This window comes from Actinomycetota bacterium, from assembly GCA_004297305.1.
Taxonomy (GTDB): domain Bacteria; phylum Actinomycetota; class Actinomycetes; order S36-B12; family FW305-bin1; genus FW305-bin1.
Genome location: SCTR01000009.1, coordinates 1 through 57671, shown reverse-complemented (window position 1 = coordinate 57671; position 57671 = coordinate 1). Strand labels below are relative to the sequence as shown.

General features: G+C 70.3%; 48 protein-coding genes and 2 tRNA genes. 20 read left to right on the top strand and 30 right to left on the bottom strand.

Translation table 11 applies throughout. From position 1 onward, the window contains the following. The first annotated feature begins 144 nt into the window (after window positions 1–144). On the top strand, window positions 145–753 hold the full coding sequence (locus tag EPO13_08740) for a flavodoxin family protein (GenBank protein TAK69040.1): 609 nt from the start codon (window positions 145–147) through the stop codon (window positions 751–753). A 133-nt stretch (window positions 754–886) separates the two neighbouring features. On the opposite strand, the gene EPO13_08735 is transcribed toward EPO13_08740, so the two are convergent. From EPO13_08735 to EPO13_08715, 5 genes are all read right to left on the bottom strand, one after another. Continuing rightward, window positions 887–2257 carry an FAD-binding protein gene (locus EPO13_08735; GenBank protein ID TAK68861.1) on the bottom strand — a complete coding sequence of 457 codons (1371 nt, stop codon included), beginning with the start codon at window positions 2255–2257 and terminating at the stop codon, window positions 887–889. Between the two features lie 82 nt (window positions 2258–2339). After that, window positions 2340–4115 (bottom strand): malto-oligosyltrehalose trehalohydrolase, encoded by a 1776-nt coding sequence (treZ, locus tag EPO13_08730; GenBank protein TAK69039.1) that lies wholly within the window; start codon window positions 4113–4115, stop codon window positions 2340–2342. 79 nt (window positions 4116–4194) lie between these two features. After that, a complete protein-coding gene (gene treY, locus EPO13_08725) occupies window positions 4195–6651 on the bottom strand; it encodes a malto-oligosyltrehalose synthase (protein ID TAK68860.1) in 2457 nt (818 codons plus the stop codon). After that, window positions 6641–8752: a glycogen debranching enzyme GlgX gene (gene glgX / locus EPO13_08720; protein TAK68859.1), complete on the bottom strand. Its 2112-nt coding sequence runs from the start codon at window positions 8750–8752 to the stop codon at window positions 6641–6643. The genes treY and glgX overlap by 11 nt, the downstream gene beginning before the upstream one ends. A 184-nt stretch (window positions 8753–8936) precedes the next feature. After that, on the bottom strand, window positions 8937–9950 hold the full coding sequence (locus EPO13_08715) for a PHP domain-containing protein (protein TAK68858.1): 1014 nt from the start codon (window positions 9948–9950) through the stop codon (window positions 8937–8939). Window positions 9951–10048: 98 nt separating this feature from the next. Here EPO13_08715 and EPO13_08710 point away from each other — a divergent pair, with 98 nt between their 5' ends. Next, on the top strand, window positions 10049–11056 hold the full coding sequence (locus EPO13_08710; GenBank protein ID TAK68857.1) for an aldo/keto reductase: 1008 nt from the start codon (window positions 10049–10051) through the stop codon (window positions 11054–11056). A 15-nt stretch (window positions 11057–11071) separates the two neighbouring features. On the opposite strand, the gene EPO13_08705 is transcribed toward EPO13_08710, so the two are convergent. Then, on the bottom strand, window positions 11072–11464 hold the full coding sequence (locus EPO13_08705; GenBank protein TAK68856.1) for a DUF2237 family protein: 393 nt from the start codon (window positions 11462–11464) through the stop codon (window positions 11072–11074). Window positions 11465–11541: 77 nt separating this feature from the next. Between EPO13_08705 and EPO13_08700 the strand changes: the two genes are divergently transcribed. Next, window positions 11542–12519 (top strand): hypothetical protein, encoded by a 978-nt coding sequence (locus EPO13_08700; GenBank protein TAK69038.1) that lies wholly within the window; start codon window positions 11542–11544, stop codon window positions 12517–12519. Between the two features lie 80 nt (window positions 12520–12599). Here EPO13_08700 and EPO13_08695 read toward each other — a convergent pair whose 3' ends face one another. Further along, window positions 12600–13049, bottom strand: a complete 450-nt coding sequence (locus EPO13_08695; GenBank protein ID TAK68855.1) for a ribose-5-phosphate isomerase — start codon at window positions 13047–13049, stop codon at window positions 12600–12602. 109 nt (window positions 13050–13158) lie between these two features. On the opposite strand from EPO13_08695, the gene pepN reads away from it, so the two are divergent. Further along, window positions 13159–15711: an aminopeptidase N gene (gene pepN, locus EPO13_08690; GenBank protein ID TAK68854.1), complete on the top strand. Its 2553-nt coding sequence runs from the start codon at window positions 13159–13161 to the stop codon at window positions 15709–15711. A gap of 278 nt (window positions 15712–15989) precedes the next feature. Here the strand turns inward: pepN and EPO13_08685 are convergent, their stop codons facing one another. From EPO13_08685 to EPO13_08660, 6 genes are all read right to left on the bottom strand, one after another. Beyond that, window positions 15990–16478 carry a hypothetical protein gene (locus tag EPO13_08685; protein TAK68853.1) on the bottom strand — a complete coding sequence of 163 codons (489 nt, stop codon included), beginning with the start codon at window positions 16476–16478 and terminating at the stop codon, window positions 15990–15992. Between the two features lie 148 nt (window positions 16479–16626). Next, a complete protein-coding gene (locus EPO13_08680) occupies window positions 16627–17013 on the bottom strand; it encodes a DUF5130 family protein (protein TAK68852.1) in 387 nt (128 codons plus the stop codon). Next, window positions 17000–17380, bottom strand: a complete 381-nt coding sequence (locus EPO13_08675; protein ID TAK68851.1) for a hypothetical protein — start codon at window positions 17378–17380, stop codon at window positions 17000–17002. The genes EPO13_08680 and EPO13_08675 overlap by 14 nt, the downstream gene beginning before the upstream one ends. Before the next feature lie 49 nt (window positions 17381–17429). Beyond that, window positions 17430–19544: a 4-alpha-glucanotransferase gene (malQ, locus tag EPO13_08670; protein TAK69037.1), complete on the bottom strand. Its 2115-nt coding sequence runs from the start codon at window positions 19542–19544 to the stop codon at window positions 17430–17432. A gap of 26 nt (window positions 19545–19570) precedes the next feature. Then, window positions 19571–20947, bottom strand: coding sequence for an amidase (locus EPO13_08665; protein TAK68850.1), 1377 nt, complete (start codon window positions 20945–20947; stop codon window positions 19571–19573). A gap of 1 nt (window position 20948) precedes the next feature. After that, window positions 20949–21266: a LapA family protein gene (locus tag EPO13_08660; protein ID TAK68849.1), complete on the bottom strand. Its 318-nt coding sequence runs from the start codon at window positions 21264–21266 to the stop codon at window positions 20949–20951. Between the two features lie 100 nt (window positions 21267–21366). On the opposite strand from EPO13_08660, the gene EPO13_08655 reads away from it, so the two are divergent. The 4 genes from EPO13_08655 (at window position 21367) to EPO13_08640 (ending at window position 27010) form a co-directional block, all read left to right on the top strand. Next, window positions 21367–23490, top strand: a complete 2124-nt coding sequence (locus EPO13_08655; GenBank protein ID TAK68848.1) for a S9 family peptidase — start codon at window positions 21367–21369, stop codon at window positions 23488–23490. A 52-nt stretch (window positions 23491–23542) separates the two neighbouring features. Next, on the top strand, window positions 23543–24448 hold the full coding sequence (locus tag EPO13_08650) for a mechanosensitive ion channel family protein (protein TAK69036.1): 906 nt from the start codon (window positions 23543–23545) through the stop codon (window positions 24446–24448). A 295-nt stretch (window positions 24449–24743) separates the two neighbouring features. Further along, window positions 24744–26360 carry an SDR family oxidoreductase gene (locus EPO13_08645; GenBank protein TAK68847.1) on the top strand — a complete coding sequence of 539 codons (1617 nt, stop codon included), beginning with the start codon at window positions 24744–24746 and terminating at the stop codon, window positions 26358–26360. Window positions 26361–26509: 149 nt separating this feature from the next. Continuing rightward, on the top strand, window positions 26510–27010 hold the full coding sequence (locus EPO13_08640; protein ID TAK69035.1) for a globin: 501 nt from the start codon (window positions 26510–26512) through the stop codon (window positions 27008–27010). Here EPO13_08640 and EPO13_08635 read toward each other — a convergent pair. Genes EPO13_08635 through ssb form a run of 4 tightly spaced genes read right to left on the bottom strand, consistent with a single transcriptional unit; the run spans window position 27007 to window position 31168 of the window. Then, window positions 27007–27975 (bottom strand): endonuclease/exonuclease/phosphatase family protein, encoded by a 969-nt coding sequence (locus EPO13_08635; protein ID TAK68846.1) that lies wholly within the window; start codon window positions 27973–27975, stop codon window positions 27007–27009. The two genes, EPO13_08640 and EPO13_08635, sit on opposite strands and share 4 nt — an antisense overlap. A 3-nt stretch (window positions 27976–27978) precedes the next feature. Next, entirely contained in the window at window positions 27979–28686 is a 708-nt protein-coding gene (locus tag EPO13_08630; GenBank protein ID TAK68845.1) for a hypothetical protein, read from the bottom strand. A gap of 1 nt (window position 28687) precedes the next feature. Beyond that, window positions 28688–30385 carry an energy-dependent translational throttle protein EttA gene (ettA, locus tag EPO13_08625; GenBank protein TAK68844.1) on the bottom strand — a complete coding sequence of 566 codons (1698 nt, stop codon included), beginning with the start codon at window positions 30383–30385 and terminating at the stop codon, window positions 28688–28690. Window positions 30386–30442: 57 nt separating this feature from the next. Continuing rightward, on the bottom strand, window positions 30443–31168 hold the full coding sequence (gene ssb / locus EPO13_08620; GenBank protein TAK68843.1) for a single-stranded DNA-binding protein: 726 nt from the start codon (window positions 31166–31168) through the stop codon (window positions 30443–30445). Between the two features lie 2 nt (window positions 31169–31170). On the opposite strand from ssb, the gene EPO13_08615 reads away from it, so the two are divergent. Beyond that, window positions 31171–31243 (top strand) — tRNA-Arg (locus EPO13_08615). A 296-nt stretch (window positions 31244–31539) separates the two neighbouring features. On the opposite strand, the gene EPO13_08610 is transcribed toward EPO13_08615, so the two are convergent. Beyond that, a complete protein-coding gene (locus EPO13_08610) occupies window positions 31540–31980 on the bottom strand; it encodes a flavin reductase (GenBank protein TAK69034.1) in 441 nt (146 codons plus the stop codon). A 63-nt stretch (window positions 31981–32043) separates the two neighbouring features. Here EPO13_08610 and EPO13_08605 point away from each other — a divergent pair, with 63 nt between their 5' ends. The 3 genes from EPO13_08605 to EPO13_08595 all read left to right on the top strand — a co-directional run bounded on the left by EPO13_08605 (window position 32044) and on the right by EPO13_08595 (window position 35629). Continuing rightward, window positions 32044–32910 carry a pyrimidine reductase family protein gene (locus EPO13_08605; GenBank protein TAK68842.1) on the top strand — a complete coding sequence of 289 codons (867 nt, stop codon included), beginning with the start codon at window positions 32044–32046 and terminating at the stop codon, window positions 32908–32910. Window positions 32911–33111: 201 nt separating this feature from the next. Continuing rightward, window positions 33112–34584 (top strand): MFS transporter, encoded by a 1473-nt coding sequence (locus tag EPO13_08600; protein ID TAK68841.1) that lies wholly within the window; start codon window positions 33112–33114, stop codon window positions 34582–34584. Window positions 34585–34696: 112 nt separating this feature from the next. After that, the gene (locus tag EPO13_08595) at window positions 34697–35629 is read left to right on the top strand and encodes an ABC transporter substrate-binding protein (GenBank protein TAK68840.1); all 933 of its coding nucleotides are present in this window, start codon (window positions 34697–34699) and stop codon (window positions 35627–35629) included. Window positions 35630–35634: 5 nt separating this feature from the next. Here EPO13_08595 and EPO13_08590 read toward each other — a convergent pair whose 3' ends face one another. Next, window positions 35635–37641 (bottom strand): hypothetical protein, encoded by a 2007-nt coding sequence (locus EPO13_08590; GenBank protein ID TAK68839.1) that lies wholly within the window; start codon window positions 37639–37641, stop codon window positions 35635–35637. A 377-nt stretch (window positions 37642–38018) separates the two neighbouring features. Here EPO13_08590 and EPO13_08585 point away from each other — a divergent pair, with 377 nt between their 5' ends. From EPO13_08585 to EPO13_08570, 4 genes are all read left to right on the top strand, one after another. Then, window positions 38019–38912 (top strand): universal stress protein, encoded by an 894-nt coding sequence (locus tag EPO13_08585; GenBank protein ID TAK68838.1) that lies wholly within the window; start codon window positions 38019–38021, stop codon window positions 38910–38912. 55 nt (window positions 38913–38967) lie between these two features. Next, on the top strand, window positions 38968–39609 hold the full coding sequence (locus EPO13_08580) for an oligoribonuclease (GenBank protein ID TAK68837.1): 642 nt from the start codon (window positions 38968–38970) through the stop codon (window positions 39607–39609). Continuing rightward, complete coding sequence (locus EPO13_08575; protein ID TAK68836.1) at window positions 39609–40064, top strand: hypothetical protein; 456 nt, start codon at window positions 39609–39611, stop codon at window positions 40062–40064. Before EPO13_08580 ends, EPO13_08575 begins: the two co-directional genes overlap by 1 nt. Window positions 40065–40109: 45 nt before the next feature. After that, window positions 40110–40185 (top strand) — tRNA-His (locus tag EPO13_08570). 94 nt (window positions 40186–40279) lie between these two features. Here EPO13_08570 and EPO13_08565 read toward each other — a convergent pair. After that, a complete protein-coding gene (locus EPO13_08565) occupies window positions 40280–40774 on the bottom strand; it encodes a hypothetical protein (GenBank protein TAK68835.1) in 495 nt (164 codons plus the stop codon). Window positions 40775–41078: 304 nt separating this feature from the next. On the opposite strand from EPO13_08565, the gene EPO13_08560 reads away from it, so the two are divergent. Next, window positions 41079–41981 carry a glycosyl hydrolase family protein gene (locus EPO13_08560; GenBank protein ID TAK68834.1) on the top strand — a complete coding sequence of 301 codons (903 nt, stop codon included), beginning with the start codon at window positions 41079–41081 and terminating at the stop codon, window positions 41979–41981. A 93-nt stretch (window positions 41982–42074) separates the two neighbouring features. On the opposite strand, the gene EPO13_08555 is transcribed toward EPO13_08560, so the two are convergent. Both EPO13_08555 and EPO13_08550 read right to left on the bottom strand, forming a co-directional pair. Beyond that, window positions 42075–42413 (bottom strand): hypothetical protein, encoded by a 339-nt coding sequence (locus EPO13_08555; GenBank protein TAK68833.1) that lies wholly within the window; start codon window positions 42411–42413, stop codon window positions 42075–42077. Window positions 42414–42501: 88 nt separating this feature from the next. After that, entirely contained in the window at window positions 42502–43962 is a 1461-nt protein-coding gene (locus tag EPO13_08550) for an NAD(P)/FAD-dependent oxidoreductase (protein TAK68832.1), read from the bottom strand. A 216-nt stretch (window positions 43963–44178) separates the two neighbouring features. Between EPO13_08550 and EPO13_08545 the strand changes: the two genes are divergently transcribed. Together EPO13_08545 and EPO13_08540 are read left to right on the top strand one after the other, a co-directional pair. Continuing rightward, a complete protein-coding gene (locus EPO13_08545; protein ID TAK68831.1) occupies window positions 44179–45195 on the top strand; it encodes an LLM class F420-dependent oxidoreductase in 1017 nt (338 codons plus the stop codon). 75 nt (window positions 45196–45270) lie between these two features. Beyond that, entirely contained in the window at window positions 45271–45564 is a 294-nt protein-coding gene (locus tag EPO13_08540) for a Dabb family protein (protein TAK68830.1), read from the top strand. 34 nt (window positions 45565–45598) lie between these two features. On the opposite strand, the gene EPO13_08535 is transcribed toward EPO13_08540, so the two are convergent. From EPO13_08535 to EPO13_08510, 6 genes are all read right to left on the bottom strand, one after another. Continuing rightward, window positions 45599–47767: a 3-hydroxyacyl-CoA dehydrogenase gene (locus EPO13_08535; GenBank protein ID TAK68829.1), complete on the bottom strand. Its 2169-nt coding sequence runs from the start codon at window positions 47765–47767 to the stop codon at window positions 45599–45601. A gap of 127 nt (window positions 47768–47894) precedes the next feature. After that, window positions 47895–49109 (bottom strand): acetyl-CoA C-acetyltransferase, encoded by a 1215-nt coding sequence (locus tag EPO13_08530; GenBank protein ID TAK68828.1) that lies wholly within the window; start codon window positions 49107–49109, stop codon window positions 47895–47897. Between the two features lie 231 nt (window positions 49110–49340). After that, window positions 49341–50108 (bottom strand): SDR family oxidoreductase, encoded by a 768-nt coding sequence (locus tag EPO13_08525; protein ID TAK68827.1) that lies wholly within the window; start codon window positions 50106–50108, stop codon window positions 49341–49343. An 89-nt stretch (window positions 50109–50197) separates the two neighbouring features. Then, window positions 50198–51280, bottom strand: coding sequence for an NAD(P)-dependent oxidoreductase (locus tag EPO13_08520; GenBank protein TAK68826.1), 1083 nt, complete (start codon window positions 51278–51280; stop codon window positions 50198–50200). Window positions 51281–51400: 120 nt separating this feature from the next. Beyond that, window positions 51401–52681, bottom strand: a complete 1281-nt coding sequence (locus EPO13_08515) for a cytochrome P450 (GenBank protein TAK68825.1) — start codon at window positions 52679–52681, stop codon at window positions 51401–51403. 28 nt (window positions 52682–52709) lie between these two features. Further along, on the bottom strand, window positions 52710–54302 hold the full coding sequence (locus EPO13_08510) for a hypothetical protein (GenBank protein ID TAK68824.1): 1593 nt from the start codon (window positions 54300–54302) through the stop codon (window positions 52710–52712). On the opposite strand from EPO13_08510, the gene EPO13_08505 reads away from it, so the two are divergent. Then, the gene (locus EPO13_08505; protein ID TAK68823.1) at window positions 54152–54985 is read left to right on the top strand and encodes a TetR/AcrR family transcriptional regulator; all 834 of its coding nucleotides are present in this window, start codon (window positions 54152–54154) and stop codon (window positions 54983–54985) included. The two genes, EPO13_08510 and EPO13_08505, sit on opposite strands and share 151 nt — an antisense overlap. A 12-nt stretch (window positions 54986–54997) precedes the next feature. Here the strand turns inward: EPO13_08505 and EPO13_08500 are convergent, their stop codons facing one another. Further along, complete coding sequence (locus EPO13_08500; GenBank protein TAK68822.1) at window positions 54998–56377, bottom strand: FAD-dependent oxidoreductase; 1380 nt, start codon at window positions 56375–56377, stop codon at window positions 54998–55000. Between the two features lie 99 nt (window positions 56378–56476). Beyond that, window positions 56477–57640, bottom strand: coding sequence for an enoyl-CoA hydratase/isomerase family protein (locus EPO13_08495; GenBank protein TAK68821.1), 1164 nt, complete (start codon window positions 57638–57640; stop codon window positions 56477–56479). Window positions 57641–57671 lie beyond the last annotated feature (31 nt).

Genomic DNA, 57671 nt, shown 5'->3' with positions numbered 1-57671 from the left:
CGCGCGGTCGGTTGCGGATGCGGCGGTACGCCGACCGGGTCAGACTCGACCATGCCGCGGGTTGCCGACCCACCAGGAGGACACCGTGCACGCACCTGATCGTGGGTTCCGCCCGTGACCCCTTCCGACGGCGGCGACACCCCCCTGCGTGCGCTGGCGCTCGTCTGCACGCTGAAGCAATCGCCGGCCGCGTCGAGCACCGAACTGCTGGCCACTCAGGTCCTTGCGGAATTCGACAAACTGGACGTGCAGACCGAGGTGGTCCGGGTGGTGGATCACGACGTCAAGCCCGCCGTCGCGATCGACATGGGCGGCGGCGACGCGTGGCCCGAGCTTCGGGCCCAGCTGTTGCGGGCCGACATTCTCGTCCTGGCGACGCCGACATGGCTCGGACAGCAATCCAGCGTGTGCCAGCGAGTCCTCGAACGCCTTGACGCCGAACTGTCCGAGACCGACGACGAGGGCAGGCTCCTCACGTACGGCAAGGTCGCCGTGGCGGTGGTCGTGGGCAATGAAGACGGCGCCCACCACGTGAGCGCGGTCCTCTTCCAAGCGCTGAACGACGTCGGCTTCTCGCTAGCGGCGCAGGCCGTGACCTACTGGCACGACGACGTCAAGGGCGAGTACCGGGACTATCAGGACCTTCCCGCCAGTCCAGCGGGGGTCCTGCAGACCAACCGGACGACCGCGACCAACGCCGCCCACCTCGCCCGGCTGCTGCGAGCCGAGTCGTACCCGCCCCAGTCCCGCTGATACGTCCGGTCGACGCGTCGTGGCGGCCGCGACGACCGGTGGACGAGGGGGACCAATCCCCGGTTCGGCGACGGCCGTGACGACGTGGCGCATCTGATGGGCGGCGTTCGACTGCGGCTGAACGCGCTGGGAGTCATTCTTGCCGAAGACCGTCCAACGCCAGCTTCGCGGCCCGCAGGCCACTCGTACAAGCCAGATTGAGTCCGCTGCAGTACTTCTCGTGGAAGGCGCCGCCGAGATCGGCGCCGGTCGCCAACAGGCCCGGCACGGGCTCGCCGTCGCTTCGCACGACCTGCATCCGCTCGTTCACCTGCAGCCCACCCCAGGTGTTGGTGATCGCCGGCTGGATCTCGATGGCGAAGAACGGCCCGCGGTCGATGGCATCCCGATTGCGGCTGCGGGGCGGGTCCAGCTCGGTCCCGGACTGCAGCTGGGAGTTGAAGGCGGCCACCGCGGCGGCCACGCCGTGGTACCCCCAGGGGCGAACCAACTCGTCCAGCTCCTCGACGGTCGGCGCCTCGATCGCGTGCCCGCCCGCCTTCGCTGCCTCGGTGATCCGGTCCAGCCGCTCGTAGCCCAGGGTGCGCTCCGGCGCACCGCCCGCCATGTCGGCCTCTCGCACCCGCTGGTCGCCAACGAGCAGGGCGCGGCCGTCGTCGTTGGCCAGCACCGCCTGCGAGTTGCGGTAGTAACCCAACGACTCGTCCACGATGCGGTGCCCGGACTTGTCGAGGATCACGCTGTGAGTCGACAGGTAGTGCTGCGCCAACCGGACGTAGTCGGCTTTGACGAACTCGTGGTCCAGCGGCCACGGCACGGTGTGTCCGTAGAAGCGATTCATCAGTGGCGTCGTCGTCCCGCCGACCGACAGCGCCAGCCGCAGCCCCGCACCGTCGCTGACCTGATTTCCCCGCACCAACATGGTCTTGGCGTTGCCGCCCAGGTACCGCGCACGAAGTTCGGGGTTGTTGTGGAAGCCGCCGGTGGCCAGCAGCGTCCACCGCGCGCGGACGTCGCTGACGCCGTCCCGGTCGCGCAACCGGGCCCCGACCACCCGGCCGTCGGCCACCAGGAGTTCCTCGACGTCGGTCAGCGGGACGACGTGGCCGCCGGCACTTTCCACGATGGCGCGGCAGCGGGGGATGTAGGCGCCGATGTCGAAACCCCGCAGCGCCGACGGGTACCCCATGACCGCGGGAATGGAGGTGTCCACGTCGGTGACGGCCACACCCGTCGACGCGATCCACTCGATGGCGCCGTCGTAGTCCTCCGACAACATCGTGGCGAACTTCGGATCGCCGCTGGGGTTGATCGCCATCAGGTCGGCGGCGCTCTGCGGCCGCAGCAGGCCGCCGCCGCTGAGCAGCGCCGAACCGCCGATCTCGGCAGCCTTCTCGACGACCAGCACGGACGCCCCGTGCCCGGCGGCGTACGCCGCAGCGGTCATCCCGGCCATCCCGGCGCCGACGACGAGCAGGTCGACGTCGAACCCATCCGCAGTCATCGGCACTCCCCGCCACACACCCGGTAGGACGATTTCGGACGATCGGACAGTATCGGGTCCGGTCACCCGAGGGAATGGCCGATCAACGCCCGGCGGCGGTCGACGGCTCGCATCGCACGACTGCCGATGATCCCGGCGGCAACCGCAGCGTGCTCCCGGTCGCCGCGGCGTCCCCCCACGCCAGAACCACCTCGAGAATCGGCCGGCCCAGGTCGACGATCGTCTCGGCCTCGCCGAGCACGACCACCGTCGACCACTCCGCCCGATGCACCGCGAACCACGAGGGCGCCAGGGCAGCTGCTGCCCAACGACAGGTCAGACCCGCCGCCGTGGCCGCCCCATCAGCGACGCCGGCGCCGAAACCCGGCTGCTGTGAACGCAGCGCGATCAGGTCGGCGTACCACCGCAGCAGATCGTCGTCGCGGTCCGTTGCGTCGGCAGCCCACGACAGCTGCGAGCGTTCGAAGGTACGCCGGTCCTGCGGGTCGGGGACGTCGTCGCCGTGCCAGCCATGCGCGGCGAACTCCGCTCGGCGCCCTTCGGTGACTGCCCGCCCCAGGTCGGCGTCGCCGAACGAACTGAAGAACTGCCAGGGTGTCCGCGCACCCCACTCCTCACCCATGAACAGCATCGGGGTGTAGGGCAACGACAACAGCAGTGCCGCTCCGGCAGCGAGCCGGTCGCGCCCGCACAGCGCACCCAACCGTTCCCCCTGCGCCCGGTTGCCCACCTGGTCGTGGGTCTGCAGTGACACGACGAAGCGCCACGGGTCGGTCATCGCCCAGTCGACGCGGCGGCCGTGACTTCTCCCCCGGAACGACGACCATCCGCCGTCGTGACGGAAGCCGTGCTCGAACGCGTACGCCACCGCCTCCGCCGAACCGAAGTCGGCGTAGTACCCGCTGGTCTCGCCGGTCAACAGCCAGTGCAGCGCGTGGTGGATGTCGTCGTCCCACTGCGCGGTCATGCCCAATCCGCCGTGACGGGTCGGAGTGACGGTTCGCGGGTCGTTGCGGTCGCTCTCGGCGACCAGGGTCAGCGGCCGGCCGACCTCGCGCGCGAGATCCTCGACCGCCTCGGACAGCTCCGCGAGGAAATGCACCGCACGGTCGTCCCTCAGTTCGTGGACCGCGTCCAGCCGCAGGCCGTCCAAGTGGAACTCCCGCAACCACTGCAACGCGCTGTCGATCAGGATCCGCCGTACGTCGTCGGATCCCGGACCGTCGAGGTTGACCGCACCGCCCCACGGCGTGTGGTGCCGGTCGGTCACGAACGGCCCGAACTGCTCCCACGTGTTGCCGCTGGGACCGAGGTGGTTGTGCACCACGTCCAGCAGCACGGCCAGGCCGGCCTGGTGAGCCTGATCGACGAAGCGGCACAACGCATCCGGGCCACCGTAGGAGGCCTGGACCGCATCGAGACACACCCCGTCGTATCCCCAACCCCGGTCGCCGTCGAAGGCAGCCAGCGGCATGAGTTCCACGTGGCTGATGCCCAGGTCCACCAGCTGCGGCAACCGCGTCGCGGCGCCGTCGAGGGTGCCTGCCGGGGTGAAGGTGCCGACGTGCAGTTCGTACACGACGCCGCCCTGCAGCGGCCGACCGCGCCAGCCGGCGTCGTTCCACCGGTACGACGCGGCATCCCACCAGCAGCCGGCGGCCAGTCCGTCGGGGAACCAGCGTCCCAGCGGATCGGGGCGCACCAGGTCGCCGTCGACCAGCAGGTCGTAGCGCTCACCGTGATCCGGTGCGGCACAACTGAACCAGCCCGGCGCTGCCGGATCGGGCAGCAGATCGATCTCGCGCCGGTCGCTGACCAGCCGCAGCGAGGTGGCCCTCGGCGCCCAACGGCGCAGCAACGGCGTCACCGTCCTCCCTCCGGCACCGTGCCTCCTTCGGGCACTGTGTTTCCTTCGGGCACTGTGCGTCTTTCCGGCCTCATGCGCCGTCCTGCCGGACCAGCAGGGCGACCGGCCACGCGTGGAGAAGGTCCGCGACCTCGACCGGTTCGCCGCCCACCACGTACTCGGTTTCGGTGAGTCCGTCGTACCAGCGGCCCCGCGGCAGCGCGATCCGTGTGTCGCGCCACCCACCGCCGGCCGCGAGGCCCAGCGCCCAGCGGGTCACCAGGCCGACCACCCGGTCGCCCCGCGCCACCGCCACCAGATGATCAGCAGCCGCGCCGGTGGCGAACAGGCCCTGGTACGCCGCGTCCGGTCCGAGCAGCTCCGGCTCGTCACGGCGCAGCCGCAGGCCCAACGTCGTCAGCCGCGCCTTGGCCGCATCCAGATCTGCGGCGGGATCCGGCACGGCCGCCAAGCCGCGTTCGACCGCGGCGGCCAGGTCCCGCGGATCCGGCCGGTGCCGGTTGTCCGGATCGACCAGCCGGAGCGACACGATCTCGCAGCCCTGGTAGATGTCCACGACGCCCGGCAGGACCAACGCCAGCAGCCGCTGTCCGAGCACATTGGGGACGAAACCGGGATGCAGCCGTGCCACGACCTGTCCGATGCTGCCGACGAGCTGCTGGTCGGCGAACAACGCCGTGACGAAGTCCGCGATCGCCTGCTCGGCTTCGCTCACCGGCGCCACCCACGACGTCACCAGTTTCGCCTCGCGGGCAGCCTTGAGCAGGTACTCCCGCAACCGGGTCTCGTCGATCGGCCAGGCACCGACCACCGTCTGCCAGGCCAGCCAATCCAACCGCTCGTCGCCGATCAGGCCCTCCGGAGCGCGCGCCGCAATCGTGCCGACGATGTCCCGCCAGGCCCGTACCGTCGTCGTCCACTCCCCCGGAATCTCCGACAGCACAGCGATTCTGGCGCGCACGTCCTCGCTGCGCTTGGCGTCGTGTGTCGAAGTCGCGGTGAGTGCCAAGGGCCAGTCCCGGTGGCGGCGCGCTGCCCACCGGTGCAACTGCGGCGCTGTCAGCCCGAAGACGTCCGGCTCGCTGCCCACGTCATTGAGGCAGCACAACGGAAACCATCGGTACGTCGCGGTGTCCTCCACGCCCTTGGCCACGGCCGGGCCGGTCGTCTGCTGGAACCGGCGGCAGAACTCGTCCTTGCGCCGGTCGCTGCCGCGGCGCGCCAACGCCAGGTCGACCAGCAAGGCGATCTCGGAGGCGCGGTCGGGCCGGGCGGCCACGGCGACGGTCGCGGCGTGCTCAAGCACCGCCGCGGCGGCGGCCGGTGCGGGAGTACCGGGCGTGACGTACACGCGGTAGACCGGGACCGCGGTCAGCAGTTCGACCACCGCCTCGGTCAGCCCGCGGCGGGTGTGGTCCCGAAGCCGTAGTTCGTGCTGGCAGATCTCGAAGGCCAGACCGGCCAACCGGTCGACCTCGGCGACCAGCGGGCCGCCGAGCACGTCGCGACGGGACTGCTCGGCCACTGCGGGCCAGTCGTCGGTCACCCCGGCGACTTCGCGGAACCCGGCTCGCAGCACCGCCTCGCCGGCCGGGTCGACGAACACATTGGTAATGCGGTACATCGCGTCATAGCCGGTCGTACCGTCGCAGGCCCAGTCCTGCGGCAGCAGCTCGTCGCCGACCAGGATCTTCTCCACCACGACGTAGCAACCGGCCGTCGCCTCGTGCAGGTGGCGCAGGTAGCCGCCGGGATCGGCCAGGCCGTCGGGGTGATCGATCCGCAGACCGTGCACCACGTTCTGCTCGACCAGCGCCAGCACCAGCCGGTGTGTGGCCGCGAACACCTCCGGGTCCTCCATCCGGACCGCCATCAAGGTGTCCACGTCGAAGAACCGGCGGTAGTTCAGTTCTTCGTCGGCGATACGCCAATAGGCCAGCCGGTAATGCTGCGCGGCGAGCAGTTCTTCCAACGGCAGCTGCTCGGTGCCCGCGGCGACCGGCAACACATGGTCGTAGTAGCGGACCACGAGTTCGCCGGCGGGGCCCGCCGGTTCGACGGTGATCTCCCCGGCGTCCAGGCATTCGTCGATCCGACGCCCGAGAACCGGCATCAGCAGCGGGCGCTCCTGGTCCCAGTCGACGTCCAACCAGCGGGCGTACGGCGACCCGGCGCCGTCACGCAGCGCACCCCACAACACCTTGTTGTGGCTTTCCGGGGTGGTCAGCGCCATGTGGTTGGGAACCACGTCCAGCAGGATGCCGAGGCCCGCTTTGGCCAGCGCGCGAGCCGCCGAACGCAGCCCAGGCTCGCCACCGAGTTCGTCGTTGATGCGGTCGTGGTCGATGACGTCGTAGCCGTGCTGCGAACCGGGCGCCGCCTGTAGCACCGGCGACAGGTAGGCGTGGCTGACGCCGAGCCGGTGCAGGTGGTCGACGTCCGCGGCCAGTTCGGCGAAGTCCCGGTCCGGACCCAGCTGGATCCGGTACGTGGCGGTCGGCGCTTCGCGCCGCCTCTCACGCCTCACGGCGCAGGACCACCAGAGCTCGGCCGACGACCTGCAGGACGCGCCCGCCCCGCAGCGGCCGCCCCGGCCGCTGCGTCCCGGGCTCCAGCGTCGTGTCCAGCACGATCGACCAGCGAGAGCCCACGCCGTACGGCAGCCGGAAACCCACCGCCTCGTGGTGGGCGTTGAACAGCAACAGGAACGAATCGTCCACGATGGGCTCGCCACGCGAGTCGACATCCGGGAGCGCGGCACCGTTGAGGTACATCGCGATCGACCGGGCGAACCCGCTGCCCCAGTCATCGTCACTGACCGGCTTGCCGTCGGGCCGCAGCCACGCGATGTCGGCGTCGACGTCGCCGCGCACGTCCTCTCCCTGGAAGAAGCGGCGCCGCCGGAAGACCGGATGCTGCGCACGCAGCGCGACCACCTGATGCACGAAGGAAAGCAGCCCCCCGTCGACCGACGCCGGACTCCAGTCGACCCAGCTGATCTCGTCGTCCTGGCAGTACGCGTTGTTGTTGCCGCGCTGCGTGCGGCCCATCTCGTCGCCGTGCAGCAGCATCGGCACGCCCTGGCTCAGCAGCAAGGTGGCCACGAGGTTGCGCTGCCGGCGCCGCCGCAGCGTCAGGACCTCCTCGTCGTCGGTGTCCCCTTCGACACCGCTGTTCCACGAACGGTTGTGGTTCTCGCCGTCCCGATTCTGCTCGCCGTTGGCGTCGTTGTGCTTCTCGTTGTAGCTCACCAGGTCTCGTAGCGTGAACCCGTCGTGGGCGGTGACGAAGTTCACCGACGCACTCGGCCGCCGACCGCTGCTCTCGTACAGATCGGACGACCCGGTGATCCGGGAGGCGAAGTCCGGCAACGAACCCGGCTCGCCGCGCCAGAAGTCACGCACGGTGTCGCGGTAGAGGCCGTTCCACTCGGTCCACAGCGGCGGAAAGCCACCGACCTGGTATCCACCGTCGCCGAGGTCCCACGGCTCGGCGATCAACTTCACCTGCGACACGATCGGATCCTGCTGCACCAAGTCGAAGAAGGCACTGAGCCGGTCGACCTCGTGGAACTGCCGGGCCAGGGTCGCGGCCAGGTCGAACCGGAAGCCGTCGACGTGCATCTCCAGGACCCAGTAGCGCAGCGAATCCATAATCAGCTGCAGCACATGGGGATGGCGCATGAGCAGGCTGTTGCCGGTCCCGGTGGTGTCGTAGTAGTGCTGGCGATCGGTCTCCACCAGCCGGTAGTAGGAAGCGTTGTCGATACCGCGCATGGACAGCGTCGGGCCCAACTCGTTGCCCTCCGCCGTGTGGTTGTAGACCACGTCGAGGATGACTTCCAGGCCGGCCTTGTGCAGTTCGCGCACCATCGCCTTGAACTCGCCGACCTGCTCGCCGTCAGACCCCCAGGCCGAGTACGCGCCGTGCGGGGCGAAGAAGCCGATCGTGTTGTATCCCCAGTAGTTGCGCAGGCCACGCTGCAGCAGGTGCGTGTCCTGCATGAACTGGTGCACCGGCATCAATTCGATCGCGGTGACCCCGATGCGTCGGTAGTGCTCGATCATCGCCGGATGGGCGAGCGCGGCGTAGCTGCCCCGGAGTTCGGCGGGGATCCGCGGATGCCGCGCCGTCAGGCCCTTGACGTGTGCCTCGTAGATCACGGTGTCGTGGTACGGAGTGCGAGGGGGCCGGTCGTCGGCCCAGTCGAAGAAGGGGTTGATGACCACGGACTTCGGGACGTACGGCGCCGAGTCCAGGTCGTTGCGCTCGTCCGGGTCGGCCCATTGGTAGCCGTAACAGGCCTCGTCGGTCGCGGTGTCGCCGTCGATGGCCTTGGCGTACGGGTCCAGCAGCAGTTTCGTCGGATTGCAGCGGTGGCCCGCTGACGGGTCGTACGGACCGTGGACGCGAAATCCGTAGCGCTGTCCGGGCTGCACGCCGGGCAGATAGGCGTGCCACACCTCGGCGTCCTTCTCCGTCAGCTCTGCCCTGGTCTCCTTGCCGGCGGGATCGAACAGGCACAACTCCACCCGGTCGGCGACGGACGAGAAGATCGCAAAGTTCGTCCCGGCGCCGTCGTACGTGGCGCCCAGGGGGTAGGGCGTGCCTGGCCACAGCTGCACCATGTCCTCCGTCGTCGCGTGCTCCGCCCTCGCGGCGAGTCCGCCGCCCGAACGTCACCTCATCACGTCGACCGGCCTCCGCTCGGGCCGATCGGACCCCGCCGATGTGACATCAATGACGGCGACCGCCGCGCCAGGCGCAGCGGTCGCCGGGACGTCGTCCCCCGGCAGCAGGTCGCTGAAACGGTCACGACGCCCGCCCGGTCCACGCCAGCACCTGGTGAACCGGCCACGTCGTCACGATCCGATCGGCCGGTACCGCACATTCCACCGCCCGTTGGCACCCGTAGCCGAGCCAGTCCAGCTGACCCGGCGCGTGCGCATCGGTGTCGATACTCACCAGACAACCGGCCTCGACGGCCTGGCGCAGCAGCCGACGCGGCGGGTCCAACCGCTCCGGCCGGGAGTTGATCTCCACGGCGACGTCGAACCGCCGGCAGGCCTCGAACACGATCGCCGCATCGAAGGTGCTCTCCGGCCGGCCCCTGCCCCGGATCAACCGGCCGGTGCAGTGGCCCAGGACGTCGGTGTGCGGGTTCGCGACGGCTCGGACCATCCGCTCGGTCATGGCGTCAGCAGCCATCCGCAGTTTCGAGTGGACCGAGGCGACGACCACGTCCACCCGGGCCAGCAACTCCGGCGTCTGATCCAGGCTGCCGTCCTCGCGGATGTCGACTTCGATGCCGGTCAGGATCCGGAACGGCGCCAGCGATTCGTTGAGCGCGGCCACCACGTCCAGCTGGCGACGCAGCCGCTCGGGATCCAGACCCCGGGCGACGGTCAGCCGCGGCGAGTGGTCGGTGAGGGCGACGTACTGCCGGCCCAGCGCCTGCGCGGTGCGAGCCATCTGCTCGATCGACGACCCGCCGTCCGACCAGTCCGAGTGGGTGTGCAGGTCGCCAAGCACCTGCCGCAGCAGCGGGCCACCGCCCGGGGCCAGCTCCGCGGGCGCGCGTTGCTGCAGCTCACGGAGGTACGAAGGGAGCTCGCCGCCGGCGGCCTCCATGGCCACCGCGGCGGTCGCCGGACCGATACCGGCGAGGCCGGTCAGCGTCCCGGAGTCGATCCGCCGCCGCAGTTCGTCGGGGTCCAGATCACCGAGCACCCGGGCCGCCTGGCGGAACGCGCGCACCTTGTACGTCGAGGCCAGTTCCCGTTCCAGCAGGAAGGCGACCTGCTCCAGGGCCTGCACGGGATCCACGCCTGGGGAATCTACGCGCGCCGCCGTGCGGCCGCCCGCAGTTGACGACGACGTAGGGTCACCGCGAGGCGCAATGGCGCCAACTCGGGAGGCGCGTCGTGGAGTACACCCGGCTGGGCGGCACCGGACTGGAGGTGTCGCGGTTGTGCCTGGGCTGCATGAGCTATGGCGAGCCGGACCGCGGCATCCAGAAGTGGACGCTGGACGAAGCCGCCAGCGCGGCGTACTTCTTCGAGGCGCTCGACGCCGGGATCAACTTCTTCGACACCGCGAACGTCTACTCCGACGGGTCGAGCGAGGAGATCACCGGCCGGATCCTGCTGGGCGCGACCCGGCGCGACGACGTCGTCATCGCGACCAAGGTGAACAGCCGGATGCGGCCGGGCCCGAACGGCGCCGGCCTGTCGCGCAAGGCGATCCTGGCCGAGATCGATCACAGTCTGCGCCGGCTCGGCACCGACTACGTCGACCTCTACCAGATCCACCGCTTCGACGCCGCAACCCCGATCGAAGAAACCCTCGAGGCGCTGCACGACGTGGTGAAGGCGGGCAAGGCCCGTTACCTGGGCGCCTCGTCGATGCACACCTGGCAGTTCGTACAGGCGCAGTATCTCGCGGAGCTGCACGGCTGGACCCGTTTCGTCAGCATGCAGAACCACTACAACCTGCTGTACCGGGAAGAAGAACGGGAAATGATTCCGTTCTGCGTCGATCAGCAGATCGGGCTGATCCCGTGGAGCCCGATGGCGCGCGGCCGGCTCAGCCGCGACCCGGCCGCACCCGTCACCGGCCGGGCCCAGGCGGATCCACTGGGCACCAGCCTGTACGTCGGTGACACTGCCGGTGCGCAGGCCGAAGCCGAGATCGTCGACGCCGTCGGTGCGGTAGCCGCCGCCCGCGGCGTCAGCCGGGCCCAGGTCGCGCTGGCGTGGGTGCTGCAGAACCCGGCCATCACCGCGCCGATCATCGGTGCGACCAAGCCGGGGCACCTCGCCGACGCGACGGCAGCGCTGCAGCTTCGACTGGACGACGACGAGCGAGCTGCACTCGAGGCGTCCTACCGGCCGCGCCCGGTCTCGGGTATCGATCCGCCGCAGCGCCCCTGACGGCAGGCAGGGCACTCAACGCAACAGCGCGCCCGGATCGTCCGGGACATCGACGGCATGGGCCCGCAGTTCGGCCAGCGGGACGACCTGCAGCGCACGCTCATGCGTGGCCGCGAGCACCACCGGCGTCGGCGCGCCCGCAGCCGCGGCCAGCCGCCACCGCAGCGCCACCACGCACCAGCGATCACCCGGCCGCAGCCCGGGAAAGCCGAACTCCGGCCGCGGCGTGCTCAGGTCGTTGCCGACCGACCGGGAGTGTTCGAGGAACTCTGCGGTCACCACCGCGCAGACGGTGTGGCTGCCGAGGTCGTCGGTGCCGGTCCGGCACGTCCCGTCCCGGTAGAAGCCCGTGACGGGGTCGTTGCCACACGGTTGCAGCGTTCCGCCCAGGACGTTGCGCTCGACCACGTCGCGATCGTAGGGGCCGCCGGGCGCATAGTGATCCGGTGACGACAGCCCGGCTCCCGGTCGACCTGCCGCGGCCCATGCTCGCGGTCACCGGCACCCTGCCGACCGACCCGAGCCGGTGGTCGTACGAGTTGAAATGGGACGGCCTGCGCATCGTTGCCGGTATCGACGTCGCCGGTATCGACGTCGCCGGTATCGACGTCGCCGGTATCGACGTCGCCGGGGCGCAGTCGGCCGCAGCCGTCCGGCTCGTCAGCCGGAACGGTCGGGACGTGTCGGTGTCGTTCCCGGAGGTGGTCCAGGCGCTGACGGACTGGGGCCGGCGCACCGCCACCAGCGCCGTCCTCGACGGCGAGATCGTCGCGACCGGCCCCGCCGGGACGCCGGATTTCGGCCTGCTGCAGGAACGGATGCACGTGGCCGATCCGGCGCGGGCAGCCACGCTGGCCCGCCGGATCCCGTTGACCTACCTCGTCTTCGACGTCCTGCAGCTGGGCGGCGTGGACCTGTGCCGCACGCCGTACGACGACCGCCGGGACGTGCTGGACGGGCTGGGCCTCGCCGGCGGCGTTCAGGTGCCGCCCCGGTTCGCCGGTTCGGCACAGGCAGCATTGGACTTCACCCGGGAGCACGGCCTGGAAGGCGTGATCGCCAAGCGACGGGATGCGTCGTACCGGCCGGGCGTCCGCAGCGATGCGTGGGTCAAGACGCGCCATCTGCAGACCCAGGACGTCGTCGTCGGTGGGTGGACCGCCGGGACGGGCGGACGCAGCACGGACTTCGGTGCGCTGCTGGTCGGAGTGCCCGACGGCGACCTGCTGCGGTACGTCGGCGCCGTCGGCACCGGCTGGACCGACGCGGCGCTGCGAGCGACCACCGCCACGCTGGCCGGGCTGGCCACACCGAGCGCGCCGTTCCGCGAACTGCCGGCGGCCGTCGCTCGCAGCGGCCACTGGGTCCGGCCGGTGCTGCGCGGTGAGGTCAGCTTCAGCGGGTGGACCCGCGACGGCCGGCTGCGTCACCCCGTCTGGCGCGGCTTCCGACCGGACCTGTAGCGCGGGACGGCGGGGCCACGTCGGCGGCGTCCTGCGGTCAGGGACGCGATATCAAGGCACCCGACGTCACGGCACCGAGATCAGTGAGTGGCCTCGTAGGCGTCGAGCTGCGCGATCCGGCGGCGATGCCGCTCGCCCTTGCTGAACGGCGTGTCCACGAAGGCGTCCACGAACGTCAGCGCCGTGGGGACGTCGTGCATGCGGGCCCCGATCGCGGCGATCTGCGCGTCGTTGTGCTCGCGCGCCAACTGGGCGGTCTCGACACTCCACACGAGGGCGGCCCGGATGCCCCGGACGCGGTTGGCCGCGATCTGCTCCCCGTTGCCCGATCCGCCGATCACGAACCCGAGGCTGTCGGTGTCGGCGAGCACCGCCGCAGCCGTGGCGATGCAGTACGACGGGTAGTCGTCGTCCGGGTCGAACGTGTAGGGCCCATGGTCGACAACCTCGTGTCCCAGCCCCGCCAGATGCGCCGCAATGGCTTCCCGCAGCGCGAATCCGGCGTGGTCGCTGCCGATATGGATCCACATGCGGCGCAGTCTGGCACAGCCGCCGGACCGCCCCGGCCGGCCGTGGCAGGATGCCGACGCAGGATCTTCGACGCCGGCCGGCGTGGCGGGCTTTGACCGAGGAGCGCCGGTGAGCAGCCAGAACATCAGCCGGGCCGAGGCCCAACAGCGTTCGGCGACGGTCCAGGCGGTCTCGTACGCCGTCGGGCTCGACCTGACGACCGGCCCCGACACCTTCCGCAGCACGACCACCGTCCACTTCACCGCGCCAGCCGGCGGCTCGACCTGGATCGACCTGCTCGCCCCCGTCGTGCACTCGGTGACGCTCAACGGTCGGACCCTGGACCCGGCCGCGGCGTACGACGGGGCCCGCCTCGCACTGTCGGACCTGACCGAGCACAACGAGCTGGTCGTCGAAGCCGACTGCGCCTACATGCGGACCGGCGAGGGCCTGCACCGGTTCGTCGATCCGGTCGACGACGAGGTGTACCTCTACACCCAGTTCGAGTCGGCGGACGCCCGGCGGGTTTACGCCTGCTTCGAACAGCCGGACCAGAAGGCGACGTTCGCGCTGACCGTGATCGCGCCGGACCACTGGCAGGTCGTGTCGAACTCGCCGACGCCGCAGCCGGTCGACGTGGGCGCCGGCCGCGCGCAGTGGGCTTTCGCTGCGACGCCGCGGATCTCGACGTACATCACGGCGCTGGTCGCCGGGCCGTACCACGTGGTGCGCGACTCCTACGACGGCCTGGCCGGCACCTACCCGCTCGGGGTCTTCTGCCGCGCGTCCCTGGCGCCACATCTGGACGCCGACGAGATCCTGCTGCTGACCAAGCAGGGTTTCGCGTTCTTCGAGCAGGCGTTCGCCACCCCCTACCCGTTCGGCAAGTACGACCAGCTGTTCGTCCCGGAGTTCAACGCCGGCGCCATGGAGAACGCCGGCTGCGTGACGTTCCTGGAGGACTACGTCTTCCGCTCCCGGGTGACCGACGCGGCGTACGAGCAGCGCGCCAACACGATCCTGCACGAGATGGCCCACATGTGGTTCGGCGACCTGGTCACCATGCGGTGGTGGGACGACCTGTGGCTCAACGAGTCCTTCGCCGAGTGGGCCGCCCACCACGCCAGCGTGGCGGCGACCCGTTTCACCGACGCGTGGACCACGTTCGCCAATCAGCGCAAGGCGTGGGCGTACCGCCAGGACCAGTTGCCCTCGACCCACCCGATCGCCGCGGACATGGTCGACCTCGACGCCGTGCGGGTGAACTTCGACGGCATCACCTACGCGAAGGGTGCCGCGGCCCTGCGGCAACTGGTCGCCTGGGTCGGGGAGAAGGAGTTCTTCGACGGCCTGCGGGCCTACTTCGCCCGGCACGCCTGGGGCAACACGAGTCTGGCCGATCTGCTCACCGAACTCGAGGCCGCGTCCGGCCGCGAGCTGGGCGACTGGACCCGGCAGTGGCTGCAGACCTCCGGGGTGAACCTGCTGCGGCCGGCGGTCACCGTCGCCGACGACGGGACGTACGCCGCGGTCTCCATCGAGCAGGAGCCGCCGGCGGTGCCGGAAGGCGTTGCCCCCACCCTGCGTTCGCACCGGATCGCCTTGGGGCTGTACGACAAGCAGGGCGCGTCCCTGGTCCGTACCCGCCGGATCGAGCTGGACGTGACCGGAGCACACACCAGCGTCGACGAGCTCGTAGGCGCCGCCGTACCGGACCTGCTGCTGGTCAACGACGACGACCTGAGCTTCGCCAAGGTGCGGCTCGACGACCGGTCGCTGGCAACGGCGACCGCCGGACTGGGGTCGATCGAATCGTCGTTGGCCCGAGCCATCATCTGGGGGGCCGCCTGGGACATGGTGCGCGACGCGGAGATCTCCACCGGCGCCTACCTCACCCTGGCGCTGTCCGGTCTGCCGGTCGAGACCGACATCGGCGTGGTGCAGCAGACCGTGCGGCAGGTCAAGACCGCCATCGACCTATACGCCGCCGCAGCGCATCGCGAGGCCTACCGCGACCGGCTGGCCGCGGCCCTGCTGCAGCTAGCTCGCGACGCGGCGGCGGGGTCCGACCACCAGCTGGCGTTCGTGCGGGGATTCGTGTCCGCTGCCAGCACCGCCGACCACCTCGACGTCGTCAGCGGCCTGCTCACCGGAGCCGTCACGCTCGACGGACTCGCCGTCGACACCGACCTGCGATGGACTGTGCTGCAACGACTCTGTGCGACCGGCCGAGCCGACGCCAGCGACATCGACAGCGAACTGGCACGCGACGACACGGCCACCGGACGGCGCCAGGCCGCTCAGGCGCGCGCCGGCCGGCCGACGAGCAGCGCGAAGGCCGACGCCTGGGCGGCCGTCGTCGACTCCGACGATCTGCCCAATGCCCTGCTGACCGCCACGGTGGTCGGGTTCAACCAGCCGGACCAGCGCGACCTGTTGGAGCCGTACGCCTCGGCGTACTTCCAGGCGCTGCCCGAGGTCTGGCGTACCAGGACGGCCGAGACCGCCCAGGTCATCACGATCGGGCTGTACCCGACGCTCATCGCGACCCCGCAGACCGTGGCGCTCACCGACGAGGCGCTTGCTGCGGGCGACCTCGGTCCCGCCGCTGCCCGGCTGGTCGCCGAGGGTCGCGACGGGGTGGTCCGGGCGTTGCGCTGCCAGGCCGCGGACGCGTCCTGACTCACCTGTCGGCGGCCTGAGATGCAACGTCGTTGCGGGCAGGATCGCCTCAGGCAGAATGGGCAGGACGCCGACCCGGGCCCATCGACGTCGACAATCCCTGCAGATGTAGGTTCGGATCTGATCCGGGTCAACCGCGACTGGGATGCCCCGATGGGCCTCGGTCGCGTGTGGATGGACGCACCCGGCTTCTCGGACAGCTCACGCTCCACGCGACAGCGGCACGCTGGTCGCCCCCGCCAAGATGATCAAACATTCCCGGTGACTGGTACGGCCTGTCAGCCCACTAGCGCCAAGATCTGAAGCTCTGGCGGCAATTCACGCGGGTTGCCGACCCACATGTCGACGTCAACGGAGAAGCGATAGCGGCCAGTCTGCAAGACCTTGGTCCAGTGCCGCACGATGTCGGCCAGCCGTAGGTCGGTCTCCCAGGCTGCCGATTCCCCATTGTCCCATTGGACACGTAGTATCGGTGGCTCCGCACGACGCCCATCGAGGACCACAACTAGGGGGCCGCCGCTAGCGGTAGTACTGGCGATGGGCAGCCACTCACGTCGATAGAACATGTCCGTGCCCCTGTCGCCGGTCAGTCCATCTGCTGCGAGGTCTGTCGCGACATCCCAGATCTCATTCCGAAGCCCCAAGCTCTCTGCAAGAGACGTGGCAACAAGGCAACTGCCGGGAAGTGCCCATCGTGGCGACTCGGAGCCGTCGTGCCAGGCGAACCACTCGATGATGTCATCGTTCGGGACCAGGTCGGCATTCACCAGGCTCCTCGTCGTTTCTTCAGGCGATAGGCCCGGACGCATGAGCCTGTCGTGTGGCGGGGAACCCAAGGCCGGCCACAGTTGCGTCCACTCGTCGAGCGCCTCGCGCAAACTGGTCAACTGCGCACCCCCTAGTCCTGCGCGCTGATCAGGGCTGGTCGAGATGCCAGACGGTGGGCCGGCGAGCGTGGTCGGCGAGTTGGGCGATGCCGGTCCGCAGGCCGCCGACGACATCGCCGGCGCTGAAGGACGAGGTCATCGACAAGACGGCGAGCCCGCAGGCCTGGTCGTCCAGTGCCCGTACAGCGTGGGTCCCCACGACGATCTCCACTATGCGGCCGGCCGTGTCGACGGCGACGAGCACCGCGTCCGGCGCATCCGGTAGCGCTGCGTGCCGGGCGATTGCGGTCGCCCGGCCGGCCGGCAGCGGACCGACGTAGAGGGCGAACCGCACGCCGGCCAGGGCGGTGGCGTTGTCGAGTGCGCGAACCAGCTCGGCGTGCTGGTCGGCGGTGAAGACCTCACCAGCGGCCACTGACGCCACCCTCGCTCGCCGAGCCGTCCACGCCCGACGCCAGCTCGCGGGCACGGTCCGGGCTGATCGCTCGGGCATCGGTCGCGCCGCCGACGATCAGCGTGCCGTCGTCGTCCGCGCCCGGCTTGGCGCTGCGCGTCCAGCCCGGTGCGAGGACCAGCAGCGCGACCACGACGATCACCGCCAGCGGGATCAGGACGTAGATCGCCACCGCGGTCGCGAAGGACATGTGGGCGCCGAGGTCCTGCCCGTCGTAGTCCTTGGCCGCACCCGCGGGCACGGCCGTGGTCGCCAGCATCACGGCGGCGGTGGCGGCGACAGTCAGCAGACGCCGGGGCAACGCCCGAGGAAGATCGCGATTCAGCACGGCAGGAGCGTATCCGGCCCGGCCCACCGCTGCGGCGCCGAGCGGCCCGTCACGGCCGCCCCCGCTCACCACGCAATACCCCGGCCACGCGTCGCACCAGGTCGACGTCCGGCAGATCGTCCAGCAGGACCGGCCGACCGGCGCCGTCATGCAGAGGAAGTTGCCAGTTCGGATACTCGCGGTACGTCCCGGGCTGGTTCTGCGCACGTCGATCGCCGACGAGGTCAGGCAGGGCGACGCCCAAGAGCAGGCTCGGGCTGCTGGCCAGTCCCCGATGCAGCGCGAGCACGACCTCGTCGGTGTCGTGGACGCGGTCGGCTGCCAGCCAGCCGTGCCGGACCAGCAGCTCGGTCCAGCGCCCGAGGTCCGCGGCGTGCGCGGCCTGCTCGGCGGCCTCCGGCCGGGTCAGCAGACCGAGGTCCGACCGGATGCGGACGTGTTCTCCGGCAAGGAAACCCGCAGTCGGCGGCAAATCGTGCACCGTGATGCTGGCCAGGCAGCGCTGCCGCCAGGTCGCCGGCGGCCGAACCACCTCGCCGTCGGCCTCGAACCACAGGATCGACGTCCCGAGCACCCCGCGATCGCCCAGGTAGTCCTGCACCCACGGCTCGAGGGTGCCCAGGTCCTCGCCGACGACGAACGCACCGGCGCGTGCTGCTTCCAGGACGAGGATCCCGACCAGCGCGTCGTGGTCGTACCGCACGTACGTACCCGCCGAAGCCGGCTGCCCCGCCGGCACCCACCACAACCGGAACAGCCCGAGGACGTGGTCGACGCGGATCCCGCCGGCATGGCGCAGGATCGTGCGCAGCATGTCCCGGTACGGCGCGTACCCGGCCTCGGCCAACGCGTCCGGCCGCCACGGCGGCTGGGACCAGTTCTGCCCCAACTGGTTGTACATGTCCGGCGGCGCGCCGACCGACATGCCCTGGGCGAGCAGCTCGCCCAACGCCCACGCGTCCGCGCCACCGGGGTGCACGCCGACCGCCAGGTCGTGGACCACACCGGTCCGCATCCCGGCCGTGATCGCGGCGCGTTGGGCAGTGGCGAGTTGCTCGTCCAGCACCCATTGGATCCAGCAGTGGAACGCGATGCGGTCGGCCAGCCGGGTCCGCTCGGCGGCCACCGCCCAGTCGTGCGGGCTGCTGAGCCCCGGGGGCCAGTCGGCGGCGTCCGCGCCGTACGTCTCGACCAGTGCGCACCAGGTCGCGAAGTCCACCAGCCCGTCGGCCTCGCGATCCAGGTACGCCTCGAACACGGCCTGCCGCCCCGGCGTCCGCGGGACGGCCCGAACCAGCTCGAGTGCCTGCGCCTTGGCCGCCCACGACCGGTCCCGGTCGATCAGGTCGGCCGCCACGGTGTCGGCCTGCACGGCTCGGGCCAGCTGCGAGACCCGTTGCCGCGCAGCAGGAGACAGGTATCCGAACTCCTCGATGTCCTCGACGCGAAGGTACAGCGGATTGGCGAAGCGGCGCGTGACGGGCAGGTACGGCGAGGGCTCCATCGGGGGGACAGGGCTGGCCGCGTGCAGCGGATTGACCAGCACGAAGTCCGCGCCCCAGTGGTGCGCACTCCATGCGGCGAGGTCGGCCAGATCCGCCAGGTCGCCGACCCCCCAGGAGCGGCGCGACCGTGCCTGGTAAAGCTGCGCCATGATGCCCCACTGCCGCGGACCGACCGGTTCCCGCAGCCGGCGGGGAGTCAGCACCAGCGGGCACGTCGCCCGCTGGTCGTCCGTCGTCGCGACCAGGGTGTGCCAGCCGGGCGGAAGTTCCCGCGAGATCGCGAACGTGGCTTCACCGACCAGGTGCCCGTCGACCTCGACCGGCTCGACCCAGCGATCGACCTGACCGAGCCGGACCGGTGGGCCGTCGCCTTCGGGCTCGACGTACACCTGGACCGCTGTGCCGTGCCGGACGTGCACTCGGACGTGGCCGCCCTCGCCGGCGACGGCCACCTGAACGGCCGGAAGCGTCCGTCGCCACGGACGCAGGCGAACCTCGGCCAGCGCAGCGGCGATGCCGCCGTCCGAGCAGTCGACCCCGAACACCTGCAGCACGGCTTCGACGGTGTCGGCACCGACCACCACGTGCCGGCCGTCCTGGCCCCGGTACGACGTGGCGACGCCGTACGCCTCGGCGAGCTCGGCGAGACCGGCGGACAACGGCCGTACGCCGGACGGATCGGCGCTCACCACATACCCGGCCGGCGGCCGTCCGGACCGACGGCTGCGGCCACCTGGGCAGCGACGGCGATCAGCGCGGCGTCCGCGCCCTGTCTGCCGATCAACTGAACTCCGATCGGAAGCCCGGACCTGCTGCGGGACAACGGCAAGGACACCGCGGGTGCCCCTGTCATGTTGGCCAGCGACGTCCAGGGGGTGAACCGGGTCTGGGCGGCGAAGTCGGCCGCGGGGTCCGCGTCGTACGGCAGGTCGCGGAGCAGGGGCGGCGGCTCGGCGACGGTGGGGGTCACCACGGCATCCAGCTCGGCCCAGCGTTCCGTCGTCGCCGCAGCCAGCATCCGCACAGCCTCGACGGCGGCTCGAAGCGCCGCAACCGATACGCCGCGACCCTCCGCGCGCAGCCACCGGGTGAGCGGGGCCAGTTGCGGCTCGAGCTGTGCCGGTACGTCGATCGACGCGGCCAGCGCGGACCAGATCGTCTGGAACTGCGGCAGCACCTCGGGGCCGAACGGACGGTCGACCTCGCCGACCCGGTGACCCAGCGTCGCCAGCATCGCCGCAGCGTCCTGGGCGGCCGACCGGCATTCCTCGTCGACCACCACGTCGGCCAGCACCGGCTGGAGCAGCAGCCCGATCCGCAGCGGTGGCGGCTGCCGGGCAGCGGCCTGCTGATGCTGTACGCCGGTGCCGGCCAGCACGTCCAGCAGCGCTGCGGCGTCCGCCACGGTTCGCGCGACCGGGCCCTGCACCACCAGCTCGCCGGGCCGGTCCACCCGCGGGGCGTTGGACACCAAGCCACGGGACGGCTTGAAACCGACCAGGCCACAGGCGCTTGCCGGGATGCGCAGCGAGCCACCGCCGTCGGACCCGTGCGCAGCCGACGCCAGTCCCGCCGCGACGGCGGCCGCCGCCCCGCCACTGGAGCCACCGGCCGAGCGGTCCAGCTCCCAGGGGCAGCGGGCCGGACCGACCAGCTCGTTGCAGGTGTAGCTGGGCAGTCCCAGCTCGGGCGTGTTGGTCTTCCCGGTGAACACCAGGCCGGCCGCGCGCATCCGGGCCACCGACTCCTCGTCGGCCTGCGCCACCGAGCCGAGCACCCGGGAGCCGTAACTGGTCGGCACGCCGGCCACCTCGTGCAGGTCCTTGACCGGCACGACGGTCCCGTGCAGCGGTCCGATGTCGGCCCCGGCCCGCACCGCGGCGTCGGCCCGGCGGGCCTGCGCCACAGCCAGTTCCGCGGTCGTGGTGATGAAGGCACCGACGACCAAGTCGAGCCGCTCCGTGCGCGACAGGTAGTGCTCGGTCAGCTCGACGCTGGTCAGTTCTCCGCGACGGATCGCCGCAGCCTGCTCCAGCGCGGTGAGGTCGTGCAGCTGTGCCACGCTAGCGCTCCGCGCCCTCGGCTCCGTCACGGCGGGACTTGCGCCGCCGCAACCAGAATCGAGCGCCCTCGCTGAGCAGGGCGCCGAGCGCGAGCGTGAACACCAGCAACCACACCGTCGGCATGGCCGCGGTGAAGAAGACGAAGTGGACCTCGGCGGTCTCGCGGTTGGTCAGGATGAACAGCAGCGTGAACAGCGCCAGCAGCCCCCACAGCGTGGGCTTGATCCAGCGCTTCCAGTCCAGCGGCGGCGGCGACCCGAACGGGGTGGGCGCGGGCTTGCCTCCGCGGGGGTCGACGCTGCCGTTGTCCTCGGTCACGACGCGAGCCTAGAGCCGGGGTGGCCGGCGTCGCAGGACGCCAGCGGCGCGCCTCGGCAAGCCACCGGGCCACCGGCCTCCTCCCCCTAGGCTCGGACGCATGACACGTCCCGACTACCCCGCCGCGCCGCGTCTGGATCTGGTCGACGACCGCCACGGTCGCGCCGTACCCGACCCGTACCGCTGGCTGGAGTCGCCGGCCGACACCGCCGGCCCGAGTGCTGTCGACCCCGAGTGGACGCAGTGGCGAGCGACCTGGGCGCAGCAGCAGGCGGCCCTACTGTCCGCCGAGCAGGCGGCGTGGACGTCGCGGGACCGGTTCGCCGGCCGCGTCCAGCAGTTGCTGGGCGCCGGCCACGAGTCACCGCCGTACTGGCGGGGCGACCGACGGTTCCTGACCCGCCGCGCGCCCGACCAGCAGTTCGCGGTCCTGCTGACCGTCGACCCCGACGGCACCGAGCGGGTCCTGCTGGACCCGATGTCCTTGGACCCGACCGGCTTGACCACGCTCGATTCGTGGCAGCCGTCGAAGGAGGGCGATCTGCTGGCCTACCAGCTGTCGCAGGGCGGTACCGAGGAGTCGGTGCTGTGGGTGATGGACGTGCGCACCGGCGCTGTCGTGGACGGGCCGATCGACCGCGCCCGCTACTCGCCGGTCGCATGGCTGCCCGGTGGTGAGGCGTTCTACTACGTACGCCGGCTGCCTCCGGAGCTGCTGCCGGACGGCGAGAAACAGTTCCACCGACGGGTCTGGCTGCACCGGGTCGGCACACCAGCGGAATCCGACGCGGAGATCTTCGGTGACGGCCTGACGGTGACGAACTACTACGGCGTTTCGGTGAGCCGCGACGGTCGATGGCTGGTCGTGTCGGTGTCCGAGGGGACGGCACCGCGAAACGACCTGTACGTCGCCGACCTCGCCGCGTCCGCGCCGCAGGCACCGGCGTTCACCGTGGTGCAGGAAGGCGTCGACGCACAGACCGGTCTGCATGTCGGCAGGGACGGCCGGTTCTACGTGTTCAGCGACCGCGATGCGCCGCGTGGCGCGCTGTACGTGGCCGACAGCGACGATCCGTCCGTCGCGGGCTGGACCGTCCTGCTGCCGGAGGACGACGAGGCCGTCCTCGACGGGTTCACCGTGCTGGACGGCGACGAACTGGCCGCACCGCGGCTCATCGCGTCGTGGACCCGGCACACCGTCACCGAACTGACGGTGCACGACCTGCATACCGGGGAACGGCTGGGAGACATCGCGTTGCCCGGACTCGGCACGGTGGCCGGTCCGGTCGAGCGGCCCGAAGGCGGCCCGGAATGCTGGTTCGTCTACACCGACCACACCACGGTGCCGCACGTGTACCGCTACGACGGGCGCTCCGACGAGGTGTCGCTGTGGGCCAGTCCGCCCGGGACGGTCGACGTACCGACCGTGCACACCCGCCTGGTCACCTACCACTCCGCCGACGGCACGCCGGTGCGCATGTTCGTGCTGTCCGGTACCGGGGAACCTGACCGGCCACGCCCGACGATTCTCTACGGCTACGGCGGTTTCGGCGTCCCGATGGGACCGGGCTACTCCGCGACGATCCTCGCCTGGGTCGAGGCCGGCGGGGTGTACGCCGTGGCCAACCTGCGCGGCGGCGGCGAGGAAGGCGAGGCCTGGCATCGCGACGGCATGCTCGACCGCAAGCAGAACGTCTTCGACGACTTCCACGCGGCGGCCGAGTTCCTGATCGCCGAAGGCTGGACGACGCGCGAACAGCTTGCGGTCAACGGTGGTTCCAACGGCGGACTGCTGGTCGGCGCGGCGCTGACGCAGCGACCCGACCTCTACCAGGCCGTCATCTGTGTTGCGCCGCTGCTGGACATGGTCCGCTACACCACGTCCGCACTGGGACAGACCTGGACCGTCGAGTACGGCGACCCCGACGTCCCCGCCGAACTGGACTGGCTGCTGGCGTATTCGCCGTACCACCAGGTTCGGCCCGGCGTCGACTACCCGGCCACCATGTTCATGGTGTTCGACAACGACACGCGGACCGATCCGATGCACGGCCGCAAGATGTGCGCGGCGTTGCAGGCCGCCACGTCCGGGTCGCGCCCGGTCGTGATCCGCGCGGAGGCCGAGGTCGGACACGGCGCCCGGTCGTTGTCCCGCAGTGTCGACGAGTCCGCCGACATGCTCGCGTTCGCCGCCCGGTGGACCGGCCTTGAGCCCGGTGCCTGAGGTGGCGCAGGCCGCCGCGACCGTCGCCGCCACCGGCTGGACCGACAACGCCGTGTGGCAGTGGCTGACCGGCGTCCCGCTGCAGATCCTGATCATCCTGCTCGTCGCGGTCATCGTCCGCTGGGTGCTGCGCCGCATCATCAACCGGGTGGTCCGGCGGATGGCGACATCGGCCCGGCAGGAGCGGCTCGGGCAGGTGCGCCGCGCGGCGCGTACTGCGGAGTTGTCCGGAATCCTGTTGGGAGAGCGACGGGAACAACGGGCCGAGGCCATCGGCCAACTGCTCAAGAGCATCGTCAGCATCGCCGTGTGGGGCCTTGCCGTCCTCACGATCCTGCCGAAACTCGGCATCGACATCGCGCCCCTGCTGGCCAGCGCCGGTGTCATCGGTGTCGCCCTGGGTTTCGGTGCGCAGACCCTCGTCAAGGACTACCTGTCGGGCATCTTCCTCATCATCGAGGACCAGTTCGGGGTCGGGGACATGGTCGACCTCGGGCCGGTCATCGGCACGGTCGAGGAGGTGACGCTGCGGGTCACCCGGTTGCGGGACACCACCGGCGTCGTCTGGTACGTCCGCAACGGCGAGGTGCTGCGGGTGGCCAACCGGTCGCAGGGCTGGACGTTGGCGATCGTCGACGTCCCGGTCGGCTACGACGAGGATCTGGAACGGGTACGGGAGATCGTCGAAATGGTCGCCGAGGACATGGACGAGGATGCGCGGTACGACGAGATGCTGTTCGGGCGGCCGTCGTACGCCGGGGTCGAGCAGATCACCGGCGACGCGCTGTACATCCGAGTGACGGCGAAGGCCGCGCCGGAACAGACCATCCCGCTGACGCGGGTGATCCGGGAACGACTGAAACTGGCCTTCGACCGTGCTGGCGTCGTCGTGCCCAGCGTCCCGCCGCCCCCGTTGCCGCCGGCCGCCCCGCCTCACCCTGGCGCTCCCCGCGCCTGACCTGACCATCGGCGGCGTCGTACCGACCGACGGCTGGGCGACCGACGGTGGCGGCGTACCGACGGCGTGGGCGACCGACGGTGGCGGCGTACCGGCTGGGCGGGCCGCGTTCGTACCGGCGTTGCGCGCCTTCTGGTTGCTCAGGAGGCCCGACGCGGGGCAGATAGCGACAACAACGCGCGCAACACCGGTACGACAGAGCGCCGCCGGGGCGTAGGCGGTGCGGCCGGCGGGGGCGTGGGCGGTGCGGCCGGCGGGGCGTGCGCGGTGGGGATGGGGGAACGATGATGGCGCGGTGCGAGACGACGACGATCGGCTGTACCTGGTCACCGGAGCCACGGGGTACATCGGCGGGCGGCTGGTGCCCGAGCTGCTGGCGGCCGGCCGGCGCGTCCGAGTCCTTGCTCGCCACCCCGACCGACTCCGCGACCGGCCCTGGGTCCACGACGTCGACGTCGTCGGCGGCGACCTCGGCGATCCGTCCGCCGTCGCCGCAGCCATGGACGGAGTCAGCGTCGCCTACTACTTGGCACACTCGCTGACAACTGGCGCCGGCTTCGAGCAAACGGACGCGGATCTGGCAAGCAGCTTCGCGGCGGCCGCGAAAACGGCTGGGGTCCAGCGCATCGTCTATCTCGGCGGCATGTCTCCTCAGTCCCACAGCGGGTCCACGCTGTCGGCCCATCTGCGGTCGCGCGGCGAGGTCGGGCGGATTCTGCGGGCCTCAGGCGTGCCCACCGTCGAACTGCGGGCGGCGGTCATCATCGGCTCGGGCTCGGCATCGTTCGAGATGCTTCGCTATGTCTCCGAACGGCTACCGGTGATGGTGACGCCACGGTGGGTCCGCAGCCGGCTGCAACCGATCGCGATCCGCGACGTTCTGCGGTATCTCGTGGCCGCCGCCAGCATCCCGCCGGAAGTCAACCGGCCGTTCGACATCGGCGGACCCGACGTCCTGTCGTACGAGGACATGATGCAGCGGTACGCCGCCGTCGCCGGTTTGCGGCAACGCGTCATCGTCGGAGTTCCCGCCCTGAGCCTGGGCCTGTCGAGTCTGTGGGTCGGCCTGGTGACGCCGGTGCCGTCCGGGATCGCCCGGCCCCTGGTCGAATCGCTTCGCCACGAAGTGGTGTGCCAAGAGCACGACATCGCCCGGTGGATTCCCGATCCGCCGGACGGGCTGCTCGGTTTCGACCGGGCTGTCGGCTACGCGCTACGCCGGATCCGCGACCGCGACGTTCCGACCTGGTGGGCGGCAGCGTCGATCAGAGGTGCGGCGAGTGAGCCGCTGCCGTCGGATCCGGATTGGGCCGGTGGCACGCTGTACGCCGACGACCGCCGCGCGACCGCGCAGGCGAGTCCGGCGACGGTCTGGACCGTCGTCGAGGGCCTCGGCGGTGGCCACGGCTGGTATTCCTCGACGGTGCTGTGGGCGGCGCGCGGTCTGCTGGATCGGGCGGTCGGTGGCATCGGACTCCGCCGCGGCCGGCGCGACCCGGAAACGCTGCTTGTCGGTGAGCCACTGGACTTCTGGCGCGTCGAGGAGCGACAACCGCCCCGGCTCCTGCGGCTGCGAGCTGAGATGCGGCTGCCGGGCCGGGCCTGGCTGGAGTACCGGATCGACGGGCCGGCCGAGGGCCCGGCCGAACTCCGGCAACGTGCCGTCTTCGCCCCCCGCGGCTTGGCCGGCCATGTCTACTGGTGGGCGGTCGCCCCGTTCCACGTGTTCGTGTTCGCTCCCATGGCCCGCGGCATCGTTCGGGAGGCCGAGATCGCCCAGCGTCGAACCGAACCAGGCCGAGCCGTACCCGCATCCGTTGCCCCGGGATCCGCTGCGGCCGACCTCGGTGGGCCCGACGACCGACGGGCGGGACCGGACGGCGTCGGCGAGCACGCAACAATGCCCCGGTGACTCCGCCCACCGACGCATCCGGGCCGCGCGACGCGGCCGGGATGCGTGACGCCGCCGGGCCGCGCGACGACGCCGGGAACCGTGACGACGCCGGGAACCGTGACGAGGCCGGGAACCGTGACGAGGCCGGGACCCGTGACGCGGCCGGGATGCGTGACGCCGCCGGGACGCCGTACGCGCGATTCGGCGGCGAGGCGTTCTTCCGCAGGCTGGTCGACGCCTTCTATGACGGCGTGGCCGACGATCCGGTGCTGCGCCCGCTGTACCCGGAGGCCGACCTGCGCCCGGCCGCGGAGCGCCTCACGCTCTTCCTCATGCAGTACTGGGGCGGTCCGACGACGTACTCGATGCAGCGCGGCCACCCCCGGCTGCGGTTACGGCACGTACCTTTCGTCATCGACGACGTCGCACGTGATCATTGGCTGCGGCACATGCGTACGGCCTTGGACCGCGTCGGTGGGCTGGACGAGGCGGACGAGGCCGAGCTCTGGGGCTACCTGACCACGGCGGCGCACGCGATGGTCAACTCCAGCGGGCCGGCGGGCGAGCCGATCGGTCCCGAGTCCGGACCGCCCGGCCCGCTTCCGATCACCCTCGAGCCGCCTCAGCAGCGCGCATCAGGCGGTCCGACCCCCGGCGACATCGGCTAGTTCGGCGCGTCGGTGCCGCCGATGACGGCGACCAGCGCGCGGTGGTCGGTGCGGGGCACGTCGTACGCCGTGACGGCCGTCCCCACCAGCGCGCCAGCCCGGATCAGCACGTGGTCGATACCGATCAGCGGCGTCCACGGCAGGCTCCGGCCGGCCGGCCAACTGCGGACCAGGCCCGCGCCTGCCTCGTCGCCGGCGTCGGCGTAGCCCAGCTCCGCGAGCCGGCGCATCGGCGTGTGGTCGCGAGTCGCGTTGAAGTCGCCGGCCACCACGACCGGCCCGGTCCAGGCGGCTGCCACCGTCGCGAGCTGATCGTGGTCACGTTGCCACGTCGCCAGACCAGCCCCGTTCGGGGCCGCCGGATGGACCGACGCGACCCGGACGGGCCCGACTCCGGCGACCTCGACGATGCCCGTTGTCGCGGGAAAGGTGAACTGCTGCAACGTCTCGCCACCGGCGATCGGGACAGTAGACCAGAGTCCGGTGCCGCTGGCGCCGAACCTTGGATTGACGACGCGGTAGGGCAGCAACGTGTCCAGGCCGGCGGCCCGGAGACCCGTCATGGCTGCCGGGGTCAGCTCTTGGATCGCCAGCACCTGGGCTTTCGATTCGCGAGCCAGGGCGACGATGGCCGCCGGATCCGCCTCGCCGAGGTGCAGGTTCGCCGTGACGACGGTGAGAACGGGCCGTGCCCCGGCCGCGCGGGGATCGGCGGCGTACGCCGGCACAGTCCAGATGACCAGCGGGATCAGGGCGAGGCCGGCCAGCACGAGGCCGGGCCACCAGCGAGCGACCACGGCCAGCGCAGCGGCCAGCGCGACGAGGAGGACGACGTACGGGACGCCCGGTACGGCGAGCACCACGACGGCCACGCTCCACGTCGACAGCCGTACCAGCAGCAGCAGGGCCACGACTGCCAGGACCGCGACGCAGGCCACGGCGACGGCAGGACGGCGGGCGGACACCGGTCAGCGCACGGTCGACAGGGACAGCAGACCCAACGAGCTGCCGGCGGAATGAGCGAACACCTGACCGGCCGGCGTCCCGAGCCGCTGCCACGAGCCAGCGACCGCGGCGTGGACCGTCACCCCCGGATCGGCCAGGAAACCCAACAGCGCGGCGGCATGCAGGATGCGTCGAGGCAACTCGGCCCATCCGGGCCGGCCCCAGATCCGTTCGGCCAGGTCCTGCCGGGCGGCGTCATCGGCGACCAGCGCCGAGGCGGCGCGAAACTCGTCGACAGCCTCCGCGACATCGGCCAGTGCCGATGCTGCCGGCCCGGCCGATGTCGCAGACCAGCCGGCGCGCGGCGGCAACAGCGCCAGCTTCGGGCTACTGACCTGGGTAGGTCGTATCTCGAACGCCACGGTGTCCTCGGCCTGTGATCCTGCGGGCACCGGCGGCCACCCGGGACTGAGGCCGGCCGCCGCCCGCAGCTCGGCTCGCAGGTCGTCCACACCGACCATGACGTCGTCCGGCGCAGCGTCGTTCCGGGCGGCCGGAACCGCGACGAAGGCGATGCAGCCCAGCGGTGGCGCGGAGAACACACCGAGCGCGCTCGCCCGCGGTTGCAGCCGGACCACGGCTCGCGGATCCCAACCGGCCAGCTTGTCCAGCTGCGCCAGCAGGAAGGTGGCGTCCGGCCGGGCGACCGACACCAGTGGGACGGCGGTCATCTCAGCCGCGGGTCAGCTTCCGGTACGTCGCCCGGTGCGGGCGGGCAGCATCCGCCCCCAGGCGTTCGATCTTGTTGCGTTCATAGTCGTCGAAGTTGCCTTCGAACCAGAACCACTGGGAGTCGCCCTCGTACGCGAGGATGTGTGTCGCTGTCCGGTCGAGGAACCAGCGGTCGTGCGACGTGATCACCGCACAGCCCGGGAACTCCAGGAGGGCGTTCTCGAGGCTTCCCAACGTCTCCACGTCCAGATCGTTGGTCGGCTCGTCGAGCAGCAGCAGGTTGCCGCCCATCTTCAAGGTCATCGCGAGGTTCAGCCGGTTGCGTTCGCCGCCGGACAGCACAGCCGACGGCTTCTGCTGATCCGGCCCCTTGAAGCCGAAGGCGGAGACGTAAGCGCGGCTGGGCATCTCGACCTGGCCGACCTTGATCCAGTCCAGGCCGTCGGACACGACCTCCCAGACGTTCTTGGCCGGATCCAGGCCCGCTCGAGCCTGGTCGACGTAGGACAGGGTCACGGTGTCGCCGATGCGGATCGAACCGGCGGTGGGCAACCGGTCCTTGTTGTCGGAGCCGCCCTCGGCTGCCGCGACGATCATCGAGAACAGCGTCGTCTTGCCCACCCCGTTGGGACCGATGACCCCCACGATCCCGTTGCGGGGCAACGAGAAGGACAGGTCGTCGATGAGGACGCGGTCGCCGAACGCCTTGGTGAGGTGGTCGGCCTCGACGACGACGTTGCCCAGGCGTGGGCCGGGCGGGATCTGGATCTCCTCGAAATCGAGCTTGCGGGTTCGTTCGGCCTCGGTGGCCATCTCCTCGTAGCGCGCGAGCCGGGACCGGCTCTTGGTCTGCCGCGCCTTCGGGCTCGACCGCACCCATTCCAGCTCTTCGGTCAGCCGCTTGCGCAGTTTGGCGTCCTTCTGACCCTCGACCTTGAGCCGCGCTGCCTTGGCCTCCAGGTAGGTCGAGTAGTTGCCCTCGTAGGGATACGTGTGGCCTCGGTCGATCTCGAGGATCCACTGCGCAACATTGTCCAGGAAGTAGCGGTCGTGGGTGATCGCGACGACGGTGCCCGGGTACTTCTCCAGGTGCTGCTCGAGCCACTGGACGCTCTCGGCGTCCAGGTGGTTCGTCGGTTCGTCGAGCAACAGCAGATCCGGCTGCTGCAACAGCAACCGGCACAAGGCCACCCGGCGACGCTCGCCACCGGACAGCACGGTCACGTCGGCGTCCGGCGGCGGGCAGCGCAGGGCGTCCATCGCCTGCTCCAGCTGGGAGTCCAGGTCCCACGCGTTGCGATGATCGATGGCCTCTTGCAGCGTCCCCATCTCGGCCAGCAGCGAGTCGAAGTCCGCGTCCGGCTCCGCCATGAGCGCCGAGATCTCGTTGAACCGATCCACCATCGCCTTGGCTTCGGCGACCCCGTCCTGGACGTTGCCGAGGACGTCCTTGGCAGGGTCGAGGTCCGGCTCCTGGGTCAGGATGCCGACCGAGGCACCCGGGGCCAGCAAGGCGTCGCCGTTCGACACGGTGTCGAGGCCGGCCATGATCCGCAGCAGCGACGACTTGCCGGCGCCGTTGGGCCCGACGACGCCGATCTTGGCTCCCGGCAGGAACGACAACGTCACGTCGTCGAGCACGACCTTGTCGCCGTGCGCCTTGCGCGCTTTGCGGAGCGTGTAGATGAACTCAGGCATGCACGGGAGCCTAACGGCCACTCAGCGGTACGACGGCTGGCCGAGCATCGCGGCCACTCAGGCCGACTGACGCAGTTGGCCGTCGGCATCCCGCGTACGCCGGTCGTCGACATCGGCCGACCCGTCGGCCGAGCCGTCCGCAGGGTCCGCAGCGTCGTCGGGCGCCCGACCGATGACCGCCATGGCGTCGGCCACGGCGCGCTCCTCGGTGCGGACGACGGCCGGCCGCTTGGTCCGCTCGAAGGTAGTGACCCCACGGGCGAGATCGGGGCCGACCGCAGTCGCCTGGATGTCGTCGAACGTCTGGCGGACCGTGTGGTCCCCCACGGCCCGGTCGATAGTCCGCTGGCGCAGCCGCCCGGTGACGATGACCGGCATTCCCTTGCTGACCGACTCCGAGACGTTGTGCGCCAGTCCACGCCAGCACGACACGGAGTAGTAGGACGCCTCGGCATCCACCCATCGATCGGCGTTGCGGTCGAAGCGACGTGCGTTGCTGGCGATGCGGAAGGATGTGACCGCTTCTCCCTTGCTCGTGCGGTGCAGGCGCACGTCGCTCACGACGTTGCCGACGACGGTGATGACGACCTCGTTCATGGGACCTCCGCGACACCGGGATGCTGATGGCCACACTCTGACCGGCGTACGGCGGCCGCCGCGGGCCCACGAGGTCGGCTGTGGACGTCGGGCCGCTGCGCACCGGGGTTGGGGACGACGCGTCGCAACGACACGGCCGGAAGCCACAGCCGGAACGGCCGACGCCGCTTCGGCCATGATGGGCATACGCGCCCGTAGCTCAACGGAGAGAGCACCCGGTTTCTACCCGGTCGGTTGGGGGTTCGAATCCCTCCGGGCGCACTCCCTCGTCATCCAGGACCAGGCCCCGTCGGCCGCGCGTTCGTCCGTCTTCGCAGTTCGCCGACGGACCGCAGTTCGGAGCCGGCCGCAGTTCGCGAGGTCGCGGTTCCCGAGCAATGGGCCGGTGCCACCGTAGGGGCTGACAACGAGCGGCCGTTGCGATCCCTTGCGGTGGCATCGCCGTCACGGAGTACGCGCGGTTCCCCCAAGTGTCCGGCGAATCCCTAGGTGCCGCAGTGGCCCACCGTCGGGACGGTGCTTCGTCGGCGAGGTGTCCCCCACCGGCCGCGGAGTTCCTAGGCGTCGTGGCCGGCCTGCAGATCACTCACGTCACTGAAGGTCAGCAGATCGCCGAGATCCTCACCGGCCGAGCCCTGCTCGGGTTCGAGGAGGAAGGCGACGTGGTCGCCGAGCCGCTCGCGCAGCAGGATGCGGCCGCTGAACCAGGCGGGCGGACCGGCCAGCACCGGTACGTCGTGCGGCCCCGGCTGCCAGCTGCACCGGGCGAACTTGTCGACCGTGTCGCCGGTTTGCTCGCCGAACAGTTCGGCCAGTTCTCGATCGTCGCGCCGGACGACGTGGACGATGAGGTGGCTGGCGCGCGACGCCACGGCGAAGGTGTGGTTCTTGTCCGACAGCCCGACGAGGAAGCGCCGTGGCCGGATACTCACCTGGCTGGCGAAACCCACCAGGCAACCGGCGAGTTCGCCGTCGGCCTGCGTCGTGACGATGAACATCGGATAGCTCAGCGATCCGACCAGCTCGTCGAACGCCGCTGCTCCCGGGCTGGCCACGCGACGATGGTGGGACCTGCGGCGGACGCTCGCAACGGCACGCACCCGGCCTGGCTCGCCTCACCGGTTACCGGACACACTGGCCAGCGGCGGCGCCCGTCGGCGACGATGCTTGCCGCCGTGCGCATGCTCCTGCCCGACCGGGTCGACGATCTGGGACCAGCGCAGCTCGCAGCCGCCTATGCGTGGCCGTCGACTCCCTGGTTGCGCGCCAACATGGTGTCGACGGTCGACGGCGTGGCTCGGTCGCCCGACGGACTGACCGCTGGTATCTCCTCGACGGCAGACAAGCAGCTGTTCATGATCCTGCGCGACCGCGCCGACGCGATCATCGTCGGAGCCGGAACCGTCCGCGCCGAGTCATACGGACCGCCGCGGTCCGCGGACCCCGCCGCGCGCGCCGCCGCCGGGCAGCAGGCCGCGCCGGTCGCCGTCGTACTGACACGGTCGGGGCGACTGGATCCGGCCGCTTCCCTCTTCAGCAACCCAGAACGCCGCCCCATCGTCGTCACGGTGGAAGCGGCTGCGGCCACCGCGCGTTCCCGCCTGGACGCCGTGGCTGAGGTCGTCGTCTTCGGACGGACCACCGTCGATCTGGCCGCCACAGTGGCGTTCCTGCACGAGCGTGGGCTGACGCGCCTGCTGACCGAGGGTGGTCCGGTGCTGCTTGCCGACCTGGTCGCCGAAAACCTCGTCGACGAACTGTGCGTCAGCATCTCTCCCCTGGTGGCCGGCGGCAGCTACCCGGAAGGCCAAGCGACAGAACGCATCCTGTCCGGTCGCATCCTGCCGGACTCCCCACGCACCGCAGTCCTCACCGGTCTCTGCGAGCAGGACGGCTCGCTGTTCTGCCGGTATCGCCTGCGACACTGACGTACGGCGCCGGCTGACCCGTGCTAGGCTCCGCAACCGGAAACCAATGTTTAGGAGCCTCTGCTCCGAAGGGATCGAGTCCTCGATCCTCTAGCGAGTCCCCGTACTCGCCGCGCAGGATTTCCGCCAGGCGCACACCCGTGTCCACGGTTCTGCGACAACTGCTTCGCGGGGCCGCTGCCTGGCACTCCTGCCGAAGGAATGCCCGTGACGACCTCAAGCCCGTGGCCCACCGGCCCCACCACGGCGACTCCGCCGCGCACCTGGTTCGCGCTCGCCGTCCTCCTCTGCGGCGCTTTCATGGCTCTGCTGGACACCACCATCGTGAACGTCGCATTGAGTTCGATCCAGGTCGGACTCGACTCGTCCGATGCGACCTTGTCGTGGATCGTCTCCGGTTACGCGCTGGCGTTCGGCCTGGCCCTCATACCCGCCGGACGGATGGGCGATCGGTATGGCCATCGGTGGATCTTCATCGGCGGGATCGTGCTGTTCACCCTGGCGAGCCTGGCCTGTGTCCTGGCACAGAACGGCGCGGAACTCATCACCGCACGCGTCGTGGCCGGCCTCGGCGGGGGAATCTTCTTCGCCACGGTCGCTGCGCTGATCCAGCTCATGTTCGCCGGTGCGGCGCGGGGCAAGGCCTTCGCGGTCCTCGGCGCCACGATCGGTGTGTCGACCGCTCTTGGCCCGCTGGCAGGCGGACTCATCATCGAGGCGTTCGGTGCCGACGACGGGTGGCGACTGATCTTCGCGGTCAATCTCCCGATCGGTGTCCTGACCGCGGTCGCTGCCCTGATCATGCTGCCGGAGGGCGAACCGAATGCCAGGACCGGTTCTGACTGGATCGGGTTGCTCATCATCTCCAGCGCACTGGTGGCGCTACTGGTCCCGTTGATCCAGGGCCAGCAGGAGGGGTGGCCACTGTGGACCTATCTGGCGATCGCTGCAGGCGTCGTGCTGTTGCCACTGTTCGCTTGGTGGGAAAGGAGAATTGCGGCCAGCGGCCGCAGCCCGCTCGTGCCGCCCCGGCTGTTCGCCCACCCGTCGTTCGCCAGCGGCAGCATCCTTGCCCTGGTGTACTTCGCGGCGTTCACCAGCATCTTCTTCACTCTGTCGCTGCTGTGGCAATCCGGCCTGGGGCACAGCGCGCTCGCGACCGGTCTCATGCTCCTGCCGTTCGCCGTCGGCAACACCGTCGGGGCGGCGCGCAGCGACGCGCTGGCGGCCCGCTTCGGTCGCGCCGTGCTCGTCGCGGGGCTCTCGCTGCTGAGCATCGGACTGATCGCCCTGTGGCTCATCCTGCTGCTGGCCGACCCCAGCGCGCTCAACTCCTGGCTGCTGCTGTGCCCGCTGCTGATCGCCGGTATCGGCAGCGGCCTGTTCATCGCGCCGAACCTCGACTTCATTGTCGCGACGGTCGACCGATCCGACGCGGGGGCGGCGAGCGGTGTGATCGGCACCATGCAGCGCATCGGCAGTGCGATCGGGATCGCCGTGGTCGGGTCGGTGCTCTTCGGCACGCTCGATGTGGTGACGGGCGGGCCGCAGGGTGTCGCGGGTGCCTTCGGCCACAGTGCAACGGTGGCGATGGCGGTCAGCGCCGGCTTCGGCATCGTGGCGCTGGCGCTGGTATTCGTTCTGCCGCAACACCTCCGCGCCGACAGTTGGTAGCACGGCGACGCCGTCCACGCCGCCGCCGGCACAGCCGAGGTCCCGTGTTGATATTGACAATCGTTCCCGATAAGCTCGCCCGGCGTACCTGCCGTCGGCCGAACGGAACACCATGCCCTCGTCCCTGCCGCTGCGGCGGCCCGTCGCGGCCGCCGCCGTCGCTGCCGTCCTTGCCCTTGCCGGATGCGCCACCGGCTCTTCCGGCACGTCGACGTCCACCGCCACGGGGACCGCACCGTGTCCGGTGGCCCCCGCGGACGTCACGGTCACCGTCGACCAGTGGGCCGGCATCGTGGCCGACCTGGCCGGCAGTTGCGCCGCGGTGCAGACCGTCATCACCGCATCAGCCGGCAACCCGCACGACTACGAACCGACCCCGAAGGACGCTGCCCGACTGGCGGCCGCCGACCTGGTCGTACAGAACGGTTTGGGCTACGACGCTTGGGCCGACCGGCTGCTGGAAGCGTCGAAACCCGGCCCGGTCGTCGTCGACGCGGGCAAGGTCGTCAAGGGCACCGACGGCGACAATCCGCACGTCTGGTTCTCCCCCGCCGCGGTGTCGGCAGTCGCCGACGCAGTGACGTCATCGCTGAAGACGGTGTCCCCCGGGGCCACGGACTACTTCGCCGCGTGCCGCGCGGCCTGGCAGCAGGCGATGGCGCCGTACCGAGATGCCATCGCCCGGCTGACAACGAAGTCCGCCGGCCGGTCGTACGCGGCGACCGAACCGGTCTTCGACCTCATGGCCCAGGCGATCGGTCTGGCCGATCACACGCCGGCCGGATACCGTTCCGCGGCAGCCAATGAGTCAGAACCGGCGCCCGGCGACGTCGCGGAACTGTTGCAGGTGATCTCCGACCGCTCCGTCGATGTGCTGATCTTCAACACCCAGACCGAGGGCGCGATCCCCGAGCAGGTCCGTGACGCCGCGCACGCTGCCGGCGTGCCCATCGTCGAGGTCACCGAAACAGCGCCGGCCGGCAGTGAAAGCTTCCTGCAATGGCAACTCGGGTTGCTGGACGACCTCGACCGGGCATTGAGCTAACAAACTCAGGACAGGACCACCAGGCCGTCGTATCCCAGCAGAGCCGTCGACTTTCCCTGGCGTACCAGGGTAATCCGGTGCTGGCCACCACCGGTGAGGGGCGCCGCCCAGACCAGGCCGGACGCCCGGGTGCGGCCGGACCGCAGATCCACCGTGCCGGCCTTGCGGCCATCGACGTACACCGCGAACTTGCCTCGACCCGGGCCCCGGACGGCTACCACGCCCACCGACGTGCCCTGCACCGTGGCGACCACGGATGCCTTGCGGGCCCGGGTGACGCGCTCGGTGCCGCCGACCGCCGCGCCGCTGCGACTTGCCTTCCAGCGACCGCGATATCCGGCATCGCGGGATTCGGCGGTCAGCCGGGCCCGGATCGCCCCGGCAGCCGTGGACGGCGCCCCGGCGACGCCCGCCAGCGACACGGTCGTCGTCACCCACCGGTTCGTCCCGGCCGCCACGGTGGTGCGCAGCGCGGCGCCGGCCGGCGTGCTTGGGGTCAGCTGCGCTGCCGTTGTCCCCCAACCGATGAGGACCGGCGCCAGCACCCGACCGGGACGGCGCTTCAGCGCACCCGGAACCAGCCGGGCAGTCGACGTACTGCTCGCGGTGGCTCGGCCGGCGTTGTCGCTGCCCAGACTGAACTGCACGACCGCGCCCGCGGGCGACGCGGACAGCACCTGGACCCCGGTCGCACCGCCGGCCAGCTGGGTCCAGCTCCCGGTCGGCAGGACCTGCTGGATCTGGCCGTAGCTGCGGTCGTTCGTTGCCGGATCGCCGTCCAGCAGGTAGGAGTCGTACGGCGAGAAGCCGTGCAGGTCACCGGGAACCTTGCGGACGCTGACGCCGGTGCCGGCACGGCCCCGGGTGTTCGCCAGGAACGCGTCGCGACCGACCGCCCCGCGGTACTCCAAGTAGTAGACGTCGCTGCCCCAGCGGAGCCGGGCAACCCGGGTGCCGCTGCCGGACGCCATGGCCGACAACGTGACCGTGGCTGACGCGGTGACGTCGGTGACCGCAGCGCCGAGCACGCCCAGCTGTGCCTGGTGGACGGCGTTGAGGTATCCGACGTTCCCCCAGGACAACGCCATGATGTCGCTGAGATCCCAGTACGGCAGCACGGCGCACGAGGCGGTCGGCGCGTCGGTGACGGCCAGACCCGCTGCGCTGCAGGACAGTTCCGACGAGTGCCCGAGCCCGAGGTTGTGCCCGAGTTCGTGACCGATGACGCCCAGCGCGGTGGAGCCGTTGGTCCACGCGACTCCACCGGAACCCGGCCCGGCGGTGCCGATCGTGCCGAGCCCCGCGGTGCCGCCGCAGGCTGTGGTCTGCGGGAAGTAGACGAGCAGGTGCTTGCCGGGAGCCGGCTGCCATCCGATCCGGGCGGCCACCGCGTCCCAGAAGTCGAAGGCATTGGAGGTGGAATCCCCATTGGCACAGGCGGATTCGTCGACGACCGCCCAGCTGTTGTCGTACAGACCGCCCGGTCCCACAGCCTGGAAACTCACCGCTGCGCCGGTGACTTCCGACCAGTACGGCGCCACTTGGCTGTTGACGGCGTTGACCAATGCGGCGGTGCTCATCCCGTCGGGCGCCAGGCCTGACCACCGTGCCCGCACCACGGTGACCTGGTGCACTGCGCCGGCGACGGCGCCGACCGACGACGGCGACACCTGGCCGGCGACCGCCGGTTCAGGACCGCTGGCGGCCGACTCGGGATTGCTCTGCGCGGGATTGCTCTGCGCGGGCTGGGCGAGCACCTGTACGGCGGCCACGGCAGGGCCGGCCTCCGGATCGGCAGCCTGGGCGGCCGGCAGTGCCGCCGCATCGGCCCCCGACTCGGTCACCGACACCCCGGGGGGCCGGCCGCGCAGCCGCACGTGCACCGTCGCGCCGGTGGCAACACCGCGCAGCGCCGATGCGGGTAGCCGGACCTCACCGTCCCCGGTGCGGACGACGGTGACGACGTCGGAGTCGCTGCCGTCGCCCGCATCGCCGGCGTCACCAGCCCTCATGCCATCGGCCCGATCGCTGTGGGCGCTATCGCCATCAGAGTCGCCCTGATCGGCACGCTCCGACCGGGGCCCGCCGGCGGAGTCGAAGTCGTCGACATGCAGGCGCTGCACGGTCCCGACGAAGCTGGGTCCGCTGTCAGCCGTGGCGGCGGTCGGGGCGACGCCGACGGCAAGAAGGCCGACGGCGAGCGCGCTGCATCCGACGGCCAAGCCCGGTCGCCAGGACCGCCACGCCATGTTCCCCACCTCCGTGGAACTGATCGGCTACGCAGGGCGCTGGGCAGTCGGCCATTCGGGTGATGGGGTCCGGCATGGAAACGACAGCGACCGGGATGCCAGGGTGAGGTCACGCCAGTCACCCGAACCGAGGGAGTCTCATGAGCGGCACGAAGAGCGGGCCCGTCGTTGTGGGAGTCGACGGGTCACCGTCGTCCGGCGCAGCCACCCGGTGGGCGGCCGACGAGGCAGCCCGGACGCATACGACGCTGCGGCTGGTCCACGCCTACCTGCCGGTCACCCCGTCAGCCGGCATGGGTATGGCCGACAGCGTGGACGTCGAGTTGGTCGACCTGGTCGCCGACGACGCCGCACGGCTTGTCGACGAGGTCCGCACCGCCGTGGCAGCCGACCATCCCGACCTGCCCATCGAGGCGATCACCGCTGTGGGTTCGGCGTCGAACGTGCTGCGAGAGCAGGCCGACCAGGCCTCCCTGGTCGTGCTGGGCAGCCGAGGCCGCGGGGGCTTCCTCGGCTTGATGCTCGGCTCGGTCAGCCGCCAGATCGCCGCCCACTCCGCGTGCCCGGTCGTCGTGGTCCGCGGCGACGGCAGCACGGCTGCCCGCCGCGTCGTCGTGGGCGTGGACGGGTCGGCGCCGTCCCGAGCCGCGCTGGGGTTCGGCTTCGCCGCGGCCAGCCGGCGCGGCTGGTCGCTGCTGGCGTTGCACGCCTGGGAGATTCCGGCGTACGACCCGGCCGTCGCCACCCTGCCGCCGGCCACCTTGGATGCCGCAGCGCTGGCCGACGAAGAACTCCGCCTCACCGCCGAAGTTCTGGCCGGCTGGCGTGAGCAGTTTCCCGACGTCGAAGTCGAGCAACGCCTGGTGCAGTCGTCGGCCGCGGGGGCGATCGTGGATGCCTCGGCGGACGCCGGCCTGGTGGTGGTCGGCAGTCGCGGCCGCGGCGGGTTCCTCGGACTCGTCCTGGGCTCGGTCAGTCACAGCGTGCTGCACCACGCCAAGTGCCCGGTCGCGGTGGTGCGCGGCGCCGACTGACCACCCCGCGTATCCGGCGCCCCGGTGACGGCCGCCCGGGCCCTACAGTGACGCCATGCCCGACCGCGAACTCGACCGGCTCGTCTGGATCGACTGTGAGATGACGGGACTGGACCTGTCCCGCGACGAGATCGTCGAGATCGCGTGCATCGTCACCGACGCCGAACTGAACGCGCTGGACGAGGGCGTCTCGGTCGTCGTGCGGCCGTCGGACACGGCGCTGGCGGGAATGGTCGAGCTGGTCCGCGATATGCACGAACAATCCGGACTGCTGCAGGAGATTCCGCACGGCATCGGTCTGGCCGATGCCGAACAGGCCGTGCTGGACTACGTCACGGGCCACGTGCCCGACCCGGGGCGGGCCCCGCTGGCCGGGTCCAGTGTCTACGTCGACCGGGGTTTCCTGGCTCGCTTCACGCCGCGGCTCGACGCGCACCTGCACTACCGGCTGGTCGACGTATCCAGCCTGAAAGAACTCGTCCGGCGTTGGTATCCGCGTGTCTACTACTCGGTGCCGCCGAAGCGAGGCAATCACCGGGCTCTTGCCGATATTCGCGATTCGATAGCAGAACTGCGCTATTACCGAGAGGCGGTCATGGTCGCCGCACCGGGGCCGTCCACCGAACAGGCCCGCGAGATCGCTGGGCGGCACACCTCGCCGGCGACTGCGGCCGAGCCGGATCGGCAGGGCGCGTGATGCAGACCGAACCGGTCGAGGTCCTGGTGGTGTCGTTCCCAGGAACTCAGGCCGACGAGCGGATCAGCGCGGCTCTGCACAGCGTGATCGGCCGCCGCGACGTCCGGCTGGTCGACCTTGCCGTCGTCCACCGCGAAGCGGACGGCACGGCGACGGTGCTCGAGGCCGACGCGGTGCCAGCCGCGCTGGGATTCACCGCGACGCCATCCGCACCGGACCAGCCCCCGTCCGGCCGCCCCGAGTTCGACCAGCCCGAGCCCGACCAGCCCATCACCGCGGAGGATGTCGCCGGGATCGTGGCCGGCCTGCAGCCGGGCCACTCGGCGGCCATCATGGTCGTCGAACACCTGTGGACCCGCGCGCTGCATCGTCTTGTCGCAGCGGCCGGCGGCACGGTGGCACTGCATACGCACGTCCATCCCGACGCAGTCGAAACGGCGATCTCGGGCGGTTAGCGTCGCCGCTACACTGCTCCAGCCGCGGCGCTGCGCGGCTGCATGGTGGGTGTAGCTCAGCTGGTAGAGCACCGGGTTGTGGTCCCGGGTGTCGCGGGTTCAAGTCCCGTCACTCACCCCACCGAGCCGGACGCCGACGGGCCCGAGCCCGTCGGCGTCCGCGCCACGACGGTCCCCATCCGTCGCAAGGCGGCGAAGCGGGCCGCCGAAGCCGATCAGATGATTCGCGAGCAGTTCGCCACCGCGGCAACGCCGGTCGCGCTGCGCTCGACCACCACCACTCCGTCGACGCGGATCCGGCAGGTGACCTTGGAGTTCGCCGACGCCTCCACCGGCCGGACCACAAGTGAGGCCAGCGACCCGGTGGTCAGCGTCCGGCGGACACCCACCGCGCCGGCGGCGTCCGTAAGCGGCAACCGCACCCGGGTGGGTACGCCGACCCCACCGTCGGCGGTCGCCAGCGTCACCTCCGCCACCGCGACATCCCCGTCCGCCTCATAGCGGACCTCGTGGAACAGCGCGGTGCTCGACACCACCGGAGTCGCGGCCGACGACGGGCGGACCCGATTCTTCTGTACCGCCCAGACCGCCAGCGCCACAGCGATCACGACCAGCACCGGACCGACCAGCGCCAGCCAGAAGCGCCAGCCGCGCCTGGACCGCTCGTCCGACGGCGGCGCGGCCGGACGAGAATCGGACTCGCTGGTCATGGCACCTCCCTGCCCCCAGCGCCGCCGACTGCCTCCCACGAGGACGACGGGCGGCACCCGCTTCGCGGGCAGACTCTAGGGAATCGCCGTTCACGTGCGGCGACTGGACCGGCACCGACGGCGCTCGACCTGCTCCGAGCGGGTCGAGCGCCCGCGGTCGGCCGGCCGAAGCAGGGAACCTTCGGCTGCCGGGCCACGTACTGTGAGGACGGGGGGGAAGCCCACCGGCGCCGCTGGCTGAGCGCTTCCGGCACAGGTCATCGCGGGATCCCGACCGACTATTGGCTGACGGAGAGGCGGTGTCGTGCCGAGGCACGCAGTCAACGACGACACCGAACCGGACAGCAGTTCGCGTCGGCGGCAACGCCTGGCCGCCGGAGCCGTCACCTTGCTGGTCGCCGGCGCTGCCACCGTCGGGGTGGTGGCGGCGGTCTCCCGCTCGGGTGCCGACCCGGACCCGTCCCCCACACAACTACAGCCCTCAGCCGGCAGTTCCGCGCAGCAGCCCGATCCGGAGCCGAGCTCGCCGCGACCTCCCGACATCGTCGACGCGTCACCGACCACCGGCGATCCAGCCGGCTGGCGGACCATCTTCTACGACGACTTCGGGCGCAACGCCCTGGCCCCGGAATGGGGTGCGTACTCCGGTCAACCCGGCGGGAACCCGTACGGCCGCTGGGAGAAGGACAACGTCGTGGTCGGCAACGGCTCCCTCGTGCTGCACAGTGAGATCGCCGGCGGCCGCATCGTCACCGGTGGCGTGTCACTGCACGACGTCGCGCAGACCTACGGCAAATGGGAAGTCCGGCTACGCGTGGCATCCAGTGCCGACATCAAGTGGGTCGCCCTGCTGTGGCCGCTGTCGGAACGCTGGCCACAGGACGGCGAAATCAATTTCGGCGAGGACGACGGCGGCAATCGCTCGGCCTACTCCGCTTTCCTGCACTGGGGAGACGTCGACACCAAGATCCAGCGAAACATGTCCGGGGTCGACATGACGCAATGGCACACCGTCGGGGTCGAATGGACTGCGGGCCGCATCGACTACCTGCTCGACGGGCAGGTCTGGACCACCATCGACGGGCCGAACGTGCCGACCAAGCCGATGTGGCTGGCATTGCAGACCGAGGCCCAGCGCTATCCGTCGACGACCACCGCGTTGGCCGATCTCGAGGTCGACTGGGTCCGGGTCTACGAGCCTGCTTGACCAGGCCTGCCGATTGATCAGGCCCACGCAGTACGTCGCAAGCCGTGATGGCGGCCGCAGCACGTGCCACGACCGCCATCACGGCTCGACGAATCAGCCTCCGACGGAAGCGAGGTAGGCGTCGCGAAGCGACGCCGGGATCGGGCCCCGCGCCGACACCGGAACACCGCTGTCGTTGGCCCAGGCACGCACCGCGGCGGCGTCGACGGCCTTGCTGCGACCACCGCGCGCCGGGCGCCCGGCCCGCACGGTCCGCTTCGCCCGCGGCGCTGCAGCGCGAGCCCGCGGCGCCTTCGTCACCGGCGCAGCCGGCGCGGCGTCGAACTTGGCGCCGAAAACAGCCTGCAGAACCGAGAGGACGTGCTTGATGTCGTCGCTCGAATCAATGGTGACCTGCACGGCGATTTGCTCCCTGATAGTTGCCGAATTCATGCGGCGCCCGGCCGGCGCACGGAGCAGAGCATAACGCCCCACACGGCACTGCGGTCAGTTTCCGCAGGCAACTGAGGAGAGTTCTGCGTCACGTCCGGCTGCCGGATCCCCATGGAGTTGCGGACGACGTCGGCCCACCCATTCGACGCAACAGCGCACCGGCGGCATGGAATCCACCCATTCCGTGAACACCGCCACCGGGCGGCGTCGAGGCCGAACAGAGGTAAGTGTTCCGGATCGGGACAACCCAGGGTTCACGGGCAGGCATCGGTCGGAACAAGAACTGTCGCCAATCGGCCGAACCGCCGGCGATGTCGCCGCCGATCAGATTCGCATTATGGGCCTGCAGCTGCGCCGGCCCCATGACGTGCCGGCCGATCACCCGCTCTGCGAAACCGGGGGCGAACCGCTCGACCTGCGCCTCGATCGCAGCTGTCATGTCCCGGGTCGAGGAGTTCGGCACATGGCAATAGGCCCAAGCGATGTGGCCGCCGCGCGGAGCTCTCGACGGATCGGCCACCGTGGGCTGGCCGAACAGGACGAACGGCCGGTCGACGTGCCGACCCTGCGCCACGGCTCGTTCGGCCGCCACGACCTGTCCGAGCGTTCCACCCAGATGCACCGTGGCGGCCGTTGCGACCCGGCTGTCGCGCCACGGCACCGGGCCGTCCAGTGCCCAGTCGACCTTGAACACGCCGGGACCGGAGCGAAACCTCCGGAGCCCTCGCGCGTACGACGCCGGCAGCAGGGGGCCCGCCAGTTCCAGCAGCTGCCGCGGGCCGACGTCGAGCACCACGGCATCGGCGTACGACAGTTCACGGACGTCGATTACCTTGCGCCCCAATGTGATCCGGCCGCCCCGGGACCGTAGCCGCGCCACAAGTGCCGCGGCCAACTGGTCCGATCCGCCCACGACCACCGGCCAGCCGACGCGATGCGCCAAGGCGGCCAGCAGAACTCCGTAGCCGCTGGTGAGCGGAGCCCCCAGGTGCAGGGCCGAATGTGCTGCCAGACCGGCGAACATCGCGCGAGCCGGCTCGCCACGCAATGCGGCAGGAGCCAGCCAGGCGGCTGGCAGAACCCCCGCCGTGCCGTACCGGAGGAGGTCGCGGTGACCGCGACGGGGAAACTGCAGCGGCGACATCAGGGCGTCGACCAGGGTGTCGCCCGCAGCGGCGGCAGAACCCACCAGGGTCCGCCAGCGAGCGCCGTCCTCACCCAGTTCCGCTGCAGTCCGCGACAGGCTGCGGTGCAGCAACCCGGCGGCAGCGCCGTCCAGCGGATGCGCCAGGGCCACTGGGGAATGCGCCCAGCGCAGGCCCTCTCGTTCCAGACCCATCCCGCGCAACACCGGCGATGCCAGCGCGAGCGGATAAACCGACGCGCAGACGTCGTGCCGGAAGCCCGGAAGCGTCAACTCGCTGGTGTGCAGGCCGCCCCCGGGCAGCGCTGCCGCTTCGATCACCTCGACGTCGAACCCGCAGTCCGCCAAGAGCACGGCGGCCACCAGCCCGTTCGGTCCGGACCCGACCACGACGACCGAACTCACCGTCACCCCCAGCAAGCAGCCCGTGCGCCGGTCGGTCCGGTGGTCACGATCGGCGCCGAACGGACCGCAGCAGCACACGCCCGGCGAGCGTGTATCCGCAACGTGCGCCGTCAGGCTAGTGCCACCCGCGGCACCGGGCACGCCCCGACCGACGACGAGCCTTCGCTAGGGTCCAAGCGGTTGAGGAAGCCGGCTGGATTCGACGGAGGGTGGCACATGACACGTGACCTGCGACTCGGGCTGCTGCTCGACCACGCTGCACCCGATCCGGCCACTTTCGTCCGGCTCGCCCGGCACGTCGAAGGCCTTGGATACCACTCCGTCTGGACCTACGAGGCCTACGGCTCCGACAGCGTCGTTCCACTGACCTGGATCGCCGCGCACACCGAACGCATCAAGCTGGGCACCGGGATCATGCAGATCCCGGCGCGCACACCGGCGATGACCGCGATGACCGCGATGACCCTGGACACCTTCTCCGACGGCCGGGCAATCCTCGGACTCGGGTTGTCCGGTCCGCAGGTAGCCGAGGGCTGGCACGGCCAGCCGTACTCGGCCCCCTTGGCGCGTACCCGGGAATACGTGGCGGCGGTCCGTCAGGTGATGGCGCGTGAGACCCCGTTGCAACTGGACGGGGAGGTCTACCAGATTCCCTATCGCGGGCCCGGCTCCACCGGCCTCGGCAAGCCACTGCGCAGCATTCTTCCGGCCCGCTCCGTACCGATCTACCTGGCCGCGCTCGGACCGCGCAACGTCTCGCTGGCGACCGACATCGCCGATGGCTGGTTGCCGCTGTTCTTCTCTCCCACCCGCTGGTCGTCAGCATTCGGCGAGATCCTGGCCGATGTCGACCTGGCCACGTTCGACGTTGCTGCGGTCGTCAAAGTCGTTCTCGACGACGACGTCGCACGAGCGCGCGACACCATCCGGCCGTGGGTGGCGCTGTACGTCGGGGGCATGGGAGCCCGCGGCCGGAACTTCTACCACGACCTCGCAGCCCGGTTCGGATTCGCCGCCGACGCCGACGCCATCCAGGACCTCTACCTGGACGGCCGGCGCGCCGAAGCGATCGCCGCTGTTCCCGACGCCCTCATCGACGAGATCGCCCTGGTGGGCCCCCGTAGCCGTATCGCCGAGCGGATCCACGCCTGGCGCGAGTCGCCGGTCACCACGCTGATCGCGAGCACCTCGGACGAGGCCGCGCTGGCCGTGCTCGCCGAGTCGCTGGGCTGACCTGTCGCTGCCAGAGACCGCGTCGCAGCGGTCAGACCCACAGCCGCGCAACCCGCCCGCGGCGGAAAGGGAGCCGTGCTCCGCCATATCGCCGTCTTCACCTGGACTCCGGAATCCACCCCAGAACAGCGCACCGCAGCAGTCGAGGCCCTGCGGTCCTTGGCGCCCATCCTGGCCGACCTCGGCACGTTCGGTGTCTGGACGGACCTCGGCTTGGGAGCCAGTACCGCGGATGCGGCGGTCATCGCGGAGTTCCCCGGCGTCGCGGAGTACCAGACGTACGCCGCTCATCCCGAGCACCAGCGGGTCCTGACTGAACTCGTCCGGCCCTACCTCGCGGCACGGGCGGCCCTGCAGGTCGAGATCTGACCCGCCGGACCGCCCGCCGTCGTGCTGGGTGGGACTAGAACTTCTCGCCGCTGGCCGCCTTGTCCAGCAACAGCTGGTTGGGCTCGAACCGCTCGCCGTGCCGAGCGGCCAACTCCTGGGCGCGTGCCACGAAGGCGGCGATGCCGCCCGGGTAACTGTTGATGAACTGCAGGACACCACCGGTCCAGACCGGGTAGCCGATGCCGGTGATCGACCCCACGTTGGCGTCGGCAGTGGCGGTGATGACACCTTCAGCCACGCAGCGGGCCGACTCGACGGCCTGGATGAACAGCATCCGGTCCTTGAGTTCGGTCAGGTCCACCTCGGCCGGGTCGCCCTTGGGCGGGAACAGTTCGGCCAGACCCGGCCACAAGGCGGTACGGCGGCCGGACTCGTCATAGTCGTAGAAGCCCTTGCCGCGCAGCCGGCCAGGGCGTCCCAACTCGACCATCTTGTCCATGACCTCTTCGCCCGGTCGCGGCGCGAACGCGGCCACATCCGAGGTGCCGGCGGCCCGCGCCTCGTTGCGCACCCGCTGCAGGAGCTCCAGGTTCAGCTCGTCGGACAGCTGCAGCGCACCGACCGGGAAGCCCGCCTGCGTGGTCGCCTGCTCGATGCTGGCGGGAGCCACGCCCTCGCCGACCATCGCCAGCGCCTCGTAGATGAACGTCGAGATCACCCGGCTGGTGAAGAATCCCCGGCTGTCGTTGACGACGATCGGAATCTTGCCGATCTGGCTGGCGAAGTCGAGAGCGCGGGCAAGGGCCTCATCGGAGGTCTCCTCGCCTCGGATGACCTCCAGCAGGGCCATCCGGTCGACCGGGGAGAAGAAGTGCAGCCCGATGAAGTCCCGCTTGCGCTGCACGCCCGCGGCCAGCGAGGTGATCGGCAGCGTCGAGGTGTTCGAGCCCAGCAACGCGTCCGCGGTCACGATGGGTTCGAGTTCGGCGAACACCTGATGCTTCAGGTCGGTGTTCTCGAACACCGCCTCGACGACGAGGTCGCAGCCGGCCAGCGCGCCGTAGTCGTCGGTGGGGGTGATCCGCGCCAGGATCTCGTCGCGCTTGGCCTCGGTGGACGTACCGCGGGCGATCGCCTTGTCCAACAGCTTGCGGGAGTAGTCCTTGCCGCGTTCGGCTGCCTCCAGCGACACGTCCTTGAGGACGACCTGCAGGCCGTTCAGGGCGCTGACGTACGCGATACCGGCGCCCATCATGCCGGCCCCGATCACCGCGACCTTGCTGGCGAGCCGTCGTTCGAAACCGGCCGGTCGCGAGCCGCCGGCCTTGATCGCGTTGGTGTCGAACCAGGTCGCCTGGATCATGTTCTTGGCGACGCGGCCACGCGCCAGGTCGACGAAGTACCGGCCCTCGATCGCCAGCGCACTGTCGACGTCGACGATCGCGCCCTCGGTTGCGGCACAGAGGATGTGGTGCGGCGCCGGCTGCGGCGCGCCCTTCCACTTCTTCGCCAGCGTCGAGATCAGCAGCGGCAGGGCACCGCCCAGATCGGGGTCGGTGGGAGTTCCGCCGGGCATCCGGTAGTCCGGCGCATCCCACGGCTGCACCGAATCCGGATGCGCCTTGATCCAGGCGCGCGCGGCCGGCAGCAACTCGGCGTCGGACGCCACGACCTCGTCGACGATGCCGATGGCGACAGCCTGCTCGGCGTCGTACCGAGCTCCCGTCAACAGGACCTTCTCCAACGCTGCCTGCAAGCCGAGCAGTCGAGTCGCCCGGACCACGCCGCCGCCGCCGGGAAGCAGTCCGAGGCCCACCTCGGGCAGACCGAACACCGCGCCCGGCTTGGTCACCGCGATGCGGTGGTGGCACGCCAGCGCGATCTCCAGGCCGCCGCCGAGCGCGGCGCCGTTCAGAGCAGCCACCACCGGGCGGCCCAGGGTCTCCAGACGCCGCAGATCAGCCTTGATCGCCTCGATGCCGGCGGCGAACTCGGCGGTGGTTTCGTCGGTGACCGCGATCAGCAGCCGCAGATCCCCGCCGGCGAAGAACGTCTTCTTGGCCGACGTCACGATGACGCCGGTGACCGACTCCTTCTCCTCGTACAGCCGGTCGACAGCGGCGCGCATGGACTCCGCGTACGCGTCGGTCATCGTGTTGGCGCGCTGCGTCGGGTCGTCCAGGGTCAACGTGACGATGCCGTCAGCGTCGGCGTCCCAACGGATCGTGGACTGCTCAGTCATGTAGCACTACTTCCTCATCGGGTCGCGCGCAGTCGCGGGCGGCATCACTCGGACATCGGCTCGGCAGGTGGCAGCCGCTGGGCGTGGCGGTGATAGGAGCTGGAACAGCGGGTCGGCCTCGGACCGATCAGAGCCGCTCGATGATGGTGGCCGCACCCATCCCGCCACCGGCGCAGAGCGTGACCAGCCCGTAGCGCTCGTCGCGCCGGGCCAACTCGTCGATGACGGTGCCGACCAGCATCGCCCCGGTCGCACCCAGCGGGTGCCCGAGTGCGATAGCGCCACCGTTGACGTTGACCTTCTCGTGCGGAACCCCGAGCTCGCTCATGAACTTGAGGACGACAGCCGCGAATGCCTCGTTGACCTCGAACAGGCCGATGTCGTCGACGGTGAGCCCGGCCTTGGCCAGCGCCTTACGGGCGGACGGGGCCGGCCCGGTGAGCATGATCGTGGGCTCGCTGCCCACGATCCCCGTAGCGACAACCCTGGCTCGTGGCGTGAGGCCCAACTCGCGACCGGCCTGCTCACTGCCCACGATGGTCAGCGCAGCACCGTCGACGATTCCCGACGAGTTGCCCGCGGTGTGAACGTGCTGGATGCGCTCGACCCAGTGGTACTTCTGCAGCGCGATCGAATCGAACCCGCCCTTGTCGCCGATACCGGCGAAGGATGCCTTGAGGCTGGCCAGTGACTCCATCGTGGTGCCGCGGCGCGGGAACTCGTCGTGATCGAGGATGACGTTGCCCGACAGGTCCCGGACCGGGACGATGGAATCGGCGAACACCCCGTTGGCGATCGCCTTCGCCGCACGGGTCTGCGACTCCACGGCGAAGGAGTCGACGTCCTCGCGGGAATATCCCTCCAGCGTGGCGATGAGGTCGGCACCGATCCCCTGCGCGACGAAACCGGTCGCGAAGGCGGTCTCCGGGTCCATCGACCACGGACCGCCGTCGGACGCCATCGGGACCCGGGACATCGACTCGACGCCACCGGCAAAGATCAGGTCGTCCCAGCCGGCGCGGACCTTCTGCGCGGCGATGTTGACCGCTTCCAGGCCCGAGGCGCAGAACCTGTTCAGCTGGAAACCGGGACCGGAGTTCACCATGCCGTTGGCGATGGCAACGGTGCGGCCCAGGTTGCCGCCCTGCTCGCCCAGCGGGGATCCGACGCCGAGGATCACGTCGTCCACCCGAGCCGGGTCGAGGCCCGGGTTGCGCCGTAGCACCTCGTTGAACAACGTGCTGATGAGAGTGATCGGCTTGGTGGCGTGCAATGACCCCGAACTCTTGCCTCGACCGCGGGGAGTCCGCACGGCCTCGTAGATGAATGCTTCAGTCGCCATGATCGACATCCTCTGGTCGGACCCGACAGTTCAGCCCGGCGCGATGGTGCGGCAGGCCGGGCCGGTGCTGCGCCAGTGCACGATACCGCGGCCTGGTTGACCAATCGCGCGCGGTCCACGGCCGGCAGTACGGCGGCCCCGCCGGATCGAGAACCGTCGGCCGGGAGCTCGCGGCCGGCAATCCGCGGCCGCCAGCTCCCGGGTTCCGAACGGACCTGCCGGAATCAGCGATCAGTACCAGAAGGCGTGACTGCCGCCGTCGACGAGGAGTTCGACCCCGGTGATGTACGACGAACGCGGCGACAACAACCAGACCACGGCCTGGGCGATCTCGCGGGGGTCACCCCAACGGCCCATCGGGGCATTGGCGACCTGCTTCTTGCCCTGCTCGGTCTGGGCGTGCGCCTCGAGCATGCGGGTGAGCGTCGCACCCGGCAGGACAGCGTTGATCCGGATGTTGTGCTTGACGTACTCACCGGCTGCGGCACGGGTCAGCCCGAGCACACCGGTCTTGGTGGCGGTGTACACCGCCATGTTCGGAATCGGGTCGACCGCCGAACCGGACGAGATGTTGACGATGGCGCCGCCGCCGCCGGCGGTCATCAGGTTGACCTCGGTCCGCATGCAGCGGAAGACGGCATCCAGATTGACCGCTGACACCGCCGACCATTCGTCGTCGGAGTACTCCCCGATCGCCTTCAGCGGGCCGTTCACTCCAGCACAGTTCACTGCCGCGTGCAGGGCCCCGAACTCCTGGTACGCCGCGGACACGAACTGTTCGGCAGCGGCCAGGTCGGCGAGGTCGGCGGCGACGGCGAGGCTCTTGGCCCCGAGCTCTTCGACCATCGCAGCCGTTTCCCGGGCGGCCTCCTCACGGACGTCACATACCGCGACGGCCGTGGCGCCTTCCTCGGCCAGCAGCAGGGCGCTCGCCCGACCGATACCGGAGCCGGCTCCGGTGACAACGGCAACCTGGCCGGCAACAAGTCCATCCGACATCGATGTACCCCTTCTCCTCACGGCCCCGGTCCCGGGAATCGGGCCCGCGAGCGCGGTCGTGGTACGGCGGGCGCCGTAGGCTGACAGTGCTAGTGCGCGCCAGCCACCGCAATCCCCTGGTCGCGGGCGAACGACGAGATCCACTGGTCGGGAGTGCGCGCCCGGAAGCCGAGTTCCGCAGCGATCGCGTCGCTGGACAGCACCGCATGGTTGTTGTGGCCCAGGTGCAGGAAGTCGTCACCAGGCCCGATCCGCGGGAGTGGACTGTCCGGCGCGATCGACCGCGCGGCATCCGCCAGCGTCTGCAGTGTCGAGGGCACGCCCGAGGACATGTGGTAGATCTCGCGCTGCAGCGCCGGGGCGAACAGCACCTGGACGAGACCGCGCGCCAGATCCTCCAGGTAGATGAAGTCGTCGATCGCGTCGCCACCCTCGGCCACCTCGACCTGCTGCCCGGACAGCACCCCCGCCAGAATCGCGTTGGTGGCGCCCCGGCGGACGCGCGTGTCGGTCGCCGGGCCGACGGTCGTGCTCGCCCGCACGATCACCGCGTCCAGGCCGTACTGGTGACTGAAATGCAGGCAGGCCTGCTCGGCCATCAGCTTCGTCAGGCCGTACGCGCTGACCGGCTGCAACGGCAGATCGTCCTCGGCGGGAAAGGCCGTGGCGCCGGGGAGGGTCCGGGGCAGGTCGCCGTACACGCCCTTGCTGCTCATCAGGACCAGCCGGCTGATCCCCGCCTCGGTCGCCGCCGCGCACAGGTTCGCCGTACCGAGGGCGTTGACCTCGACCGCACGAGGTACCGCCCACGGGTCCGCGCCGCTGCTACGCCAGGTCTGCGGCGTGGTGTTCCGGCCGGAGCTGAGATCGGCCGCCACGTGGATGACGTGAGTAACTCCGTGGTCGCGCAACACGCTGGTGACCAGAGCCGGATCGCTCACCGAGCCGTCGACGGCGACCACGTCGTCGGTCGGCGATCCGAAGACGGCTGATGCGCTCCGGCTGAAGGCGACCACGCGGTACCCGGCCTTGCCCACCTCGCTCACCACGAAACGACCGACGCCGCCGGTCGCGCCAGTGACCAGGACGGTCTGGTGGGTCGGGTTCGTCGGCTCAGCCGCCACTACTCGGACTCCTTCGTCGGTGTGGCCCGATCTTGTAGCGGTGACCATCGGGCCGCCACCGGAGTTCGGGCACTCGCTGCAGTTCAGGTCGACTCTGCAGCTCGGGACCTGGCGGCAGTCGAGACGGCAGCTGCTGACGTCCTCACTGCTGTTGCGTCCGTCAACCGTTCAGGCAGTCAGCCCCGCATCCGACGTCGCCGGCGAACGGCGGCTGAAGGTTACCGGCATGGCGATCGGTCCGGAGAACGGCTCGGTCCAGGTCTGGAACGTCGTGTCTGCGGCGAATTGCAGATCGGTGAGCGCACCGGTCAGCAGCTGTGCGCCTGACGTCATCTCCAGCCACGCCAACTGCTCCCCGATGCAGTGGTGCGGACCGGCGCCGAACACCGTGGGAAAGATCGGCAGCTTGCGATCGAGCGAGAACGTCGCCGGGGCGTCGAAGGCGGCCGGATCCCGGCCGGCCGCGAAGTTGTTGAGCAACACCGTCGTACCTGCCGGGATTCGGGTACCGCCGACGACGACGTCGACCAGCGGCACCCGGACCAGGACGAACGCCACGGGCAAGAGCCTGGTGCTCTCGTCGATGGCGGTGCGGATCTGGTCCGGCTCGGCGGCCATCTGCTCCCAGATGCCCTCGGCGATCATGAAGTACAGCGAGGAGGCCAGCTGACGTGCGGTGGTGTCACTGCCGGCAAGCAGCAGGTTGACCGTCCCCCAGACCAGTTCGTCGGGAGTGAGCCGGCCGTCGCCGGCGGCAGCGATCAGGTCGGTGAGGTAGTCCTCCCTGGGCCGGGCGGTTCGTTCGGCGAGCAGCGGGACCACGTAGTCGTGCAACGTGCCCAGGCACTTGTCGAGGCGGTCCAGATGTGGCGCGATCGGATGGGCGACGATGAACCGCAGGTCCTGCGCGGCATCGACGAAATGATCCACCTCGTCCAGCGGAATCCCGAGGACGGAACACAGCGCGCCGGGGGCGAACCGGGAGGTGAACTGCACCGCCAGGTCCGCCTCGCCGGCCTCGGCGAACTGGGCGAGCAGATGCTCACCGTGCGCGACGATGGCCTCGCGATACTCGCGGACCCGGCGTACGGCGAACGCCCGGGCGAAGATCTGCCGCACGCGGCGATGCCGTTCGGGCGACATGAACAACAGGTCGCCGTGCTCGACGAAGTGGGTCAGCAGCTCCGACCCACCCTTGGCGGCATAGTCGTGAACGTTCGGGACACGGAATCGATCGTCCTTGAACCAGTCCCGGACCAGGTCCCGGGACAAGACCTCCACACCACGATCGCTGCGAGCCAGCAGCGCTCCCTGCTGATGCAACTCGTCGACCACGGCGAACGGGTCGGTGCGGAACGCATCGAGGTCGAAGAACGGAAGTGCCTCGATCCCCTCGGTGGCCGTAGCTGGCTCCGCAGTCGCGGTCAGCAGGTGGTCAGCTTCAGTCATGTCTGCCTCCGGCAGGAACGTGCCTCAACTAGGCGTGATCTGTGCACGGACCCATCAGGGCGTCCAGGTTTCCGGCTTTGTCCAAGGAGAACGCCGCGGCCACGAGCTGTTGTCCGGCGCCGGCCGGCAGGACGTCGCGCGTGAATTCCTCGGACTTGGCCGCGAGCTCCGCGTCGGTCATCGCCGTCGACGGGTCGGCAGGGTCGCCGTGCGCGCGCTCGACGTAGCGGGTGAGGATCGCGTCGGCAGTCTCGATGCGTACCTGGACCGGCACACGACTGACGTTGAACTGCAGCCCGGCCCGCAGATCGGCGAGGAACACCTCGTTGAGATCCGGGTCGACGCGGGCGGTGACCCGTTGAGCGAAGGCGCGCATCGCCGGGTTGCCGAACGCCGCCTCACTCCACCAGGCCGGCCCGGCCGGCACGCCGTACGCGATCATCGACATCAGGTACGGCAGACTCGACATGATCTGGAACCGGTCGGTGCACTCGACCTTGGACGCCTGCCATTCGATGATCGGCCAGGGCGGGACGACCACCGTGACCGAACGGATGTCGTCCGGGCGGAGCTGGTGTTCGGCGACCAGGTCGGTGAAGGCGCCTAATGCCGTATGCATGAGCCGACTGCCGGGCCACGGCTTCAAGGAGGTCGACTCCACGGCCCACCGGCTCCCCAGGCCGTCCAGCATCACGGCCCGATCGCTGTCGGCGGCGTTCATCGCGCGGAAGAACGTCGATCCGGCGTCAAACAACCGGCCGTCGGCGCGGAAGCCGCGAGCGGCCAGCATGGCGGCGTTCACGCCGGCCTCGCCGATCGCGGCGAACATCGCGTACTTGTGCCACGGCTCGCTGTGGCCCACATAGCTCAACGCACCATGCACCGGCATGCTCACCTGGGCGATCCCGAACGCTTCGGCGATAGTCGCTGCGTCGAGGTCCAGGAGTTTGCCGACCGCGGCCGCGGCGCCGTACGACGCCCAGCTGAACCCGATCGAGTCCGCCCCCGGTGACCGCAGCAGGCCCGTCGCCGGATCGACCCGGAAGGTCGGCAGCGACATGCCGACCCGGGCCGCCAGCTCGAATCCCGTGGCCACGGCGGCGACCAGTGAGGCGCCGTCGGCGCCACTGAACTCCGCGGCGGCGATGGCCGGCATCACCACGGCCGCCGCCGAGTGCATCCACAGCGTCACTTCGTCCGCATCCAGCACGTTGGCCAGCTGCGAGTGCGCGTAGGCGGCGCTGCCGCAGGGGACTTTGGTCCCGCTGGCCAGCAACGTCGAATCGGCCCGGCCGCCCGCGCTTCGCTTGTACTCCAGCAGCAGCCGGCCCGGCGCGGTGTCCACCGCACCGATCGCGCACGACATGGTGTCCAGGATCAGCCGCTTGGTCGCGTGGACCACCGAGGCGGGCAACCGGTCACAACTGGTCGCGACGACGAACTCGGCGAGCTCGGCCGTGACCCCCGACGATGCCTGCAGCGCTGCCGTCATCGCCCCTCCTTTGGCCGGTCCGGACAGCCCTATCAGGAGCATGCCTCCGTTTAGTGCGCGAGTATCTGAGGCGCATATCCGGACTGTCAAGGCATTCGTCGTCGCGTTTCCACGACACCGAACCGGCATCCGCGCCTGTCGTGCAGCGCGCCGAGCAGCGGGGCCGGTACGGTCCTGCCGCCGGTAACAGCCACCACGGAGGACCGATGCGCGGCGATGCTGTCCGGAATCGCGACCGGATCCTGGCGATTGCCAAGAGCGACTTCACGCAACGCGGGATCAACGTCTCCCTGGAGAGCATCGCGGCGCGGGCGGGTGTGGGTATCGGGACGCTCTATCGGCGGTTTCCCACCCGCGACGACCTCGTGGTCGCCTGCTACGAGCCGGCGATCGAGGCGATAGCCCAGTACGCCGAAGACGCTCTCGCCGATCCCGATCCCTGGCAGAGTTTCGCCGAGTACCTCCATCGGATCTGCGCGATGCAGGCGGTCGACAAGGGGCTCCGTGACGTCTTCCGCACCACGTTCTCCACGGCGACGACATTGGAGGCGGCGCGGGCGCGCACGAAAGCGTCGTTCCACGAGCTTGCCCGCCGAGCGCAGGCCGCCCACGCGCTTCGCGAGGACTTCGTGGTGGAAGACATCGAACTGCTGTTGGTCGCCAACGCCTCGGTGCTCGACGTCGCCCCGCCCGATTCCACCGGGCCTGCCTCCGTGCGCTTCGTGGCGCTGATGTTGGAAGCGTTCCGGGCGGACCGGGCTCACCCGTTGCCGGCACCGCCGCAAGGCCACCTGCTGCGGCCGGTGGAGTAGCGCAGGTCCGTCCTACGACGACAGCGCCGGGTTCTGACCGGTGACCAACCGGCCGACCCGCAAGGCCAGCAGACCGGCCATGCTGAGCCCGCCGCAGTACCCCTCGTAGTAGGCGCCGCCGATGTCGGCGCCGGCAGCGACCAGACCGGCGACCGGCGAGCCATCGGCCCGCAGCACCCGGCCCTGGCCGTCGACCTGCAGTCCGCCCCACGTGTTCACGATCGCGGACTGAATTTCCATGGCGAAGAACGGACCCGGGCCCAACGGGATCCGGTTGCGCTGCCGCGGCGGTGAGGTCGGCCCACCGTGGCTGAGTTCGGCGTTGAAGCGTTCGACGGCCTGCCGCACACCCGAATAGCCCCACGGCCGTACCGCGGCGTCGAGGTCGTCCAACGTCGGCGCGACCGCGACGTGCGCCCCAGAGCGTTCCGCTTCCTCGATCCGGTCCAGCCGCACGTAGCCCATCGTCTTCTCGGGCGCGCCGCCGGCGGCGTCCGCGTCACGAATACGCTGGTCACCGACGAGCAAGGCATGGCTGTCGGTCTGCTGCACTACCAGCTGGGAGTTGCGGTAGTAACCCAACGACTCGTCGACGAATCGCGAGCCCGTGCGGTCGAGCAGGATGCCGTGCGGCGTGAGGGAAGGCTGGTAGAGCCGGACGTAGTCCGCCCGGGTGAACTCGTGGTTCAGCGGCCAGGGGACGGTGTGGCCGTAGAAGCGGTCCATCAAGGCATTCGTGGTTCCACCGACCGCCAGTCCCAGTCGCAGGCCCGCCCCGTCGCTGATCCGGTTGGCGCGCACGAGCATGTCGCGTGCGTGCGGCCCGAGGTACGTGCTGCGCAGCTGCGGATCGTTGTGGAATCCGCCGGTGGCCAGCATCGTCCACCGGGAGTTCACGACGAAGCTCCCGGCAGCGCCGTGGCCGCGAGCCCCGGTCACCCGACCGTCGTCATCAGTGGTGAGGTCGTCGATCTCGCTGTCGCAGCGCACGATGCCGCCGGCCCCGCGGACCACCGCGACGCACCGGGGGAAGTACGCGGCCACGTCGTAGGCCCGCAGCGACGTGGGATAGCCCATGACCGCCGCGATGGCCTCGTTCGCCTCGGTCACCGCGACGCCGATCGACTCGATCCATTCGATCGCGGCGTCGTAATCGCCGGCGAGCATCTCGGCGAAGACCGGATCACCGCTGGGATTCACCGCGCGCAGGTCGTCGGCGGTCATCGGGCGGAGCATGCCGCCGCCGCTCATGGCGGCCGACCCACCGACCTCGGCGGCCTTCTCCACGACCAAGACCCGGGCACCGTGCCGGGCCGCATAGGCGGCCGCGGTCAATCCGGCCATGCCGCCGCCGACGACCAAGAGGTCGACATCGAATGTCTCGCTGCTCATGCTCACCTCCGGTGATTCACCCCGCCGTGCGCCGTCCAAGCCAACAGAAAGCCGCGGTCGTACGACGGGGTTCGTCGTACGACCGCGGCTGGCCTGCTCCTACTTGCCGTAGCCGTAGAGGCTGCCGGGCTTCTTCGCCAGCGGCTTCTGCAGCCGGTTGAACTCCTCGCTGTCCTGGCCGGACTCGATCCACACGTTGAACTGCCGGTCCAGGTGCGCTGCGTTCTCCCACGCCATACCCATGCCGACACCGGCCTGGTCGGCGAACAGCCGCTTCCACCGGTCGGTGAAGGCCCGCCGCTGGAACCGCAGTGTCAGATCCGCGTACGTGGCCAGCTGGTGAGCCAGCTCGAGTGCCCGCGGCATGAGGTCGGGCAACGGCCAGATCTCGTTGACGATGCCCAGGTCACGACCTTCCTCAGCGGTGATCTTGTGACCGGTGAGCAGGAAGTACTTGCCACGCAGCTGGCCGAGCAGCTCCAGCCAGAACACGTGGTTGCCGTCCGCAGCGGGCTCGCCGTTGGGCATGTGCCCGTCACCGAAGATCGTGGTGTCGGCGGCCAGCACCATGTCAGCCAGCAGCACCAGCTCGGCATGGTGGTTGCACGGACCGTTGACCGCTCCGATCACCGGCGCGTCGATCTCCAGCATCGCCTGGAAGGTACGACGGTGCCGCTCCGCGACACGGTCGTAGTCGCTGCCGCGCTCCATCGTCTCGGTCCACTTGCCGTGGAACGGGATGAAGGAGTCCCCGGTACCGGTGATGATGACGACCCGGTTGTCGCGGTCGACCGACACCTCCCGGAACGCCGGCGACCACTCGCTGTGGTGCAGCGACCCGTACTCCGCGGGGCCGTTGTTGCTGTGGATCCGGATGACCAGGACGCCGTCCTCGTACCGCTCGAAGGCGATGGTCTCAAAGGCGTCGAAGTACGCCGGTCGTTCTGCCTGCAGCTTGTGCTCCGCCAACGTGTTTCCTCCAAAGACGACGCGCCGGTGAGGCGCGATATGTCGGTCTTGCCAGCCGGCAGGACCTACGACGGATCCGGTAGCACCCCCGAGGTGATGCTGCCGTAGCGGGCTGTCACAGCCGCACGATCCCCCGGGCGACCGAAAGCATAGAAGTAGCCGGAATCGAGCTCCGCGAAGATGCCCCGCGCGAGCTCGTAGCCGTCGGCCGCTGCGGATCGAAGTTCGGCAACACGATCCCCCGGAACCCGTGATCCCGAGCCCACCGGATCTCCGCCACCGCCGCCGGCACATCCCATTCCCAACTCACCGCCGCCATCGGAAT

Bases quoted from the DNA above. Each gene is read 5' to 3' on its own strand.
- EPO13_08735 (TAK68861.1), bottom strand. From the start codon at position 2,257: ATGACTGCGGATGGGTTCGACGTCGACCTGCTCGTCGTCGGCGCCGGG.
- glgX (TAK68859.1), bottom strand. From the start codon at position 8,752: ATGGTGCAGCTGTGGCCAGGCACGCCCTACCCCCTGGGCGCCACGTAC.
- EPO13_08700 (TAK69038.1), top strand. From the start codon at position 11,542: ATGCTCGCGGTCACCGGCACCCTGCCGACCGACCCGAGCCGGTGGTCG.
- EPO13_08695 (TAK68855.1), bottom strand. From the start codon at position 13,049: ATGTGGATCCATATCGGCAGCGACCACGCCGGATTCGCGCTGCGGGAA.
- EPO13_08655 (TAK68848.1), top strand. From the start codon at position 21,367: ATGACACGTCCCGACTACCCCGCCGCGCCGCGTCTGGATCTGGTCGAC.
- EPO13_08640 (TAK69035.1), top strand. From the start codon at position 26,510: ATGCGTGACGCCGCCGGGACGCCGTACGCGCGATTCGGCGGCGAGGCG.
- EPO13_08630 (TAK68845.1), bottom strand. From the start codon at position 28,686: ATGACCGCCGTCCCACTGGTGTCGGTCGCCCGGCCGGACGCCACCTTC.
- ettA (TAK68844.1), bottom strand. From the start codon at position 30,385: ATGCCTGAGTTCATCTACACGCTCCGCAAAGCGCGCAAGGCGCACGGC.
- ssb (TAK68843.1), bottom strand. From the start codon at position 31,168: ATGCCCATCATGGCCGAAGCGGCGTCGGCCGTTCCGGCTGTGGCTTCC.
- EPO13_08610 (TAK69034.1), bottom strand. From the start codon at position 31,980: ATGTTCATCGTCACGACGCAGGCCGACGGCGAACTCGCCGGTTGCCTG.
- EPO13_08605 (TAK68842.1), top strand. From the start codon at position 32,044: ATGGTGGGACCTGCGGCGGACGCTCGCAACGGCACGCACCCGGCCTGG.
- EPO13_08600 (TAK68841.1), top strand. From the start codon at position 33,112: ATGCCCGTGACGACCTCAAGCCCGTGGCCCACCGGCCCCACCACGGCG.
- EPO13_08595 (TAK68840.1), top strand. From the start codon at position 34,697: ATGCCCTCGTCCCTGCCGCTGCGGCGGCCCGTCGCGGCCGCCGCCGTC.
- EPO13_08590 (TAK68839.1), bottom strand. From the start codon at position 37,641: ATGAGGGCTGGTGACGCCGGCGATGCGGGCGACGGCAGCGACTCCGAC.
- EPO13_08585 (TAK68838.1), top strand. From the start codon at position 38,019: ATGAGCGGCACGAAGAGCGGGCCCGTCGTTGTGGGAGTCGACGGGTCA.
- EPO13_08580 (TAK68837.1), top strand. From the start codon at position 38,968: ATGCCCGACCGCGAACTCGACCGGCTCGTCTGGATCGACTGTGAGATG.
- EPO13_08575 (TAK68836.1), top strand. From the start codon at position 39,609: ATGCAGACCGAACCGGTCGAGGTCCTGGTGGTGTCGTTCCCAGGAACT.
- EPO13_08565 (TAK68835.1), bottom strand. From the start codon at position 40,774: ATGACCAGCGAGTCCGATTCTCGTCCGGCCGCGCCGCCGTCGGACGAG.
- EPO13_08555 (TAK68833.1), bottom strand. From the start codon at position 42,413: ATGAATTCGGCAACTATCAGGGAGCAAATCGCCGTGCAGGTCACCATT.
- EPO13_08545 (TAK68831.1), top strand. From the start codon at position 44,179: ATGACACGTGACCTGCGACTCGGGCTGCTGCTCGACCACGCTGCACCC.
- EPO13_08535 (TAK68829.1), bottom strand. From the start codon at position 47,767: ATGACTGAGCAGTCCACGATCCGTTGGGACGCCGACGCTGACGGCATC.
- EPO13_08530 (TAK68828.1), bottom strand. From the start codon at position 49,109: ATGGCGACTGAAGCATTCATCTACGAGGCCGTGCGGACTCCCCGCGGT.
- EPO13_08525 (TAK68827.1), bottom strand. From the start codon at position 50,108: ATGTCGGATGGACTTGTTGCCGGCCAGGTTGCCGTTGTCACCGGAGCC.
- EPO13_08520 (TAK68826.1), bottom strand. From the start codon at position 51,280: ATGGTCACCGCTACAAGATCGGGCCACACCGACGAAGGAGTCCGAGTA.
- EPO13_08515 (TAK68825.1), bottom strand. From the start codon at position 52,681: ATGACTGAAGCTGACCACCTGCTGACCGCGACTGCGGAGCCAGCTACG.
- EPO13_08505 (TAK68823.1), top strand. From the start codon at position 54,152: ATGCCTGCAGCGCTGCCGTCATCGCCCCTCCTTTGGCCGGTCCGGACA.
- EPO13_08510 (TAK68824.1), bottom strand. From the start codon at position 54,302: ATGCCGGTTCGGTGTCGTGGAAACGCGACGACGAATGCCTTGACAGTC.
- EPO13_08500 (TAK68822.1), bottom strand. From the start codon at position 56,377: ATGAGCAGCGAGACATTCGATGTCGACCTCTTGGTCGTCGGCGGCGGC.
- EPO13_08495 (TAK68821.1), bottom strand. From the start codon at position 57,640: ATGTGCCGGCGGCGGTGGCGGAGATCCGGTGGGCTCGGGATCACGGGT.